47 protein-coding genes and 1 pseudogene (1 of these 48 running past the window's edge) are annotated in these 57671 nt (G+C 66.5%); 16 read left to right on the top strand and 32 right to left on the bottom strand.

The features are described 5' to 3' along the window. The 8 genes from iolD to BLP88_RS04480 all read right to left on the bottom strand — a co-directional run. On the bottom strand, positions 1-1069 hold the 5' portion of the coding sequence (iolD, locus tag BLP88_RS04515) for a 3D-(3,5/4)-trihydroxycyclohexane-1,2-dione acylhydrolase (decyclizing) (RefSeq protein WP_074587295.1). Its footprint begins 881 nt before the window's first position; only the first 1069 of its 1950 coding nucleotides appear in the window; the start codon lies at positions 1067-1069; its stop codon lies off the left edge, out of view. 180 nt (positions 1070-1249) lie between these two features. Continuing rightward, positions 1250-2383, bottom strand: coding sequence for a Gfo/Idh/MocA family protein (locus tag BLP88_RS04510; protein ID WP_074587293.1), 1134 nt, complete (start codon positions 2381-2383; stop codon positions 1250-1252). A gap of 83 nt (positions 2384-2466) precedes the next feature. After that, a complete protein-coding gene (locus tag BLP88_RS04505; RefSeq protein WP_074587291.1) occupies positions 2467-4227 on the bottom strand; it encodes a hydantoinase B/oxoprolinase family protein in 1761 nt (586 codons plus the stop codon). A 2-nt stretch (positions 4228-4229) separates the two neighbouring features. Then, complete coding sequence (locus tag BLP88_RS04500; RefSeq protein WP_074587289.1) at positions 4230-6320, bottom strand: hydantoinase/oxoprolinase family protein; 2091 nt, start codon at positions 6318-6320, stop codon at positions 4230-4232. Between the two features lie 34 nt (positions 6321-6354). Then, on the bottom strand, positions 6355-7254 hold the full coding sequence (locus BLP88_RS04495; protein ID WP_074587287.1) for a fumarylacetoacetate hydrolase family protein: 900 nt from the start codon (positions 7252-7254) through the stop codon (positions 6355-6357). Next, positions 7251-8549, bottom strand: a complete 1299-nt coding sequence (locus tag BLP88_RS04490; protein WP_084110800.1) for an aspartate aminotransferase family protein — start codon at positions 8547-8549, stop codon at positions 7251-7253. The genes BLP88_RS04495 and BLP88_RS04490 overlap by 4 nt, the downstream gene beginning before the upstream one ends. A gap of 20 nt (positions 8550-8569) precedes the next feature. After that, the gene (locus BLP88_RS04485; RefSeq protein WP_074587283.1) at positions 8570-9517 is read right to left on the bottom strand and encodes a C-terminal binding protein; all 948 of its coding nucleotides are present in this window, start codon (positions 9515-9517) and stop codon (positions 8570-8572) included. Positions 9518-9738: 221 nt separating this feature from the next. Next, positions 9739-11538 (bottom strand): sigma-54-dependent Fis family transcriptional regulator, encoded by a 1800-nt coding sequence (locus BLP88_RS04480; protein ID WP_074587281.1) that lies wholly within the window; start codon positions 11536-11538, stop codon positions 9739-9741. Between the two features lie 416 nt (positions 11539-11954). On the opposite strand from BLP88_RS04480, the gene BLP88_RS04475 reads away from it, so the two are divergent. Then, positions 11955-12602: a TetR/AcrR family transcriptional regulator gene (locus BLP88_RS04475; RefSeq protein WP_074587280.1), complete on the top strand. Its 648-nt coding sequence runs from the start codon at positions 11955-11957 to the stop codon at positions 12600-12602. 39 nt (positions 12603-12641) lie between these two features. Here the strand turns inward: BLP88_RS04475 and BLP88_RS04470 are convergent, their stop codons facing one another. Continuing rightward, entirely contained in the window at positions 12642-14105 is a 1464-nt protein-coding gene (locus tag BLP88_RS04470) for an APC family permease (protein WP_074587278.1), read from the bottom strand. A gap of 160 nt (positions 14106-14265) precedes the next feature. On the opposite strand from BLP88_RS04470, the gene BLP88_RS18905 reads away from it, so the two are divergent. The 5 genes and pseudogenes from BLP88_RS18905 (at position 14266) to BLP88_RS04455 (ending at position 18693) form a co-directional block, all read left to right on the top strand. Beyond that, entirely contained in the window at positions 14266-15096 is an 831-nt protein-coding gene (locus BLP88_RS18905; protein ID WP_175453488.1) for a hypothetical protein, read from the top strand. A 14-nt stretch (positions 15097-15110) separates the two neighbouring features. Further along, positions 15111-15614, top strand: a pseudogene (locus tag BLP88_RS04465) (type 2 periplasmic-binding domain-containing protein); the annotation flags it as partial. 249 nt (positions 15615-15863) lie between these two features. Next, positions 15864-16430, top strand: coding sequence for a hypothetical protein (locus BLP88_RS18695; protein ID WP_139163305.1), 567 nt, complete (start codon positions 15864-15866; stop codon positions 16428-16430). A gap of 142 nt (positions 16431-16572) precedes the next feature. Next, a complete protein-coding gene (locus BLP88_RS04460; protein ID WP_074587276.1) occupies positions 16573-17676 on the top strand; it encodes an ATP-dependent nuclease in 1104 nt (367 codons plus the stop codon). Positions 17677-17739: 63 nt separating this feature from the next. After that, the gene (locus BLP88_RS04455; RefSeq protein ID WP_074587275.1) at positions 17740-18693 is read left to right on the top strand and encodes a D-2-hydroxyacid dehydrogenase family protein; all 954 of its coding nucleotides are present in this window, start codon (positions 17740-17742) and stop codon (positions 18691-18693) included. Here BLP88_RS04455 and BLP88_RS04450 read toward each other — a convergent pair. Continuing rightward, positions 18690-20999 (bottom strand): helix-turn-helix domain-containing protein, encoded by a 2310-nt coding sequence (locus BLP88_RS04450; protein ID WP_074587273.1) that lies wholly within the window; start codon positions 20997-20999, stop codon positions 18690-18692. The two genes, BLP88_RS04455 and BLP88_RS04450, sit on opposite strands and share 4 nt — an antisense overlap. Before the next feature lie 174 nt (positions 21000-21173). On the opposite strand from BLP88_RS04450, the gene BLP88_RS04445 reads away from it, so the two are divergent. Beyond that, positions 21174-22001, top strand: coding sequence for an alpha/beta fold hydrolase (locus BLP88_RS04445; protein ID WP_074587272.1), 828 nt, complete (start codon positions 21174-21176; stop codon positions 21999-22001). A gap of 104 nt (positions 22002-22105) precedes the next feature. On the opposite strand, the gene BLP88_RS04440 is transcribed toward BLP88_RS04445, so the two are convergent. Further along, positions 22106-22873, bottom strand: coding sequence for an SDR family oxidoreductase (locus BLP88_RS04440; RefSeq protein ID WP_074587270.1), 768 nt, complete (start codon positions 22871-22873; stop codon positions 22106-22108). A 101-nt stretch (positions 22874-22974) separates the two neighbouring features. Here BLP88_RS04440 and BLP88_RS04435 point away from each other — a divergent pair, with 101 nt between their 5' ends. Next, positions 22975-23844, top strand: a complete 870-nt coding sequence (locus BLP88_RS04435) for a helix-turn-helix transcriptional regulator (protein WP_074587269.1) — start codon at positions 22975-22977, stop codon at positions 23842-23844. 102 nt (positions 23845-23946) lie between these two features. Here BLP88_RS04435 and BLP88_RS18690 read toward each other — a convergent pair whose 3' ends face one another. The 8 genes from BLP88_RS18690 to BLP88_RS04390 all read right to left on the bottom strand — a co-directional run bounded on the left by BLP88_RS18690 (position 23947) and on the right by BLP88_RS04390 (position 32413). Continuing rightward, on the bottom strand, positions 23947-24288 hold the full coding sequence (locus BLP88_RS18690; RefSeq protein ID WP_139163304.1) for a hypothetical protein: 342 nt from the start codon (positions 24286-24288) through the stop codon (positions 23947-23949). Positions 24289-24857: 569 nt separating this feature from the next. Then, positions 24858-26276: an NtaA/DmoA family FMN-dependent monooxygenase gene (locus tag BLP88_RS04420; protein WP_074587265.1), complete on the bottom strand. Its 1419-nt coding sequence runs from the start codon at positions 26274-26276 to the stop codon at positions 24858-24860. Then, positions 26273-27466, bottom strand: a complete 1194-nt coding sequence (locus tag BLP88_RS04415; RefSeq protein ID WP_074587264.1) for an LLM class flavin-dependent oxidoreductase — start codon at positions 27464-27466, stop codon at positions 26273-26275. The genes BLP88_RS04420 and BLP88_RS04415 overlap by 4 nt, the downstream gene beginning before the upstream one ends. Then, entirely contained in the window at positions 27463-28329 is an 867-nt protein-coding gene (locus BLP88_RS04410; RefSeq protein ID WP_074587262.1) for a DUF1684 domain-containing protein, read from the bottom strand. Before BLP88_RS04410 ends, BLP88_RS04415 begins: the two co-directional genes overlap by 4 nt. Continuing rightward, positions 28313-29488 carry an LLM class flavin-dependent oxidoreductase gene (locus BLP88_RS04405; protein WP_074587261.1) on the bottom strand — a complete coding sequence of 392 codons (1176 nt, stop codon included), beginning with the start codon at positions 29486-29488 and terminating at the stop codon, positions 28313-28315. The genes BLP88_RS04410 and BLP88_RS04405 overlap by 17 nt, the downstream gene beginning before the upstream one ends. Continuing rightward, entirely contained in the window at positions 29485-30513 is a 1029-nt protein-coding gene (locus tag BLP88_RS04400) for an ABC transporter substrate-binding protein (protein ID WP_074587260.1), read from the bottom strand. Before BLP88_RS04400 ends, BLP88_RS04405 begins: the two co-directional genes overlap by 4 nt. Before the next feature lie 14 nt (positions 30514-30527). After that, positions 30528-31376 carry an amino acid ABC transporter ATP-binding protein gene (locus BLP88_RS04395; RefSeq protein ID WP_074587258.1) on the bottom strand — a complete coding sequence of 283 codons (849 nt, stop codon included), beginning with the start codon at positions 31374-31376 and terminating at the stop codon, positions 30528-30530. Beyond that, positions 31373-32413 (bottom strand): amino acid ABC transporter permease, encoded by a 1041-nt coding sequence (locus tag BLP88_RS04390; protein ID WP_084110794.1) that lies wholly within the window; start codon positions 32411-32413, stop codon positions 31373-31375. Before BLP88_RS04390 ends, BLP88_RS04395 begins: the two co-directional genes overlap by 4 nt. A 289-nt stretch (positions 32414-32702) precedes the next feature. On the opposite strand from BLP88_RS04390, the gene BLP88_RS04385 reads away from it, so the two are divergent. From BLP88_RS04385 to BLP88_RS04375, 3 genes are all read left to right on the top strand, one after another. Continuing rightward, positions 32703-34667: an FAD/NAD(P)-binding protein gene (locus tag BLP88_RS04385; protein ID WP_074587256.1), complete on the top strand. Its 1965-nt coding sequence runs from the start codon at positions 32703-32705 to the stop codon at positions 34665-34667. 70 nt (positions 34668-34737) lie between these two features. Beyond that, a complete protein-coding gene (locus BLP88_RS04380; RefSeq protein WP_074587255.1) occupies positions 34738-35241 on the top strand; it encodes a GNAT family N-acetyltransferase in 504 nt (167 codons plus the stop codon). Positions 35242-35396: 155 nt separating this feature from the next. Further along, on the top strand, positions 35397-36017 hold the full coding sequence (locus BLP88_RS04375; RefSeq protein WP_074587253.1) for a dihydrofolate reductase family protein: 621 nt from the start codon (positions 35397-35399) through the stop codon (positions 36015-36017). On the opposite strand, the gene BLP88_RS18900 is transcribed toward BLP88_RS04375, so the two are convergent. The 4 genes from BLP88_RS18900 to BLP88_RS04355 all read right to left on the bottom strand — a co-directional run bounded on the left by BLP88_RS18900 (position 36014) and on the right by BLP88_RS04355 (position 39870). Beyond that, positions 36014-36184: a hypothetical protein gene (locus BLP88_RS18900; protein WP_175453487.1), complete on the bottom strand. Its 171-nt coding sequence runs from the start codon at positions 36182-36184 to the stop codon at positions 36014-36016. The genes BLP88_RS04375 and BLP88_RS18900 overlap by 4 nt on opposite strands. Before the next feature lie 74 nt (positions 36185-36258). Continuing rightward, positions 36259-36837 (bottom strand): DinB family protein, encoded by a 579-nt coding sequence (locus tag BLP88_RS04365; protein WP_074587251.1) that lies wholly within the window; start codon positions 36835-36837, stop codon positions 36259-36261. A 49-nt stretch (positions 36838-36886) separates the two neighbouring features. Continuing rightward, complete coding sequence (locus tag BLP88_RS04360) at positions 36887-38293, bottom strand: aspartate aminotransferase family protein (RefSeq protein ID WP_074587249.1); 1407 nt, start codon at positions 38291-38293, stop codon at positions 36887-36889. 86 nt (positions 38294-38379) lie between these two features. After that, the gene (locus tag BLP88_RS04355) at positions 38380-39870 is read right to left on the bottom strand and encodes a CoA-acylating methylmalonate-semialdehyde dehydrogenase (protein WP_074587665.1); all 1491 of its coding nucleotides are present in this window, start codon (positions 39868-39870) and stop codon (positions 38380-38382) included. Positions 39871-40006: 136 nt separating this feature from the next. Between BLP88_RS04355 and BLP88_RS19215 the strand changes: the two genes are divergently transcribed. Together BLP88_RS19215 and BLP88_RS04345 are read left to right on the top strand one after the other, a co-directional pair. Then, complete coding sequence (locus tag BLP88_RS19215) at positions 40007-41713, top strand: PucR family transcriptional regulator (protein ID WP_074587664.1); 1707 nt, start codon at positions 40007-40009, stop codon at positions 41711-41713. Positions 41714-41771: 58 nt separating this feature from the next. Further along, positions 41772-42332 (top strand): dihydrofolate reductase family protein, encoded by a 561-nt coding sequence (locus BLP88_RS04345; RefSeq protein ID WP_074587247.1) that lies wholly within the window; start codon positions 41772-41774, stop codon positions 42330-42332. A gap of 353 nt (positions 42333-42685) precedes the next feature. Here the strand turns inward: BLP88_RS04345 and BLP88_RS18580 are convergent, their stop codons facing one another. The 4 genes from BLP88_RS18580 to BLP88_RS04325 form a co-directional block, all read right to left on the bottom strand. Next, positions 42686-43141, bottom strand: a complete 456-nt coding sequence (locus BLP88_RS18580) for a CBU_0592 family membrane protein (protein ID WP_139163303.1) — start codon at positions 43139-43141, stop codon at positions 42686-42688. Positions 43142-43331: 190 nt separating this feature from the next. Further along, the gene (locus BLP88_RS04335; RefSeq protein WP_074587245.1) at positions 43332-44171 is read right to left on the bottom strand and encodes a sugar phosphate isomerase/epimerase family protein; all 840 of its coding nucleotides are present in this window, start codon (positions 44169-44171) and stop codon (positions 43332-43334) included. Next, the gene (locus BLP88_RS04330; RefSeq protein ID WP_074587244.1) at positions 44168-45382 is read right to left on the bottom strand and encodes a dihydrodipicolinate synthase family protein; all 1215 of its coding nucleotides are present in this window, start codon (positions 45380-45382) and stop codon (positions 44168-44170) included. The genes BLP88_RS04335 and BLP88_RS04330 overlap by 4 nt, the downstream gene beginning before the upstream one ends. Continuing rightward, positions 45382-46551, bottom strand: coding sequence for a Gfo/Idh/MocA family protein (locus tag BLP88_RS04325; protein ID WP_074587242.1), 1170 nt, complete (start codon positions 46549-46551; stop codon positions 45382-45384). Before BLP88_RS04325 ends, BLP88_RS04330 begins: the two co-directional genes overlap by 1 nt. Positions 46552-46708: 157 nt before the next feature. On the opposite strand from BLP88_RS04325, the gene BLP88_RS04320 reads away from it, so the two are divergent. After that, positions 46709-47758: a LacI family DNA-binding transcriptional regulator gene (locus BLP88_RS04320; protein WP_074587662.1), complete on the top strand. Its 1050-nt coding sequence runs from the start codon at positions 46709-46711 to the stop codon at positions 47756-47758. On the opposite strand, the gene BLP88_RS04315 is transcribed toward BLP88_RS04320, so the two are convergent. Beyond that, positions 47755-48561, bottom strand: coding sequence for a sugar phosphate isomerase/epimerase family protein (locus BLP88_RS04315; RefSeq protein ID WP_074587240.1), 807 nt, complete (start codon positions 48559-48561; stop codon positions 47755-47757). The two genes, BLP88_RS04320 and BLP88_RS04315, sit on opposite strands and share 4 nt — an antisense overlap. A gap of 102 nt (positions 48562-48663) precedes the next feature. On the opposite strand from BLP88_RS04315, the gene BLP88_RS04310 reads away from it, so the two are divergent. Then, positions 48664-50376, top strand: a complete 1713-nt coding sequence (locus BLP88_RS04310; RefSeq protein ID WP_175453486.1) for a helicase HerA-like domain-containing protein — start codon at positions 48664-48666, stop codon at positions 50374-50376. A 336-nt stretch (positions 50377-50712) separates the two neighbouring features. Further along, the gene (locus BLP88_RS04305) at positions 50713-51657 is read left to right on the top strand and encodes a hypothetical protein (RefSeq protein WP_074587661.1); all 945 of its coding nucleotides are present in this window, start codon (positions 50713-50715) and stop codon (positions 51655-51657) included. A 94-nt stretch (positions 51658-51751) separates the two neighbouring features. On the opposite strand, the gene BLP88_RS04300 is transcribed toward BLP88_RS04305, so the two are convergent. The 4 genes from BLP88_RS04300 to BLP88_RS04285 all read right to left on the bottom strand — a co-directional run bounded on the left by BLP88_RS04300 (position 51752) and on the right by BLP88_RS04285 (position 57326). Then, entirely contained in the window at positions 51752-52585 is an 834-nt protein-coding gene (locus BLP88_RS04300) for an endonuclease domain-containing protein (protein ID WP_074587236.1), read from the bottom strand. Between the two features lie 168 nt (positions 52586-52753). Then, entirely contained in the window at positions 52754-54733 is a 1980-nt protein-coding gene (locus BLP88_RS04295) for an NHL domain-containing thioredoxin family protein (protein WP_074587235.1), read from the bottom strand. Beyond that, complete coding sequence (locus tag BLP88_RS04290) at positions 54733-56913, bottom strand: bifunctional copper resistance protein CopD/cytochrome c oxidase assembly protein (RefSeq protein WP_074587233.1); 2181 nt, start codon at positions 56911-56913, stop codon at positions 54733-54735. The genes BLP88_RS04295 and BLP88_RS04290 overlap by 1 nt, the downstream gene beginning before the upstream one ends. A 128-nt stretch (positions 56914-57041) precedes the next feature. Further along, the gene (locus BLP88_RS04285; protein WP_070350644.1) at positions 57042-57326 is read right to left on the bottom strand and encodes an HU family DNA-binding protein; all 285 of its coding nucleotides are present in this window, start codon (positions 57324-57326) and stop codon (positions 57042-57044) included. Positions 57327-57671 lie beyond the last annotated feature (345 nt).

Raw genomic sequence — 57671 nt, 5'->3', positions numbered from 1 at the left:
CCACCGGGAACGAACCCATCTTGTGTGCATCGAACGAGCTCACGTTGAGGTGGACGAACTTCACGTCCGGGTTCTGGAACAGCGAGTGGGAAGCCGTGATGAAGTCCTGGAGGCGGGAACCCACGGTGATGACACAATCGGCGCCGTCGGCGATCTCATTGGCACCAACCGTTCCGGTGACGCCCAGGGCGCCAACGTTGAGTTCGCTGATCGGGCCGCTTCCCTTGCCGGCAAAAGTCTCGGAGACGGGGATGCCGAACTCTGTGCTGAAGCGGGCCAGTTCCTCCTGTGCCTTCGAGTAGCGAACGCCGCCGCCTGCGATGAGCAGGGGACGCTGCGCATTGCGGATGATCTCGGCAGCATCGCGGATCTCATCCTCCACGGCCGGGCGGCGGCGGATGTGCCAGACGCGCGGGGTGAAGAAGGACTCCGGGAAGTCGAATTCCGCACCCTGGATGTCCTGCGGCAGGCACACCACTACGGCACCGGTTTCCACGGGATCGGTGAGGACGCGCATTGCCTCCGGCAGCGTCGACAGCAACTGTGCCGGGTGGGTGATCCGGTCGAAGTAGCGGCTGACCGGACGGAAGCAGTCGTTCGCGGAGACATCCCGTTCAACGGGGTGCTCAATCTGCTGCAGCACCGGATCACCGAAACGGTTGTTGATGATGTCCGCGGGGAACAGGAGCACAGGAAGGCGGTTGGTGGTGGCCGTGGCAGCACCCGAAATCATGTTGGTGGATCCCGGGCCGGCAGAGGCTGTGCAGGCAAGGGTGGCGGCGCGGTTGGAAGCCTTCGCGAAGCCGATCGCGGCGTGGACCATCGACTGCTCGTTCTTGCCCTGATAGTGGGGGAAGTCCACACCGTACTCGTCAATTCCCTGCGCGAGGCCAACGGAGTTACCGTGGCCGAAAATGCCGTACATGCCGGCCACCAGGCGCCTCCGCTCACCGTCGAGTTCGCTGTACTGGACCTGAAGGTACTCAACGATCGCTTGCGCGACAGTGCGGCGGCGGACGTTCTTGGTGCCGACGTCGGTGCCGATATCAGCAGCGGCTGTGCTAGTCATGCGTTCTCCTAAATTCGTAGGTGCGTCGGCACTTGCAAACCGATTCGCCCGAACATCAGGTTTTCACCGCGGGGAGGAAAAGTTGTGTCCCAGTTTGGGACGCAGTTTCCGGCGTAGGACAGCACAACAGCAGCCGACGGCGGCACGTACGTACCGCCGTCGGCTGCTGTTTTTCGGCTGTCAATCGAACCGGTAAGGCTCCTGCGGGCCGACCGAAGGCAGCGGCCGCGGCCGCTCGCAGGTGCTTTCGATTTCGATGTGGCGGCCCTGCTCCGAGGATGCTTCGAAGGCGAGCAGAACTTCCAGGACGTGATAAGCGAAGTCGCCGCCGGTGCGGGGTTCGAGTCCCTTGCGGATGGCATAACCGAACTCAGCCAGCCCGATGCCACGGTAGGCGTCGTCCCGGTGCGTAATCGGCGTCTCCCGCCAGTCGCCCCCGCCCGGGGGAGTCATGTCCAGCGCGAGGTCGCCGGGTTCGCCACGGCGCAGGACCGGCGCTCCGGAGAAGTGGTCCGGGTTGGGCGCGGCCAGGGAGCCGCCCGTGCCGTAAATCTCCAGGTGCGGCAGGTTGTGGTTCCAGATGTCCCAGCTGACGATCACGGTGGCGGCAGCGCCGGACTCGAAGTCGATGGTGCCGGTGACGTGCGTCGGGGTTTGGATCTGGATGACCTCGCCATCCTTGCCGGGACGGGGGCGGGTTTCCGATGAACGCGGCGCAGTTGCGGATACGCGCTTGACCGGGCCGAAAAAGTTCACGAGGTTGGTGATGAGGTAGGGCCCGATGTCGAGCATCGGCCCGGCGCCAGGGCTGTAGAAGGGATCGACATTCGGGTGCCAGTGCTCGTAGCCGCGGCAGGCAAACGACGCGAAGGCAGCCACGGGCCGTCCAATCCAGCCGTCGTCGATGAGCTTGCGGCTGGTCTGCATGCCCGAGCCCAGGAAGGTGGTTGGCGCTGAGCCTACTTTGACACCTGCCTCGCGTGCGGCGTCGAGGATCTGCCGGGCTTCCTCGAGGGAGGTGGCAAACGGCTTTTCCGAGAGAACGTGTTTGCCCGCGGCAATGGCCTGGAGGGTCACGGGCGCGTGGAGCTTCGGCGGCGTAAGGTTGAGGACCAGTTCCACCTCGTCGTCGGCCAGCAGTTCCTCGGGTGAGAGCGCCTTGGGAACCGAATATTCTGCTGCCCGGGCTTTGACGGCTTCCGAATTCACGTCCGCGAGCGCCACGACCTCGACGTCAGGATGGACGCCGATCTTGTCCAGGTATTGATTGAGAACGTTTCCGACGCCGATGATGCCGACTCGAATGGGTTCCATGGTGAATCTCCGTACTTAGTTATTGAAACCTTCCGGGGCGAGGAATATACCCCGCCCCGGAACTAGTTGCGAGAGCTGGTGTCTTAGCTGGCGAGGCGCTCTTGGCGGGCCTTGGCCGTGGCTTCTTCGTCCACTTTGCCGTCAGCGATGACGACGCCGTAGTCTGCGGCCGCCGCTTCCAGGGACACCCGGGATTCGCGGTAGTCGTCGAGGACTGCCAGGACGTCACGTTCCAGCGGGTTGCCGTATCCGCCACCGCCGGGCGTGATGGAAACGACCTTTTCGCCGGACTGCAGGTCATAGCGGCCTACTACGGGAATCTCGCGGCGTTCACCGGTTGCCAGGTCCTCCACCCAGGTTGAGGGCACGGCGCCGTCGTGGCCGCCCCGAACGCCCTTGGGCGGGTTCAGCTTGCCCTCGATGCCGTAGGTGAGGGTCACGCTTTCCCCACGAGGTTCCATGGTGACGCGGGTAGCGAGTCCGCCGCGCTGCCGGCCTGCTCCGCCGGAATCTGCCACCAGGGAGCGTTCGTGGATCAGGATCGGGTAGCGCTGCTCGTCCACCTCGACGCTGTCGTGGTACAGGAGGGCTCCGCAGACGGGGCGCTGGTAGGTTGGCCAGCCATCGACGTAGGGAGTCGCCGGACCGCCGACGCCGCCCACCAGGATCTGGTTCACGTAGGGGTTGCCGTTGCGGTCATCGATGCCCGAGATGACGGACTTGGCAGGTGCCTGACCGGCAGCCCCCTCAGCGGTGCCGTAACCGTCGTCGATCTGGGAGAACGCGGCCTGGACGATGTTCACCACGCGGTCAGCGAGGTTGGTGGTGCCAGACGAGCACGAGTACGGGTGCTTCGGGACGCCAACGGCGCAGCCGTCCCGCAACAGCACTTCAACCCGGCGGAACGTACCCGCGTTGCTCGGCAGGTTCTCCGGGATCCCCGAGAGGATGCCCGCCAGTGCGGCACCCGTTGCGGTAGCCTTCGTCAGGTTCAGGCCGTTGGGGAGGTTGTCCGGGTTGTCGCGAAGGTCGATGACAATCTTTCCTTGCTTGGGCTTCACCTCGAGGGTTGCCTGCAGGTGCACGCCGTCCGGGCCAGTGCCCGGGAACGGGTCGTGGGCCGAGGTGCCGTGGAGGACGTACTCGGGCAGGGTCTCAATGGCGCTGGCCGTCAAGCGTTCGGAGTAGTCGAACCAGGCGTCCACGAAGTCCACCAGGTCGTCGACGCCGAACTTTTCGGCGAGCTCGTGGATTCGGCGTTCGGCGATGCGGGAAGCACCCACCGATGCGAGGTAGTCGCCGTACCACTGGTCCGGCACACGGATGCGGGAGCGGCACATGCGGATGATGTCGTCGATGTCCGTGTAGTCACGCTGGATGCGGACGCACGGGAAGATCAGGGCACCTTCCTCGTAAACGTCCCGGGCAGTGGCGAAGAACGTGGTGGGAAGCGAGTTGCCGCAGTCTGCCTGGTGGGCCTTGGTAACTGCGGTGAACAGGTGCCGTCCCTGGATGAAGATGGGCACCAGGATCACATGGTCGGCCGCGTGCGAGTTACCCAGGTAGGGGTCGTTGTGCAGGAACGCATCGCCTTCCCGGATGTCGTTGTGCAGTTCCACCATGTCTTCGCCGAGCGGGCCGGCCCCGAACACGTGCACCGGCACGCCTTCGGCAGCGGCGAGCAGCTGGTTGTCGGCCGTCAGCACGGCACAGGAGAAGTCGCGGGCCGTGTTGATGACAGACGAACGGGCCGAGCGCAGCAGGCCGCTGGTCATCTCCCGGACGATGCCGTCGAATGCGTTGGCTAGTACCGAGAGCTTTACGGGGTCGAATTCGCGCGCCACGGTTACGCCTCCTTACGGGTGAGGTAGATGTTGGATCGTTCGTCGAGGGTGGCGTTCCACTCCGGCGGCACGACGATGGTGGTGGTGGGCTGGTCGATAACCGCGGGACCGACGATCTTGTCCCGGGGTGCAAGCGTCACGCCGCGGTACCGCTGGGTGCTGAAGCTTTCGCCGCCGAAAACAATGGAGTCGGTGCGGTGAACTTCTCCGGTCCGGCTGACTTCCGCATCCTCCTTGGAGTGCTCCGGCCGGGGGATTTCCACCCGGACGCCCCAGGTGATGATTTCGACACGGCTGTCCGGATCGTGCGTACCGTTGCGGCGGTCGTGCTCTTCGTGGAAGGCGCGCTCAATAGTTGCTGCGGCGTCGCCGGCGGCGTCGGGGGCCGCGTCAAGGTAGACGCGCAGATCCCACGCCTGGCCCGGGTAGCGGGCATCGACGAAGTAGCTGACGTTCGGCGCCTCGCCCACGCCGTTGAAACGCTCGGCGAAGACGTTCGCCTTGGACGTGAGCTCCTTCACCGCGCGGGCGGCCGAACCGGCGTCGAAACTGCGGGTGTCGTTGTGCAACGGCGAGAGGAACTCCGTTGCGATCGGTGCGCGGTGGGCGCCATAGGCGGCCAAAACACCGGCGGTTGCCGGAATGAGCACGGTGTCGGCTTCAAGAAGGACACCGATCGCGGCGGCAACCATGGCACCGGCGCCACCGCCGGCCACGATCAGGGCGCCGCGGGGGTCCACGCCCTGTTCGAGTGCGGCCTGGCGGATGGCCGTGGCCATATGGTTGGCGGAAACGTCCAGGATGGCCTGCGCAGCCTGCAAGGTGTCCATCTTGAGGGGGCCGGCGATTCGGGTGTCGATGGCCCTGACGGCCGCCTCGCGGTCGAGGGTGAACCCGCCTTCGAAGCCTTCGGTGTCGAGGTAACCGAGCGCCACGCAGGCGTCGGTGACCGTGGGTTCTTCACCACCGCGGCCGTAGGCAGCTGGGCCGGGGGTGCTGCGTGCACTTTGCGGACCCACGCGAAGCAGGCCGCCGCCGTCGATCCATGCAATGCTGCCGCCACCGGCACCGATGCTGGAGACGGCCACGGAAGACAGGCCGGTCAGGTGGCCGACGAACGGCTCGCCGAGCCAGGCTTCCCTGGTGTGGCGGACAACGCCCTCTTCCACGAGGGAAACATCGAACGTGGTGCCACCCATGTCGCATACCACTACGGTGTCGCGGTCCGGGGCGGCCGCCGCACCCACGAGCGGCGCCATGGAGGGGCCGGAGTTCAGCAGCAGCACCGGACGGTCCAGGACGTCCGCGACGTCGAGCACGGCGCCTTCGGAGGTAACCACCAGCAGGTCCCCCGCGAAACCGAATTCCTGAAGGTCCGAACGCAGCTTGCCCAAGTGGTCGGCCATTAGCGGCTTCAAGGAGGCGTCGATTGAGGCAGCCGAGGAACGGCGGTACTCGCGGATGGTGGGGTTCGCCTCGTTGGAGAGCGTGTATGGAACACCAGGCAGGATTTCCTTGATGAGTTCCGCGATGCGCCGCTCGTGGACGTCGTTGATGATCGACCAGAGGAAGGAGACGGCCACGGCCTCGATGCCCTGCTCCTTGAAGGAGCCCAGGATTTCGCGGACCTGCTCTTCGTCCAACGGCACCAGGACATCGCCTTCAGCGGAAACACGTTCCCGGATCTCGAAGGTCAGCTGGCGCGGAATGTAGGGCGGCGGGTAGGCGGCCTTGGAGTCGAACGCGTCGCGGCGTCCACCTTCGCGGAGCAGCAGGGTATCGGCAAAGCCTTCGGTGGTCAGCAGTGCGGTCTTGGCGACCTTGCCGGTGAGGACTGCGTTGGTGGCGTGGGTGGTGCCGTACACGATCACGTCCGCGTTGCGCAGGACCTCGTCGCCGCTCCATCCAACGGACTCGGCGGCCCGGCGGACCGAAGCTTCGAAGCCGGTAAAGACACGGTCATAGGTGGTCAGTGCCTTGCCGACTGCCATGTCGCCCGTGGTTGAGTCGAGCACCACGTCCGTGAACGTGCCGCCCGTGTCGACGGCGATGCGGTACCTCGCCTCGCTTGGCTGTGTTTGAACTTCACTCATGGTTCTTTGTTACTTTCGTAGAGTTTGCAGGGGTTTAGAGCTGGGGTTTGCCGACGCGGTTGCGAAGCAGCCCCACTTTTTCGATCTCGATTTCCACCGTGTCGCCCGGCTCCAGCCAGACGGGCGGGTTCCGCTTCGCACCGATGCCTTGCGGTGTCCCGGTCGCGATGACGTCACCCGGCTCGAGCGTGAGGAAGCTCGACAAGTAGGAAACGATGCGCGCGATGGGGAAGATCTGGTGACGCGTGTTGGAGCGCTGCATTTCAACGCCGTTCACCCGTGTGACCAGCTCAAGTGTTTGCGGGTCTCCGATTTCATCGAGGGTGACCAGGGCCGGTCCCCAGGGCGTTGAGCCATCAACGGCTTTGCCGGCCAGCCACTGGGTTCCGCGGTACTGGAGATCGCGGGCGGTCACGTCGTTCAACGGTGCGAGGGCGGCGACGTACTGGAGTGCTTCGGCTTCCGAAACGTCGCTTGCGCGGCGCCCGATGACCACTGCGACCTCCCCTTCGAAGTCGAGGTTTTCGCTGACGCGGGCCCCGCCGATCTCGTCCTCGGGACCGATCATGGTGGAGGCGAACTTGGCAAAGACGTCCGGGTATTCGGGGAATGCCCGTCCGGTTTCCGCCACGTGGTCCTTGTAGTTGAGTCCGATGCAGAGCACCTTCGCCGGGTCCGTGACCGGGGTCGTGATCCGAACGTCGGACAGCGCGCCGACCCGGGCCACCGGGTCCTGCGCAACGAGCGCGGTCACCTCGGCAGAGATCGCCGCGATCCGTTCACCGTAGAGTTCGAGGAATTCTCGGACGGAGGCCGTTGCGCCGTGGACTGCTTCCTTCGACCCCTGCAGAAGGAGCTCGAGGTCGTAGACCGAGTCTTCAATCAGGACCCCGCCCCGGATACCGGATTCGTGTTCGTAGGAGATGAGCTTCACAGTTCCTGGCTCCCGTCTTTTGCTTCGGCGCTTCCGGCCACCGCAAGCACGGCGTCGGCGAGGCGCTCAGCGATGTCAGCGGCGACGTGTTCGTTCATGGGCGTGGAGAGGGAGAGCAGGTTGGCCGGCGAACCAAGCAGGCCGCGCTCGTAGCTTGCCCACCACAGGCGGTGCTGGATGTCCTCACTGACCTTTTCCGCTCCTCCGGGAACTGCCCGGAGCAGCGAGCCACGGCCACGGATTTCCCAACCCGCCTCGGCGATTTTGGACTGGACAGCCTCGCGGGTGGTGTCCCCCAGGCGGTTCAGGCGCTGCACTTCCTCGTGCGGGTAGAGGCGCAGTGCGGCCGCGCCGGCGGCCATGCTGACGGGGTTTCCCGAGAACGTGCCACCGTGGGGAAGGCTGCCAGGGCGGGTCGGGTCGACCTCCGCCATGAGCTCTGCCCGGCCGACCACTGCCCCAACTGCGAAGCCGCCGCCAATCAGTTTGCCGGTGGTGAGTAGATCGGGCGCGACGCCGTATTCTCCGCTCAGGCCGTTGTAACCGAGTCGCAAGCTGATGACCTCGTCGATGATCAGCACAATGCCGAAGCGCGTCGCGAGATCGCGCGCCTCCCGTACGAAATCCTCGGAGATGCTCAGCAGGCCGGCCCGGTTGGGCAGGAGGTCGAGAATGATGGCCGCGTACGCGTCCGGTGCGGCTTCAACAGCCTGGCGCAGGAACTGGATGTCATTGAGCGGCACTGCAGTGACGTCGTCGATGACGCCCTGGGTGACGCCCCGGGTGTAGCTCGGACCGCCAGGCACCAGCGCGACCTCGGAGGTGCCGTGGTAGCCGCCCTTGGTGACAACGACCCGCTCCCGGCCGGTGCTGGCCCGCGCGATCCGGATCGCCGACATCACCGCTTCAGTGCCGGAGTTCGTAAAGCGCACTTGGTCGAGGTCCGGCAGGCGTGAAAGCAGCAGGTCTGCAAGGTCCCATTCGTAGAGGTTGGGGATGCCCCAACTGGCTCCGCTTGAGAGGGCTTTCGTGGCTGCTTCCGTGATCTCGGGGTGGGCGTTGCCGTGGATCAGTGATGTGAAGTTGTTGTTTGCATCGATCAGTTCGCGGCCGCGGTCATCCCACACCCGGTAGCCTTCGCCCCGGATCGCATAGGGGCTCGGTGCACCGGTGTAGTAGGTTGACCGTCCGTAGCCACCCGGCAGCAGGGGGAAACCCCGGGGTCCCCTGCGCAGGTGCGGATCCTCCGCAAGATCGCGCTCTGCGGCGTGTTCCAAGTGTGTGTTCGTTCCCAATTCGTCCTTCTCCAGTCTTTTCAGTTCACAAGATCGATCAGCGGCTGTCCGGTGAGTGCGAGCCGCACCCGCTCCACCGCGCCGTCCTGCAGGGCGCCCGTCGAGCGGTTCGAACGCCAGGCGATATGCGGCGTGAGGATGGCGTTGGGAGCGGAACGGAGCGGGTGCTCCGGACCGAGGGGCTCGTGGGCGAAAGTATCGATCCCCGCACCGGCAATGTGCCCGGAGGTCAGCGCTGCTGCGAGGGCGGCTTCATCGATGAGGCCTCCGCGCGAGACGTTAACGACCACGGCGCCCTTGCGCATCTTTGCCAGAACGTCTCCGGAGACAAGGTTTGCGGTGTCGTCGTTCAGGGGAAGATGCAGGGAGACGACGTCGGAGTTCTCCAATACGTCCTCGAGTCCGGTCATTTCCACGAAGCTGTCCGTGACGAAGGGGTCATAGGCCCGTACCCGCGCTCCAACGGCTTGGTACATCCGCGCCACGTGCTGGCCAATTCGCCCCATTCCAAGAACCCCGACCTCGAGTTCGGAGAGCACCGGAGTGTCGTAGCCGATGGTTCCGGCCCATCCGAGGTCGCGGATCGAGGCGTCACCGGCGGGCAGGCGCCGGGCCAGCGCGAGGCCCATGGCAAATGCGTGCGAGGCGACCTCTTCCGAAGCAGTTCCCGGGACGATGGATACAGGAATGCCGGCTTCCGTGGCTGCGGCAACATCGATGTTGTCGTAGCCGATGCCGTAGCGGATCACGGCCCGGCACTTGCGCATCACCGGGAAATCCGCGGCGGTAAGTTTGGCGTAAGGCGTGATCATCACAATGTCGGCTTCAGGAAGCCCTGCGCGGAAGCCGACTGCGTCTGCCGCGGGATTGAGTTTGTAGCCGAACTCTTCCGCAAGCGCATGCTCGCGGTCCAGGTTCGGGAAATGGTGAGGGGCCACAAGAATGGTTCCCTGGGCATCGCGGGTCATAGTTTCTCGTCCTGTTCGTGTCGTACCCTCGTTCGCTGCCAGCACCCCTTCGGAAGGTGCCGGTTTCGGGTGATTTCAAGTACAGCGCGATAACAACAGGCATATCCGTGCCAGATCGAGACACACAGGTGGGACAGCTGTGCCTGGGGGTCCCAGGCTCCCGGGGCAGCCCGAAGGGCCGGCCATCCACGATGGCCGGCCCTTCTATGCCGGGTGTTCGGCTAGAGGTCGAAGCCCCGGCTGCGGAAGTAATCCATCCGGCGGTAGAGCGTCGAGCGGCCGATCTGGAGCGTCTCTGCCGCCAGGCTTCGGTTGCCGTTCGCTTCCGTGAGGGCGCTGCGGAGTTCGCTGAGCTCGGCGTCTTCCAGCCTCGAGAGCCGACCCTTGGTCAAGACACGGTGGAAGCCTTGCGGCAGGTCGTCCACGGTGACTTCGGCACCTTCCGCACGCTCAACCGCGTTCGACACCACAGCCCGCAGCTGGTCAATGTTCCTCGGCCAGTCGGCGTGGGTCAGTGTGGTGATGAGCCTCCGGGACAACCTTCGTTCTCCCAGTTCCTCGGCGACGGCGTTTGCGAGTTGCGGGATATCTTCCCGCCTGTTCCGCAGCGGGGCGACGGAGATCTCAAGGACGTCAAAGGCCTCAGAGAGCAGCAATGTGGCATCCGTGGGCCGCGCAATGGTGAAGATCAGCTTGGTGGCTGTGTTGCCCCGCAGGCTCTGCGCTATCTCGCTGGCTTCGTTCTGCGAGAGTTCATCGGCATGCTCAACGATCAGCGTCTGTGGCAGCTCCGTTGTCACGCGGTGAACCAGATCCCTGAACTGCGGATTCCTGAGCGCGCCGCTGCGCGCGTCGACCACCATTTGACCGCCCCGGAGCGAGGCGATGGCGCTGGCCAGGCGGCGTTTTCCGCTGCCCAGTTCACCTATCATCACCACGGACCGTTCCTGGTCAACGGCCTTGCGAGCGAGATTCAGGGTGCGCTTGAACTCGGTGCTCGTCCCGTCGAGCTGGGACATCAAGCGATCCACGGTCCCTTGGCCGGCGCCTTCCAGCTGCTGCGGGACGCTCTTGGTTTCGACGGTACGTTCTTTGGATGGAGCGTGGGGCCGGACCACGACAATAGCCCCGACATTCGCGGCTGAGAGCGTCACCGGGGAGACTTCCAAGGTGGCCGGCCCTGGTCCCTGCAGCATTACCTCGCAGGTCATGTCCCGGCCGGAGGACATCACGGCTTTGGCATAGCCCGAGATGATCGAGAAGTCGCTGTCTTCCAATGAAGCGGTCGCCGAAGCGTTCAGGAGCGAGTTTTTTCCGTCCAGTGCGATAACGGCACGGTTGCCCCTTCGACGGGAAATCCTCAGGTATTCGCTAAGCAGCGCACGCTCCCTGGAAGAAGTCCGTACCTCGATGTCGCGCTCGATTCGTGAGGCTACGCCTTCGAGCATCAGCAGCGTTGAAGAAGGCTCAAGGGTGGACACCCGGTTGGCGGGAAGCGTCAGGCCAATAACGGCCCGCACCCGGTTGTGGAAGGGGTCCCTTACCAGCGACGCAAAGCACCAGTTGCCGCGCATGTCCTCCCGGAAGTGTTCCTCAGGGGCCAGCCAGACTCCCCGTCCTTCTTCCAGGGCAAGCCCTTCCCCGTTGCTGCCGCAGCTCTCCTCCAGCAGCGAGTAGCCGGCGGGAAAGCCGTCATCGCGCAGGAAGTCCGCCTTCACGAGCACGCCGTTAGGCGCCGTCAGGCTTACATATCCACCCAAGTCCGCCGCAACCTCATCGAGCTTCTGCAGGTGCGGGCCGGCGGCATGGATCGTGTATTCATCCACCCGGCCCTCGTCGAAGAATCCCCGATCGGCAACGGCATCGACTCCAGCGGCCCGGCTTCGGTACCAGGAGCGGGCCACGATCGGCCGGATCCCCGTCAGATCAGCGTGAGGTTGCATCAGGAACAGCTCACGAACTCGATCAGTTGCGCGTAGTGACTCATGAGTCCAGGGGGACAGCACTTCAGCCGCGGCCATTTTCTCCGCCTTCTTCGGTCCTGCGAGTGCGGAATGCGAAGGGCCTCCTGGCACGGCCTGCCTTGCGTCGGAACACAGACTGGGCGTTCCAGTTTTCGTTCGAGGCCGCATTATCCTCGAGTGCCCTGGCACGAATATATGCAGCCACCATGCCTGAAAGGCCGCTGCCAAGGATGACGTCGCTCCGGCTGGCCCCCACGCCCGGATATTCGGTGACCATGTTCTTGCTCTTCCCGCTCAGACCACGCTTAGGGCTCCAAGGGAGGTGCCCTTTCCTGCCAGATCCAGCTTAGCTAACTAATGGTCGTTAGGGAAGGGTTTTTTGCGGGATTTGGCGCATTCGAGCGGCGCCGCCGGGGCGTCTTTCCATGGACCGCAAGGGTGACCAACCCCCTGGCTGTTACGATGACGGAATTATGAGCGTTACGTCATACGAGGCCGCCCTTGACGCCTTTGTCCACCGCCTTGAGGAGTGGAACTGGGCGGGGCAGAAAGCCGCTCGCCAGCACATCCTCGAAGCTTTCCTCGAACTGGCTATAGCCAATGGCTTCAACTCCGTGTCCATGCGAACCATTGCGAACGCAGTCAACATCAAGCCGCCCAGCCTCTACTCGCATTTTCCGGCGGGGAGGGATGAGATCGTGGCCGAGTCGCTGCGCTGGCATTTCCATCGTTTCGGCGTCGCCCTGATCGAGGCCGTGAGTCCGGCCTCCTCGGCCGATGAATTCTGGGACTCCATGGTCAGGCTCCACTTCACGCGCCAGGTGCGACTGCCCGAGAGCAATCTCTGGGACTTGTTGGTAGCGACGGACAGAATGGCCGGCATCCTCCCCCGTGACCTGCGCGCCCAAGTGGACGACTGGATCGATCTCCACGAGAACATGTACGTGGCGGCAGCGCACGACATGGGATTTCCGAAGCCTCGGGAGCACGTCAAAGTTGTCATGACGCTGCTCGAGGGAGCCACGCGGTGGGCATCACCCGAGTCCGACGACGCCGAGCTCAAGGAGCTCGCGGACCGGGCGGTCCTGATTTCGCGAACCGTCCTCGGCATCGAGTTCTGAGCGCCGGACCCTTTTGCTCCACATGACCGCTTCCAAGCGTCAGTCGATTTTCCGCCGGCCGAGCCGCGCGTAGATTTCGGGGCGCTTTGAACGGAGGAAGAATGCGTACGCGATGCCGCCAAAGAACAGCGCGAAGGTGAAGGTCATGAAAATGACAGTCATCACCGCCGAGCCTCCGATGAGGTCCGGGTAGTTGGTGATCGCCAGGTAGGTGATGGCGCCAAGGAAGAGCACGCTGATGATCGGCGCGATGATGGTCTTCCAGACCGACTCCGGCGCGGAACCGCGGCGGCGGAGGAAGTAGACGAACACCGCAAAACTGGTGATGAACATCAGCAGGAGCACGGCAAAAGTGCCGCTGCCCGAGGCGATGGGATACAGGGCGTCCGGCGCGACACCCAGAACCGTGAAAATCACGGTTGCCACAGCCCAGAGGAGACCGACGGCAAGGGCCGAAACGTACGGCGACTTATGGCGGGGATGCACCCGTCCAAGGACTGGCGGCAATGCATGGTCGGCGGCGAGCGAGAAGCTGTACCGTGCGGCGATGTTCTGGATGGACAGCATGCATGCCAGGACGGATGTAATGAGCAGGATCATGGCAACATCCGCGAAAATCTTGCCCGCCAATGCGGCAACGGCGTCGTTGAACAGATTCACAGTATTGCTTTCCGCCGCGGCCTGTACGTTGCCTGGCCCGAGGAAGGCGATGAAAGCCCAGGCGGCAACTGCGTAGAAGAGGCCAATGCCAATGACAGCCAGGTACGTTGCCCGCGAGATCGTCTTATCCGGGTTTTTAACCTCGTCCCGGTAGATCACAGTCGCTTCGAAGCCAAAGAAGTTCCCGACGGCGAACAGCAGCGCGAGGCCGATGCTCGCATCAGTGAGGGAGGGAAGGGCGAATCCTGCACCTTGCACAGCATCAAGTCCGTTCGCAGAGAATGACGCCACGTCGAAGACGACGATGACAGCCACCTCGAGAAGCATGACGGCCGTGAGCAACTTCGCAGAGAGGTCGATGCGGTTATACGCAAGGACTGTGGTGGCGGCGATGATGCCGAGCGCGTACCAGTACCAGGGAACGCCGGGGCCGTTGAGCGTGTTGACGACAAATCCCTGGAGGGTCACGCCGAAAAACGAAGGGGCGAAGAATCCAATGAGGATGTAGCCGAAGAGGGCCAAGAAGGCGCCTCCGAGGCCTGCAGGCTTGCCCAAACCGGCAGTGACAAAGGAGTAGAAACCTCCCGCGCCGCGGACGCTGCGGCTCATCTTCACGAAGCCGACGGAGAAGATCAGCAACATCAATGTGACCAACATATAAATGGCCGGAGCCGTCTGGCCGCTGAACATCAGCAGGACGGGCAGCGTGCCGGCGACAGTTGCCAGCGGCGACGAGAACGCGAGCACGTTCATCACGAGCTCCCCGACTCCCATGTTCCCGCTGAGCCGATTCTCCTGGGCGGGGCGCGCTACCTTCGGCGCCTCAATGGTGGTGTTGTTCATGTAGTCCTCGTCACTAAATCCTGAGTGCTGAATCACAGTAGCGAGCGGACACCCCGCTGACGCTGTGCCAGATCGGGACACCTGTGGTGTAGGCGGCGCTCGGGCTCCGGCCAGGAAGCTATCCTGCTGTCCCGAGGAGTGCCTCGCTAGACTGCCGATCATGTTGTTGGAAATCGGTAGGACGCGGCTCGTCGATGAGTCCCAGTCGTCCGTGCTGCGGTTCGGCGAAGGGGAGAAAACGAAGGGCGAGTGGGCCGGGCGACGTCTAATGTGGGAAGGCCCGGATCCTGCCTTTGAGCTTTCGTTCTGGTGTGGAACGTGCCCACTGCTGTTCAAGCGTCTGGAAGGCGCAACTGAGCGTTTGTCGCTCCCTGAAATGCAGCAGTCCCTGAACTCAGGCCTTGAGAACATCGACGACGGAGTTCTTGAAGCGTTCTGCACAATGCTGCCCGGTGGGTCGTATGTTCCGATGCTTCTCAGATTGCAGCCCCAACTCGTGTTTCCGGGCAGAGCGGGAGACTACTTCAGCGAGGAACAAGTCGACACGTGGGGAGTGTCAGGGTTCTGGGGTCTGCCCGAATATCCGCAAACACCGTATTACCGGACGTGGCAGGCCCCGGTCGACTCGTCTGCGCATGCATTCGAGTTCGTCGTCCCAATGGTGCCGCCTGCCTGGAACGAACCTGATCGGGTCAAAGAGTATGCCCGGAAACTCTCTAACTCTTCGACGCCGACAGCCGTGGCTGTCTCGATCCTCGACGTCTGCCAGCCCGCAGTGGACCGCGGCACCGACTATTGTGCCCACTGGGGTCTTACTCACTTCCTGCTTGATGGCCATCACAAGATGCAGGCTGCAGCAGAATCACAACGCCCGCTGCAATTGCTGTCTCTGCTATCAGTTGATGCCAGCTTGGCAAGAGGACCCGATATAGAGCGGATGATCGAAGTCCGCGCCCGGCCCCAAGCACGTAGGCACCCTGCGGGGCCGTAAACTCGCCACCGCCCTACCGCACCGATCTCCTGGGCTTCTACGCGAAGAGCGACTCTCCGATTGGCTCCGTGAAGGAAGCGAAGGATGTGGCGGGCAAGAGGGTGATCGTGGGCTCGGGCACCAACCAGGAAGCCATCCTGGTGCGCTGGGACGAGGAGAACAAGAAGAACGGCCTGCCGCCGGTCGACTTCCAGTATTACGACGACGACTCGGCCTCCTCGCTGGCAATCCAGTCCGGCCGTGCGGACCTGACCTTCGGTCCCAACGCGGGGGCCGCGTACAAGGCAGCGAAGGACGGCAAGACCAAGCAGGTGGGCACCGTCAACGGCGGCTGGCCGCTGAAGGCCGACATCGCGTTCACGACGAAGAAGGGGAACGGACTGGCGGTTGCGGCGCAGGCTGCTCTTAATACGCTCATTAAGAACGGGACGTACGGGAAGATCCTGGACCGCTGGGGGCTTTCTTCGGAGGCTATTGCCAAGTCGGAGCTGAACCCGCCGGGGTTGCCTAAGAAGTAGGTTCCGCCTATTGACTTAGCAGCATGGAATGGCGCCTGACAGCCAGTGCTGTCACGAGAACACGCGAAGCCGCATGTTGCTGTCCGGATGCAGCAAAATAGCAAAGGACCATGAGGTGTTATCGGGCCATCACCCACCATCTTCACCCAACGCCATCGCCGCCCATATTCTGCCAAGATAGATCTGCAGTTGCTCCGAATGGAGGATGGTGACCTGTGGTGATCGCGGGCATAGGACTTAGGGGACGCCTTGACTCAAGATTGGACTGAACGCTTCGCAGCAGCTTTTCCGGAGTACTCACAACTACTGAATGGCAAGGCGGAAGAGTTCGACTTTGCAATTGATCGAATAGATCTGATTGGCGGCCAATCAATTCCATTTCAACGGGCCGGTGTGACCGCGATCGTTGGGGCCAACAACGCCGGCAAGTCGACGGTTCTCCGGGAAGTCTCGGAGAAACTAGCGCACGTCCGCGGATTCGCCGAGCAACCACGGGTAGCGGTGGATTCGCTCGAGCTGTACTGTCGCGGCAGCAAAGCAGATGTCATCTCCTGGCTTGGCCAAAACGCGAGCTTCGTGGTTCAAGGCACAAACGCTGGATTTCAGCGGGCACAGATCGGGATACAGCGCCCAAATGTACTGACTAACAGCTGGCAGACCCCCCTCACCGAGCTCGGCGCTCTCGCAAGTTCGGTCGTCTTCTACGGCAACGCCCAAGGAAGATTCAATATATGGTTCAGCCGAAATGCGCGATTCAGTTGTGGATCCACCACAGCACCCCATCCACTATCTACAGGATTCAAAGCCGCTCCTTGACAAAGTGAGCGCTATTTCGAGGGATGTATTTGGGCCCCGATTGACTCTCGACGCTCTAGGTCGCACCCTTCGTCTACGCGTCGGAGAGGTTGGCATAGAAGCTCCTCGCATAGACGATATCCCGGCTGAATACCGTGAACGAATGGCTGACCTGCGTCCACTCGATGACCAAGGCGATGGCATGCGAAGCTTGATGGGCCAATTGCTTCCAATTGTTACAGCCGCGTACAAGGTCGTCATTATCGATGAACCCGAGGCCTTTTTGCACCCGCCGCAGGCTCATGCTCTCGGCGCGGAATTGGGGCGCTTAGCGGTCAAGACAGGTCTTCAGATACTTGTGGCGACCCACGACCGAAGCTTTTTGACCGGTCTCCTCGACTCCGAGGTGGACGTTTCAGTGGTCAGGTTAACCCGAGGCGAGGGATCGGCCAAAGCAAGCCGGCTCGACTCAGACCAGTTGAAGGCGCTTTGGAATGACCCCGTTTTGAAGTACACGAATGTCTTGGATGGACTATTCCACCGCCTCGTGGTTGTTGCGGAAGCGGAAGGTGACTGCGCATATCTCGCGGCTGCCATCGACTGCGGCGGGTGGGAGGAAGATCCCCTGCCGAGGAACGAGATTTTGTTTGTTCCGACCGGCGGAAAAGACGGCATGGCCAAAGTTTCTGCTGCACTCAGCGCCGTCGACGTTCCTGTTGTGGCAGCCCCTGACCTTGACATGCTTTCCGATCAGAAAAAGCTTCAAACCCTTGTGACTTCTGTAGGCGGGACTTGGACTGAGGAGATGATGAAGCTTTGGAAATCAGCGACGGCCGATCTAAATGCACCACGGGAGCCGGCCAAAGTCGGGCATGTGCTAGATGCAATTGTTTCAGCTCTTGAGGGCAAGCGAAATTCACAGTTCTCGAGTGAAGAGCGCGAACTCGTACTCGCTCAGCTACGAACTCAAGGATCACCTTGGGCATCGGTCAAAGAGCATGGCATGTCTGCGTTCAAGGGCGCTGCCCGTAAGGCTGCCGGCACTCTTGTTTCCCGGCTCGATGGGGCAGGCGTGGTCTTGGTTCAAGAAGGGGAGCTCGAGCGCCTCGCTCCTGAAGTTGGAGTGCGCAAGGGACCTGGCTGGTTACAGGCAGCGCTGTCAGACGGGCAGCAATGCAACCAAGTGACCCAGCAACATATAGAGCGCATCCTGAGTGCCGGAACCTCAAAGCTTGGTCACAAGATTGCCACCCCAGATGAGGATTGAGGGACTCGCCCCACCAACCCACATATGGTGGACTCAAGAACGCCCCTCCCCCAAAGGACCACCATGCGCCAGCGCCTCGCAATCCTCGATGACTACCAGGGTGTCGCCTACGACTACGCCCCCTGGGACCAACTCGCCGCCGACGGCATCGACGTCACCGTCTTCAGCGAGCCCTTCGAAGACGAAGAGGACCTGGTCCAGGCCCTCCGGGACGTCAGCATCGTCGTCGCAATGCGCGAACGCACGGCCTTCCCGGCTTCCACCCTCCACCAGCTGCCCAAACTGAAACTGCTGGTCACCACGGGAATGGCCAATCCGTCCATCGACATCGACGCCGCCAAGGAACAGGGCATCACCGTCTGCGGCACCGGCGGCTCCGCGACGGCCGCACCGGAAATGACCTGGGCCCTGCTGCTCGCCGCCGCGCGGAACCTCCAGTTCGAAGGCAACGCCATGCGCGCCGGCCGCCTCCAGAGCACGGTCGGTTTCGAACTCGCCGGCAAGACCCTCGGCATCCTTGGCCTGGGCAAGATCGGCACCAAAGTGGCCGGCTACGCGCAGGCCTTCGGCATGGACGTCATCGTCTGGAGCCCCAACCTGCGCGAGGAAACCGCGGCTGCGGCCGGCGGCCGCAAGGTGAGCAAGGACGCCCTCTTCCGGGAGGCCGACGTCGTAAGCGTCCACGTGCGGCTCTCCGACCGCTCGCGCGGGGTGGTCGGAGAGGAGGAACTCCGGCTGCTCGGGCCGGACGGGATCCTGGTGAACACGGCCCGCGGGCCGCTCGTGGACGGGGACGCCCTCCTCCGCGGACTGAACGAAGGATGGCTGGGCGGCGCCGCCCTGGACGTGTACGACGTCGAGCCCCTCCCCGCGGACCACCCGCTCCTGGACGCGCCGCGCACCGTGCTCACCCCGCACCTCGGGTACGTCACCGCCGAAAGCTACACGCGCTATTACGGCGAGGCGTTCGAGGACGTCCGCGCTTGGGCGCAGGGCAAGCCGGTGCGCGTGCTCTAGGAAACCCCTGGCGCCACCGCGCCGGAAGCCGCATCGGACCGTGCACCAGGCGAAACCGATGCAAGCGCCTCACGCACTTCACCAAGCCACGCCTCGGAGCGTGTGCCGGTTCCCAGCGCGAGCGCATCCACAAAGTCAGCCCGCGCCGCTTCGTCCCGGCCGAGGGCTCGGGCGGCAAAGCCACGGTGCCGGTGCGCCGCCGCCTGGCCGCTGGGGAATTCGCCGGGCGTGCCCGCGCCAAGGGCATCGGTTGCGGCGGCCATGGCTTCCTCGTACCGGCCGAAGCCAAGAAGGGTCAAGGCGATGACGGCGTGTGCGTTGGTCTCGGTCACCACCCTGATGTTCCGCGGAAGCCGGTCGCCGGACTCCCGTAGAAAGTCCAGCAGCTCGCGGTATTCTCCGATGGAGGCCTCCGGATCGCGCCGGCCGCGGATGTCGGTCCTGATGGAACGCGCCTGCAGCTGCCCTTCCACGTCGCCCGCCGCGGCGAAATCAGTTACCGCTGCATCTGCCAGTTGGGCGGCCACATCCAGCTCGCCGAGCTGCAACGTGCTCCACGCGAGATAGAAACCCGCCCAGCCACTCTGCCGGGCATCCCCCGCCTCCCGCGCAGCAGCAAGGGCCGCCTCCGCCGTCGTGCGCGCAGCTGCCGGATCAAAAGATTCGACCAGCTGCGCCCACGCGAGGTACCCGAGATGCCGCGCCTGCTGCGAGGGGTCCGCGATGGCGGCCGCGGCCGCAGCAGAGGCTGCGTACAGCTCGTGCCAGCGGCCCCACGCAAGCCACAAGTCCGAAAACCAGTGCAACGAGTCCGCTACTGCGAGCACCCGGGCATGATCTGCGCGCGCCGCCGCGGCCCGGTAGGCGGCAAACCAGTGCTCGGCCTCGCCGATCAGCCAGCGGCGCGCCGCTTCATCGGAGGCGAAGGCATCTTTCGGCGAAGGGACAGCGGGCAACGCGTCCGACGACGGTCCGGGCCGACGCGGCTCGAAGCGGGACCCAGCCGCGATGGTGGTTTCGAGCAGCCATTCGCGGAGGTTCCGGCGGTGTTCGGCGATCGCCTCTGCCGTCTCCTCTGAGCGAAGCCGCGAGGCGGCATAAAGCCTCAGGAGATCATGCAGACGGTGGTGGTCGCCATGCAGCGCTTCCACCAGGCCCAGGCCCACCAGCCCGTCCAGCTGGTCCTGTGCGCCCCCCTCCCCCAGCCCGACGACGGCGCCCGCCACCCGCGCACCAAACGAGCTGCCGTCCAGCAGCGAGAGCCGGCGGAACAGGGTTTGACCGGCTTCGTCCAGCTGCCCGTAGGACAAGGCAAACGCGGATTCGACGGCGAGGTCTCCGGCAACCAGGGCGCCCAGGCGGCGCTCTTCGGTGCTTAGCCGCTGCACCAAGTCCTGCACGGTCCAGCGGGGCCGGCTGGCCAGGCGGTTTCCCGCGATGCGGAGTGCGAGCGGGATGTCATTGCAATAGTGGGCCAGTTCTTCGAGCTCGCCCGTGCCCCGTTGGGAGGGCGGCACGATCCTCTCCAGCAGCGCCACGCTTTCGGAGCGGGAGAGGTGTCCGATGGTGAGCCGGCGTGCGCCCTCCAGTCCGGCCAGTTCGCGGCGCGAGGTGACCACTACCGCACCCTGCCACCCGGGCGAGAGCACCGGCCGGATCTGTGCCTCATTCGCGGCGTCGTCAAGCAGCACAGCGGCGGGAGTAGCGGCAATCGCGGACCGCCAGGCGGTGGCCGCCTCGCCCAGCGTGCGAGGCACATCTGCCTCCCCCGTGAGCTGCCGCAGCAGCGACTGCAGCACCTGCAGCGGAGATAAGGGAACGACGTCGAGCCCTCCCAGGTCGACAAAAAGCCGCCTCGGCTTGGCGGGCGCGCAGCGGTGCAGGGCTTCGATGGCGATCGACGTCTTGCCTACGCCCGGCGCACCGCAGAGCACCACCGGCGCGGCAGTGCTTCGGACGGCCCCGCCGGCAACCAGATGGGCGACGACGGCGGCAATCTCGGCGTCCCGGCCCGTAAAGTCGGCGAGCCGGTGCGGTTCCGGATCCACGGGCGGCCCGTCCTGCGATGCCGGCCGCCGCCCGGCCCGGGCGGACGCGAGCAGCTGCTCGCGCGCCGTTCCCTGCAAACCGAGCGCATCGGCAAGGGCCAGCATGGTGCGGTGTTGCGGGCCACGGCTCACCCCGCGCTCTATGTCGCTGATGGTGCGGTCGCTCACTCCTGATCGCTCGGAGAGGGCCTCCAGCGTCAAGTCTCCGGCGCGGCGGTGCCTGCGCAGCAGCGCGCCAAGGTGCCCGGCAGGACTCATGCGCGCACTGGACGCAGGGTCACGCAGGAACGCAGCCGCAGTTCTGCGTGGTTCCTTCGTGGTGCGGGCGGGGAAAGCTCAGGTCGAATGGAAAGCGTCACCACCATCCGAGGGTCCCAGCGCCGTGCCTCTCAGGCAAATCGCCACCAAACCCTCCCACTGAAAGAGAGAATCATGCCTTTCATCACCACCACGGACGGCACCCGGATCTACTACACGGAGCAGGGGCCGGCCATGGGCCGCCCGGTGATCCTCAGCCACGGCTGGCCGCTCAGCTCGGACGCCTGGCAGGTAGAGCTGAAGCTGCTGGCCGATCACGGCTACCGAGCAATCGCCCACGACCGCCGCGGACACGGCCGCTCCTCGCAGCCGTGGACGGGCAACGACATGGACACTTACGCACGGGATCTCGCCGAATTGGTGGAACAGCTGGGCCTGCAGGATCTGGTGGTGATCGGTCACTCCACCGGCGGTGGCGAAGTGGTCCGCTACGCCGCGCAGCACGGCGCAGGCCGGGTGGCGAAGGTCATCACCGTAGGGGCAGTGCCTCCCGTCATGGTGCAGTCCGAGTCGAACCCGGAAGGTACTCCCATCGAGGCCTTCGACGGCATCCGGGAAAGCGTGCTGAAGGACCGCTCGCAGTTCTACCAGGACCTCACCGTGCCGTTCTTCGGCGCGAACCGTGAGGGTTCCGCCGTCTCCCAAGGGGCGCGGGACGATTTCTGGCGTCAGGGCATGCTCACCGGCCTTCACGCGGCGTACGAATGCGTTGCTGCCTTCTCCGAAACGGACTTCACCAACGACCTGCAGGCACTTGATGTGCCCATCATGATTGCGCACGGCGACGACGACCAGATTGTGCCGATCAAAGCCGCCGCCCTCAAGAGCGCCGAGCTTGTGCGTCACGGCGAACTGAAGGTGTATGAGGGTGCACCGCACGGCATTTACGGCGACTTCCAGAAGCAGCTGGGCGAAGACATCCTGGACTTCATCAAGAAGTAACCGCAGGAGTTTGAGGGCTCACTTGTGGCGGCATGTCGCAAAACAATCCACCACAGGTGAGCCCTCAGGCTGCACCGGCACATCGATGCGGGCGGTCCCGTCGTTTATGCCCCGGCATGGGGGTCGAGCCGATTGAGTGTCGCCACGACGTGGTCATAGTCGCCTCGGGCTTCGCCGTAGCGCAGGAACTTGACGTTTTCGACCTGGATCTCGGTGGCGTGCGGCTGTTCGGCGAGGATCATCATGACCTCGTCGACGAACTCGTCCAGCGGCATCGCGAAAGAGCTGTTCTCTTGGCCTGGGAGCAGTCCAGTGCGGACGGCCGGGGGCTGGAGTTCGATCACCCGCACGGTCGTGTCTGCCAGCTGCAACCTGATGGATTCGCTGAGCATATGAACCGCCGCCTTGCTCGCGTTGTAGGTCGGTGTCACCCCCAGCGGGGCGAACGCCAGGCCGGAGGAAACGGTCATGATCGTCGCGTCCGGTTGAGCGCGCAGGTGTTCGATGAACGCGCCGATAAGCCGGATGGGGCCAAGGAGGTTCGTGGTGACCACTTCCTCCGCGGTCCCGAGAAACCCTGCAGGGCTGGTCCAGTCCTCAACGCGCATGATGCCCGCCATTGTTACCAGGACGTTGAGATCGGGGTGGCGGGCGATGACGTCCTGTGCCGCGGATGCGATGCTTGCGGCATCCGCCGTGTCAATCTGGACGGTATCCAAGCCGGGATGGAGTTTGGAGATCTCGTCGAGCAGCTCGGCGCGTCGCCCGCCAACAATCACCGTATTGCCTGCATCGTGCAGGCGTATTGCGAGGGCAAGTCCAATGCCGCTGGTCGCTCCGGGAATGAAGATGGTGTTTTCGCTAGTTCGCATATCTCAAGTCTTCGGCTTGGATCCTGCGGTTTCCAGAGAGCGCTTATCGGGGGATTGCCAGTCCCATGGTTCCCTCGGAAGGCGCATGGAACCATGGAGATGTGGATCGCCAAGCCCTTTCCGATTTCCTGCGCCGCCGGCGCGACACCTTGCGTCCAAGCGGCGTCGGCCTGCCGGCGGGTCCGCGGCGCAGGGCGGCCGGCTTGCGCCGGGAGGAAGTCGCGCAGCTCGCGCTGATGTCGACCGACTACTACACCCGCCTGGAACAGCAGCGCGGACCGCAGCCAAGCACCCAGATGCTCGCGTCGTTGAGCCGTGCGCTGCGACTTAGCGCAGACGAGCGCGACTACCTCTACAGGGTCGCCGGGCATGCCGTTCCGGATCGGCTCAGCCCGTCCGAGCACGTCACACCTGCCCTGCACCGGGTGTTCGACCGCCTCGCTGACACACCGGCGCTCGTGATATCGAACCTCGGCCAGACGCTCCTGCAAAACCCGATGGCTTGCGCGCTGCTCGGTGATCACTCCGCCGCGACCGGGTGGGAACGCTACGAAAGCTACCGCTGGTTCGCCCACCCCGAGGCCGAACGCATGCGCTACCCGGAGCACGACCGGCCGCGGCAAAGCCGGGCCCTGGTCGCCGGCCTGCGGGCGGCCCATGGAACGATGGGGGCCCGCTCGCGCGCAGCCGAGCTCGTGGGCGAAATCGCCAAGCGAAGCGAAGAGTTTCGGGACCTATGGGAGCGGCACGAAGTAGCCCAACGCTTCAGCGATCACAAGGTGCTCATCCATCGCGAAGTCGGGCCCATTGAACTCGACTGCCAGGTGCTGTTCACCGACGACCAATCACAGGCCCTGCTCGTGCTCACCGCCGAGCCCAGGAGCGGCGCGGAGGGAAAGCTGAAGCTGCTCGCGGTACTCGGCACCCAACGGTTCGACACCGCACGAACGCGACACATCGAGCGGGGGTAGAACGTTCATTTCCGCCGGTTAAGGCCACTTTGTGGGGCCTCAGGACATCGCCCGCTTTCAGTCCAGGAGCTGCGATGAAGGTGACCGCTGTAAAAGCTTCGCTCAATCGAGGACGGCGTAGTCCTCGATTTCAACGAGGACATCGGGTTCGAAAAGCAATGGCATTATCGAGCCCGGTTGTCCTTCCCTTCCGTCGGTTACACCGACTTCACGTTCCACTATCGTGGTGCGAGTGACATCCAGGCCAATGCGGTCGGTGGATGGCAGGTGCGAACCTATCAGTCCGGAACCTTTGAGCAGTGCCCATGGAACCTGGGCTGCACGAGCACGTACCGCCCCTGGATCGAGTTCTACCTGTACGGCAACAGTACCCAGCAGATTTACAAGGGTGTCTAATGGCGTTGTAGGGATCGTAGGAAAGAAAGAGGAAATGATCATGCGCAAGTCAGCTGTATTATTTGCCGTTGCGGGGACGTTATTCCTTGCTCTCATCCTGCCCTTCATGCTGGGTCCGTTTGCCCCAAATGGCACGGAGACCCTGGCACTCATTGCGCTTCTCTGGGTGGCTTCTTGGTTCCTGAGCAGGCGCCAGATTAAGCGCTCAGGTTCGGTGCGGCAAGGATAGAGGTTTCCCACCGTTGCGGCTGGTTCCGGTTCCCTTGGCGGGAACCGGAACCAGTTCCCTTCGTCCTGCGGCTGCTCGCGGATTACTTTCGCGCTTGTTGTTTGTGCGATCTGCGAGTTGGGTTGGAAGCGGCGAGTGTGGCTCGCTGTGGGCATTACGCAGACAGCTTCGTTTCACTGGTTCTCTTTTGCCGGCAATCCGCATCATCCTGAGAAAGTGCCTCATTTGGCCGGAGCCCAGCACATTGTTCAACGCAATAAGTCCTAAAGCCACTGCTCCCACACAGTCAGCTGAAGCCTCACCGTCTCCTCGCTCCAGAGCGAATCGCCGACGTCGGACTCCTCCCCGGGAGCCCGACGCGCCGCAGCGCCACTCACCAAAGCCCCGCTCACCTGACGCTCCCAACAGGAACCAGCTCGGGCGAGCGCTCCGGCGTCGCGAGCCCCAGGTTCTCCCGCAGCGTCGAGCCAGCGTACTCCGTGGGGTACACGCCGCGTTCCTGCAGTTCGGGGACGAGGTGGTTCACGATGTCGTCCAGGCCGCTCGGGATGATCCACGGCGAGATGTTGAAGCCGTCCACGGCCCCCACCCGGGCGTATTCGGCCAGGGTGTCCGCCACCGAGCTGTAGGAGCCGGTGAAGGTGGAATCGATGCGGGCTGTCCGGGAGCTCACGAACTGCCGGATGGACCAGCCGTGCTCCGCGGCCTCGGCCCGCCACTGCTCGGCAAGCTCCCGTGCTTTGGCGCCGTGGAAGCCGCTGCCGCGGGTCTCCGAGGTGGTTTCCACCGCGGGATCGATGTCCGGCAGCGGGCCGTCCGGATCGAACGAGGACAGCTCGCGGCCCCAGAACTGCTCCAGGTACGCGATGGCCTGCTGCGGGCCGATCTGCAGGCTCCGCACCCACTCCTTCTTCTCCTGAGCCTCCTGGTCGGTGGCTGCCAGGATGAACTCGCTGGCGGGGAAGATCTGCACGTCGTTGGCGCCGCGGCCGGCCGCAACGGTCCGGGCCACAATGTCCTCTCGGAACGCTACGGCGGCCTCGAACTTCGGGTGCGCCGAGAAGATGACGTCCGCCTGGCGTGCTGCGAAGTCGCGGCCATCCGGGGAGTCGCCGGCCTGGAACAGCACCGGCCGGTACTGGGCGCTGCGCGGCAGGCGCGGGGTCACGTCCACGGTGTAGTGCTGGCCTTCGTGGCGGACTGTACGGACATGTCCGGGCGCGGCCCAGGAATCCGCCGCCGTCGAGGCCGCCACCGCGTCGCTTTCCCACGAATCCCAGATCCGCTTGGCAGTCTGCACGAAGGCCTCGGCGTGCACGTACCGGTCCGAGTGGTCCAGGTAGCCGCCGCGGCGGAAGTTGGCGCCCGTCCAGGCGTTGTCCGTGGTGACCACGTTCCACGCCGCGCGCCCTCCGGACAGCAGGTCAAGGGAGGCCAGCCTATGGGCCAGGTCCGCGGGGTCGTTGTAGGTGGTGTTCTGGGTGGCCACCAAACCGATGTTCCGCGTCACCGAGGCGAGCGCGGCGAGCATGGTCTGGGCGTCCGGACGGCCCGCCACATCAAGGGCGTGCGGCCGGCCCAAGTGCTCGCGCAGGCGCAGGCCCTCGCCTAGGAAGAAAGCGGCGAACAGGCCGCGCTCGGCGGTCTGGGCGATCCTGCGGAAGGACTCGAAATCCGTCTGCGACCCGGCCTCCGGGGTCTTCCAGATAGTGCCGGAGTTGACGCCCTGGAAGAACACGCCGAACTGGATCTTGCCCGACGGCCGGAATGTAGCACGGCCGTGCTGAATCGAATTCTCCTGGCTCATGCCGGTTCCCCAATCGTGGTGTTAAGAAGCGCGGTGGCGTAGCGGTTTTCCGGCCGTTCCAGGCCGAGCAGCTCGCGGAAGGTGCCGCCGGACGCGGCAGGCCGCAAGATTCCGCGGCTGCGCAGCTCCGGAAGCACCAGCTGCGCCAGTTCCTCCAACTCCACGTCCAGCACGGCAGGGTGGATGCGGACGCCGTCGACGGCGGCGAGCAGCTCCGCGAGGAAGTCCGCCAGTTCCGCGGCGGTCCCGACGAAGCGGGCCCGCGGGCTCTCCCACGCGGTGAAGGCCTCCAGCTCGGCGAGCCGCGCGGCGGCGAACTGCCCGCGGGAGTCCAGGACGACGTCGAGCTCGGCAATCACAGCCGGCCCAACCTCAAAAGGAGCCCGCCCAGCCGGGCCGCCCCCAACAGCGGCCAGGTTGGCACGCACCTCGGCGGCTTCCGCGGCGAGGAGTTCCGGCGTCGGGGCCGAAACCAGCACGGCATCCACGGCGGATGGCAGCAGCGGGCCGTCCACGGACACCAGCTGCGCCGGCGCCAGCACGGGCAGCTGCCCCTGCAGCGGTCGCGGAATGATGGAGGGCCCCTTCACGGAGTACGCCTCCCCCGGGAAACCTGCCGGCGTCTCGAAGTCGGCGTAGTGCAGTTTGTCGACGTCCAGGTAGCGGCCGGTGGGGACGTCGCGGATCACGGCGCCGTCCTCCCAGGAATCCCAGAGCCTGCGGCCCACCTCCACGGACGCGGCCGCCTCGTGCGCCAGGGCGTCCTCGGCAGCGACGGAGCGCCCGACGGCGGCGGCCTCCCGGGCGTCGCCGCTCGCCTTGACGAGCCAGCCGCCGCGGCCGCCGGACACGTAGTCGAGGCTGGCAAGCTGCGTGGCGGCGTGGAAGGGCTCGGTGTAGACGGTGTCCACCTCCGGGACCAGCGCGATGGACCCGGTGACGGGCCCGGCGAAGGCCGCGCGCTGCAGGGCATTCAGGCGGCCCGCGACGTCGGCGCCCTCGGCAACATGCCCGTCCGCGAACGTCGCGGCGTGGAAACCGGCGGATTCGGCGGCCAGGACGGTGCTGCGGATCCGCTCACCGTTCAACAGGGCATCCGGGGTGTGCCGGGCCTTGCGCCAGGCGGCGGGGTGGGCGCCGTCGCCGTCGAGCTCCAGCGCGAGGAAGCCGGCATTGGAAGAGTGGGTCACGGGGTCTGCCTTTCGTAAGGGATCTTTTCGCCGGCTTCGATGGCCACGGTGAGGCGGTTTTCGGCCGGCGGCAGCGGGCAGGTGGCCAGGTCGGTGTAGGCGCAGGGCAGGTTCACGGCCCGGTTGAAGTCGAGCAGCACGGAGCCGTCCTCCGCCGGAACCACCGAGAGTGAACGATTGGCCGCGTAGGTGGTTTTGCCCGAGGTGGCGTCGGTGAACAGCACGGAGAGCGAGCCCGGGGCGTGGCCGTTGAACGCGGTCAGCGTCAGTTCCTGGCCGTCGAGGCTGAAGCGGATCTCGCCCGGAGCTTCGTAGACGTGCTGGATGCCTTCGACGGCGGCACCCACCGTGGTGCTGCGCGGCTCGGCGAACGGGACGTAGCGGCCCTCGACGGCGAACGCGGCGTCCGGCTCGTAGGCCGGGGTGCCGCGGTATTCGTTGAGCAGCGGGTTGCGCGGGTCCCGCGGGCGGACGATGTACTCGCCGCCGCGCTTGGCCAGTTCGACAACCGTTTCCAGCCCGACGGCGGTGCTGCCCGCCTGCAGGTTGATCCCGGCGCGTTCAGCGATAGGGCCGAAGCTGAGGCTGGTTCCGCTGTCGGTGGCGTTCAGTTCCCGGCCGTCCCGGCGCAGGCTTTCGCCCGCCTCCAGGACCACGGTGACGACGTCGTTGGTCACGCTCCAGGTGCCCGGCACCCCGTCGAGGCGCTGCGGTGTGCCGTCCAGCCAGTGCAGGTGCGAGACGGCGAGGAAGCCGTGCGGATCGGCGCGGTGCCGTTCGTGGGCGGCGTGCCATTCGGCCCATTCGGCGGCGAAGGCAGGGCTGGTTTTCGGGGCGGAAAGAATGTCAGTGGGTGAGGGCATGGTTGCTCCTATGGATGGCATGGTCACGTTCGACGGCGGCTGCGGCGTCGGGTTCAGCGGCGTCGGGTTCCCCGGCTCCGGTAAAGGCCGGGCGCCGCCCGTAGGGGTCGGCGGCTTCCCATAGCGTGGTCGGCGCCGCGGCGCGCACGGCCGGGATGACTTCGAGGGCGAAGCGCTCCAGGATCTCCAGCTGCTGTTCGAACGGCAGCGTGGTGGGCAGTGAGATCGACTGCAGGTCGTGGCCGTAGAGCCCGTGGTAGCTGAGGATCTTGTCGACCGCCTGCTCCGGGCTGCCCACCAGGGCGGGGCCTTCGGCCACGGCGTGGTCGATGTCCCGGAACGGCGAGTTGTTGCCGGGGACATTCCGGCCTGCGGTCAGGGCCTCGTAGACCGGGCCAAACTGCCGCTTGGCTTCCTGGGTGGTGTCCGCGATGAACACCCCGCCCGCGCCGCTGCCGGAGCCGAGGTACTGGTGCCTGGGGTCATGCCCGTGGCGTTCGTACTCTTCGCGGTAGTGGTCGATCAGGATCTTGTAGTTCTCCCGCGGTTGGATGGCGTTGGCGGTGAACAGGGGATCACCCCATTCAGCAGCCAGCGCCGCAGAGGTCAGCGTTGTGGCAGACCCGTGCCAAATCCGGGGCGAACCCGCGAAGGGCCGCGGCGTGGTGGTCGTTTCCTCCGTCAGGGCGGGCCGGAAACGCCCGGACCACGTGACGTTTTCTTCGCGCCACAGCCGGCGCAGCAGCCCGTACTTCTCAGCCAGGAGGTCCCACTGATCGTCCAAAGTGAGCCCGAAGAGCGGGTACTGCAGCACCTCGTTGCCCTTGCCGATCACCAGTTCCAGCCGGCCGCGGCTGAGCTGGTCGATCGTGGCGTAATCCTCCGCCACGCGCACCGGGTCCAGCACGGAGAGCACAGTGACGCCGCTCTGCAGCCGGATGCGGCTGGTGACGGCCGCGATCGCGGCGAGCACCGTCGTCGGGGATGAGGAAATGAACTCCCCCGCATGCCGCTCCCCCACCGAGAAGCTGTCGTAGCCCAGTTCCTCTGCCCGGCGGGCGGTCCCCACCACCTGGTTGAGCCGCTCCGCCGTCGAGACGATCCGCCCGGTGAGCGGATTCCGCAGGTGCGGGATGATGTCCAGGACCTGGAACTTCACTTGGAACCTGCCTGGGCAGCGGCCTTCGTGGCCGCGAAGTTCGCCTCGGTGATGGTCTTGGACTCCGGCAGGGCTTCCTCGGACAGGCCCCAGCGCTCCAACACCTTGGCGTAGGAGCCGTCCTTGATGGCCGAGTTCAGGGCGTCGGTGATGGCCGGGGCCAGGCCGTTGCCCTTCAGGGTGGTGGCGGCAACGAGGGTTTCGGACGGCCAGCCGGCGTTGACCTTGCCCACCACCTTGAGGTCGTCCCGGGTGTTTTCCCGGTACGTGGTGGACGGGTACGGGCCGATGTTCAGGTCCGTACGGCCGGAGGACAGGGCCAGGATGGTGTCGGCCTCGGAGGAGTAGTACTGCAGCGTGGCCGGCGCCTTGCCCTTCGCCTCAAGCTCCTTGTTCCAGGCCAGGAGGATCTTCTCCTGGTTGGTGCCCGAGCCCACGGAGACCTTCAGGCCGGAGATGTCGTCCGCGCCCTTGATGTTGTAGTTCGAGGACTTCTTGGCCTCGAAGCCCATGAAGGCCGCCCGGTAGCTGGAGAAGTCGAAGAGCTTCACGCGGTCCTTGTTGATGCCCACGTTGGAGAACACGGCCTCGACGTCGCCGGACTGGGTCTTCAGCGGCCAGTTCTCCCAGGAGGTGACCTGCAGGTCCAGCTCGAGTCCCAGTTTGTCGGCCACCAGTTGGGCGATGTCCGTTTCGACGCCGATGGGGGTCTTATCGTCCGTGGCGTGGAAGGACAGTGGGATGGACCCTGCCGTGGTGGCGACTGTCAGCTTGCCGTCCTTGCCGATCGCGGCGGGAAGCTTGCCGGCGGCCGCCGCGTCCTTCTCCACGCGGATCCGGTTCTGTTCCGGCGCGGTGTTGTAGACGACGCCGTTGCGGGCCGCCGTCGTCCCGGCGCCGGAGCCGCTGTTGGCGGACGCCCCCGGATCGGAGCAGCCGGCCAGGACCGGGACGACGACGGCGGGCAGCACGGCAAGTGCCAGGAGTTTGGTTTTGCTGCGGGTACTGGAAGTGGTGCGAAGCATGGCGTGGCGGGTCCTCAGATGTTGAAAGCCGGTTCGATGACTTTGGAGAAGAAGCTGCGGGTGCGGGGTTCGCGCGGGTTGGTGAAGATGTTCTGCGGGCCGCCTTGTTCGATGATCTGGCCCTCGTCCATGAAGACCACGGTGTCCGCGACGTCCCGGGCGAAGCCCATCTCGTGCGTGACGATGATCAGGGTGGTGCCGGAGGTCGCGAGCTCGCGGATCACGTCCAGGACCTCGTTGACCAGCTCCGGGTCCAGGGCCGAAGTGGGCTCGTCGAACAGCAGGATCTTCGGGTTCAGGGCGAGCGCCCGGGCGATGGCCACGCGCTGCTGCTGGCCGCCGGAGAGCTGGCGCGGGTAGGCGCTCGCGCGGTCCTTCAGGCCCACGCGGTCCAGGAGTTCCAGCGCCCGCTTCCGGGCCTCCTCCTTGGGCCGGCCCTGCGCCACGATCGGCGCCTCGATGACGTTCTCCAGCGCCGTCAGGTGCGGGAACAGGTTGAAGTTCTGGAACACCATGCCGATGTCCGTGCGCTGCTTGAGGATGTCCTTCTCGCGCAGCTCGTGCAGCTTGTTGTGGCGCAGCCGGTAGCCCACCAGCTCGCCGTCGATGGTGATGTAGCCGCCGTCCACCTTTTCCAGGTGGTTGATGGTGCGCAACAGGGTGGACTTTCCGGAACCGGACGGACCCACGATCACAGCCACGCCGCCGGGCGGCACGGTCAGGGAGACGCCCTTGAGGACTTCGGTCGCACCGAAAGTCTTACGGACATCGGTGATTTCCACGTGCCCGCGGGTCGCGGCGGGCGAGCTGGCAGCGGGAGCCGCGGGCGCCGCCGTCGGGCTTTCAGTAACAGCGGTGCTCATCGGAGGGTCTTCCTGTCAGCAGGGGCGTGGGTGGCGAAGAAGCGGCGGACCTTCTGCAGCGGCGTGAGCGGCAGGTTCCGGACGGCTCCCTTGGAGTAGTGGCGCTCGATGTAGTACTGGAAGACGCTCAGCACCGAGGTGATGACTACGTACCAGAGGGTGGCCACGAGCAGCAGCGGCAGCACCTGCTGGGTGCGGTTGTAGATGACCTGCACCGTGTAGAACAGCTCCGAGTAGGCCAGGACGTAGACGATCGAGGTGCCCTTGACCAGGCCGATGATCTCGTTGAAGGCCGTGGGCAGGATGGCGCGCATGGCCTGCGGCAGCACGATCCGGGTGGAGCGCCGCCAGGCCGGGATGCCCAGCGCGGCCGCGGCTTCGAGCTGGCCCTGGTCCACGGAGAGGATGCCGCCGCGGATGATCTCGGCCGAGTAGGCGGCCTGATTCAGGGTCAGGCCCAGCACGGCGGCGGCGAACTGGCTGATGAGCGTGGTGGTCTGGACCTCGAAGAAGCGGACGTCCGTGAACGGGATGCCGAGGCTGACCTTCTCGTACAGGTAGCCGAGGTTGTACCAAAGCAGCAGCTGGACCAGCAGCGGGGTGGAGCGGAAAATCCAGGAGAACGTCCAGGACACCCCCACCAGCAGCGGCGACGCGGAGAGCCGCATGAGCGCCAGCACGAAGCCGAGGATGAAGCCGAGCGCCCCGGAGATGGCCGTGAGCTTGAGGGTTTCGATGAGCCCGTTCACCACCGACTGCGCGGTGAACCACTGCGCCACAACGCCCCATTCCCAGCGCGGGTTCGTGGCCAGGGACCACAGCACGGCGGCGACGCCGAGTGCCACCAGCACGGTGCCCACCCAGCGGCCGGGGTGCTTGGCCGGGACCAGCTTGTAGCCGGAGTAGTCGACGGCGGGTGCTTCTGTTCCGGTGCCCGTTTCGGTGCTCTCTGGGGTGCTGTCCGCGGCGCCGGTGGACGCCGGCCTGCCTGCGGTTGACGGTGCGGACTGCGCCACCGTGGTTGCTGCAGAACTCATGCGCCACCTCGCTTCGGGATTGGTTGTTGGCTATCGGATGGCTGCCAATCTAGGGGCGCCCCGGAAAGCGCTGCAAGGCGGCTTTTTGCACTTCTTCACGGTGCTTCTTGGCGCTTCACGGCCTGTCACAGAACGCCATCTGCCTCCGGTTCATTGCGCCTTTTGACGTCGTTTTGACGCGCCGTGACGCGGGGTGACCGGCCGTGACCAGCCCCTCGACCGGGGCCGAGGAAGGTCCCTAGGCTCAGGTTCCATCCGGCCCTTTCGCCAGTCTTCTTCAGGAGTTCACATGCCCGCAGATATCCCCGCGGTCGTCTTCATCGGCGGCGGTCCGCGCACTGCCGGCGTGCTCGAAAGGCTGGCCGCCAACCGGCCCGGGCTGTTCGACGGTCCGTTGGCCATCCACGTGGTGGAGCCGCACAAGCCCGGTTCCGGGAGGATCTGGCGCTATGACCAGACCCCGGGACTGCTGTTGAACTCCATGGCCGGGGACATCACGATGTTCACGGACGGCTCGGTGGTCTGCGAGGGCCCGGCTGCGGACGGTCCCGGTTTGAGCGGCTGGGCCGCCGGGGTGCTGGACGGTTCCATCCGGGACGTGCCGGCGTTCGAGCCACACATCGTGGAGCAGTTGCACGCGCTCACGCCCGCCAGCTTCCCCACCCGGCAACTGCAGAGCAAGTACCTGGAGTGGTTCTTCCGCCGGGCCGTCGCCGCTTTGGTCTCGCCGGCCGACGGTAGCGCCGCCACGGTGACCGTCCACCAGGACACAGCCACCGCCGTCGAGCCCGTTTCTGTTGGCGGATCTCCCGACGGCGGCGTGCGGCACCGTGTGCGGCTCGCCTCCGGAGCGGTGCTGGAGGCGGACCTGGTGGTCTATTCGCTCGGGCACACCGACACCCGGCCGGATGCCGAGACCGCCCGCCTCTCGGATTTCGCCGCCCGGCACGGCGGCTTCCATGCGGCGCCGTCCTACACCACCGACGTCGACTACTCGCCGATCGGCCCTGGCCAGGACGTGATCGTCGCCGGGATGGGGCTGGCGTTCGTGGACCTGTTGGTGCTGCTGTTCGAGGGCCGCGGCGGCCGCTTCGAGGAACAGCCCGTCGGCGGGCTGCGGTACGTGCCTTCGGGCGCCGAGCCGCGGGTCTGGGCGGGGTCGCGGCGCGGGGTGCCGTTCCATTCCAAGATCTCCTCGACCTTCCGTGGCGAGCCCACCGGTGCGCCGCGCTACTTCACGGCCGACGCCGTCGGCACCCTTCTGGCCGCGCACGACGAACTGGATTTCCGGGCGCACCTTTGGCCGCTGATCGCCAAGGACGCCGGGCACGCCTACTACCGTGAGCTCTTCGCCTACCCGGAGCGCGTGAACGGCAGCTGGGCCGAGTTCGAGGAAAGCTTCGACGCGCTTGACTGGTACAGCCACGCCCGCGAAGAACTGGTGGCCCGCACGGTTCCGGACCCCGCGCTCCGGCTGGATCTCGAGGCGCTGGACCAGCCGTTCAGCGGCTGCGCCTTCGCTGATAGCGAGGCCGTGCAGCAGGCCGTGGTGAAGTACATCCGGCGCGACTTGGCGCTGCGGACCAGCCCGGACCATTCCGAAACCCTGGCCCTGTTCATGGCACTGCTCAAGGTGTATATGGACCTGGGCCGGCTCGTTCCGCAGGAGCGCCTGAACTCCCGCTCGCAGCAGGCGGTGCATGGCTGGTGGCACGGATTCTTCAGCTTCGTGGACTCGGGCCCGCCGCCGCACCGGCTGCGGGAAATCCTGGCGCTGCACGACGCCGGCCTGCTGCAGTTCCTGGGCCCCGGAATGTGGGTACGGCCGGACGAGGCCTCCGGGCGCTTTGTGGCGGGGTCCTTCCAGTCTCCGGTGCTGGTGGAGGCCGCTGCGTACATTGAAGCGCGACTGCCCGCCCCGTCCGTGGAGCGTTCGGCCAACCCGGCACTTGTGGACTTGCACGACGCCGGCCGGGGCACCGAACAGCGGCTGCTCACCGCAGACGGCCCGCACTCGACCGGCAAGCTGCTGGTGTCCGGTTCGTTCGAGGTGCTGACGCCCTCGGGCAGTCCGCAGCCGGGGCTGTTCGCCGTCGGGCCGTGGACCTCGGGCTGGGGTGCCGGGGCCTTTGCCCGGCCGAACACGAACGCCGCGCCATTCCGGGAGAATGATGCCTTGGCGCGGACCATCCTCGGGCGCCTCGGCGCCCTCGCAGCCCTGCCCCTGTCCCCCGCCCAACTAGCTCGCAGTTAATGTCGTTTTGACGGCTCAAAACGACAACTACTGCCAGTCAGTTGGGCTGGCCACGCACGAAAGGAAAGCCATGACCGCAACGCCAACCCGGCCGACGTCGGGCGTGAAGGTCCTCAGCCTGCCCATGCACGATCCCCGGGTCAAGCCGCTCCTGGACGAGCTCGCCGTCGAGTACTCCACCCGCTACGGGAACCTATTCGGCAACGTCCAGGACGAGCTGCGGCGCTATCCTGCGGAGGAGTTCGCCGCGCCGCACGGAGCCCTGCTGATCCTGCAGGAGAACGGCGAATCGGTGGCCGGCGGGGCGTTCCGCCGCTACGACTCCCACACGGCGGAGCTCAAGCGGATCTGGACGCATTCGTCGCACCGCCGTCGCGGGCTGGCCAGACTGGTCCTCGCCGAACTGGAGGCCGAGGCCGTCCGCCGCGGCTACCGCCGGATCTACCTGACCACCGGGCCGCGGCAGCCCGAGGCCAAGAACCTCTACCTCGCCACGGGTTACGTCCCGCAGTTCGACCTCGACGCCGACCCCGAGGAGATCAAGCACCTCGCGTTCGTGAAGAAGCTGGGTTAGCTGCGTTGAGTGCTCACTTGTGGCGGGTTTTTCCGCGGAAAGCCCGCCACAACTGAGCACTCAATTCGGGAGGCCCTGTTGTCTCGGCACTGCTTGTGTGCCAGCCTCGAAATGATCCCGCCGGGTCCGACGACGGGCGACTGAAGGGGCATGGCATGGGACTGATCCACATCGACTTGTTCACTTCGCTCGACGGCGTCGCGCAGGCGCCCGGCGGGCCGGAAGAGGACACGGACGACAGCTTCGCGTTCGGCGGCTGGCAGGCTCCGCTGATCGACGACGTCGTCGGCGGGCAGATCGCCGAGGGTATGGAAGGAATGGACGCACTGCTGCTTGGGCGCCGGACCTATGACATCTTCGCCTCGTACTGGCCGCATCAAAGCGGCTTCATCGCGGAGCTGTTCAACCGCATCCCCAAGTATGTCGCCTCGCGCCTGGACCCGGACCTCGAATGGGCCGGCTCCACACTGCTCGGTCCCGATGTCGTAACCGCCATCAGGGAACTGCGCGGGCGGCACGAGAACGTCCACGTGATCGGCAGCCTGGACCTCGTGCAGACCCTGTTCTCGGAGAAGCTCTTCGACCGGCTGAATCTCTGGGTGTATCCGATCCTGCTCGGCCGCGGGAAGAAGGTCTTTGCCGACGGCGTGGTTCCGAGCAACCTACGGCTCATCGAGCCGGTGATCGCCTCGCCGAAGGGTGCGGTGATGCAGCGCTACGAGCTGCTCGAGGGGACGCCCCGCACCGGGGACATGACGGAGGTTGTAGAGGGCTAAGGAGCCCCAATTCCGAAGCGGCGAAGGATGCCGACTCCGGGGCTGGCTGTTGCAAGTTTTCCTTGGCTCTCGCGGCGGAACTGGCCGTTGTGGATGCCTTGCACGACGACGAACAAAATGAAGGCGGCGACCATGATCACAGACCAGGGCGGATCGGTCATGGCCACAACGCCCATTGTCACGCCGAAAATGGCTGACAGGGGCAACCAGTAGCTCCGCGCGGTCAGGTCAAACTGCCCTCTCACTTCCCCGCATCATCCCGCGCCGCGGCTTCGATCCGCGCACGGTGCAGCGCCCATTCCTCGGGGCTGCGCCCGGTCAGGTTGATGTCGCCCGGCTTGCCCGCCGATCCGTCGATGAGTTCCCGGAGGATATCGGCATGCCCCAGGTGCTGCGAGGTTTCGGAAAGCATGTGGACGAGGATCCTGTGCAGGGTCACGTTCCGCCTCTCTTCCGGCCACCACGGCACCACGCCGGGCGCGTCGAGGGGGAGCTCATCGATGGTGGCGTCGCTGTGGGCGGCGGAGAAATGGTGCAGTTCGATCACGCTCTCCGGGGTTTCCCCCGCCGCAACCCAGAGGTCGGAGTCCGGCTCGGCGTCGTCGGCCAGCCAGGGAAGTTCGCGGCCGCTGGGCCGGCCGAACACCTTGCCGAAGTAGTCCAGTTGCACACTGGCCACATGCTTCACCAGCCCGAGCAGGTTGGTTCCGGTGGGCGTCATCGGCCTCCGGAGGTCGTAGCCGTTCAGACCGTCCAGCTTGGCCAGCAGTTCGGTCCGCCGGATGCTCAGGTAGTGGTGCAGTGTCGCTTTCTCATCCATGGCGGCACCATACAACCGCCCATCTACTGCCGCTATACCCCGTCCGCTTTCACCGCATAGGCGTCCCGGCCATCCCGGCCACGGCAGCATCAGCGACGTCCAGCGCCCGGTCGATCACGGCGAGCGCCTCGCGGAGCAGCTCGTCCGGGATGTTCAGCGCCGGGACCACGTGGATGCGGTTGAAGTTGGCGAAGGGCAGCACACCGCCGGCCTTGATCTCGGCGATGACGGCGTTCATCTCGGGGCTGGAGCCGCCGTAGGCCGCCAGTGGTTCCCGGGTTTCCCGGTCCCGGACCAGTTCGATCGCCCAGAACGCGCCGGAGCCGCGGACATCGCCCACGCTGGGGTGCTTCTCCCTGAAGGCCTCCAGCGCCGGCCGGATGATCTCCTCACCGAGTCGGCGGGCGTTCTCCACCATCCGTTCGTCGCGCATCGTTTCGATGGTGGCCACGGCGGCGGCGCAGGCGAGCGGGTGGCCGGAGTAGGTCAGGCCGCCCGGGTACACGCGCTGGCGGAAAGTGTCGAAGATGTCGTCGGAGATGACCACGCCGCCGAGCGGAACGTAGCCGGAGTTGACCCCCTTTGCGAAGGTCACGAGGTCCGGAGTCACACCCCAGCGGTCGAAGGCGAACCATTCGCCCGTGCGGCCGAAACCTGCCATCACTTCGTCGGCGATGAACATGATGCCATGCTTCCGAGTCAGTTCGCGGACACCCTCCAGGTACCCGGCCGGCGGGGCGTAGATCCCCGCGGTGCCCGGCACGGACTCCAGGATCACGGCGGCCACATTCGCGGCACCCTCCAGGACAATCATGTCCTCCAAGTGCTTGAGCGCCCGCGCGGTCTCCTCGGCTTCCGTGGTGGAACCGAAGTAGGAGCGGTAGAGGTAGGCGGGCAGGAAGTGGACCACGCCGGCGTCGCCCGTATCGTTCGGGACGCGCCGCGGGTCGCCGGTGACGTTGATCGCCAGGTCGGTGCCGCCGTGGTAGCTGCGATAGGCGGAGAACACCTTGCGGCGCCCGGTGTGCAGCCGGGCCATGCGGATGGCGTGCTCGTTGGCGTCCGCGCCGCCGTTGGTGAAGAACACGTGGTTCAGGCCCTCCGGCGCCAGTTCGGTGATGAGCCGGGCGGCTTCGGAGCGGGCGTCGTTGACGTGCTGCGGCGCCACGGTGCAGAGCTTGCCCGCCTGCGCGTGGATCGCGGCGACCACGCGCGGGTGCTGGTGCCCGATGTTGGTGTTGACCAGCTGGCTGGACAGGTCGATGAACTTCCGGCCCTCACCGTCCCAGACCTCTGAGCCGGCGGCCTTGAGGATGGTCATGGGATTGAGGGTGTCCTGCGCGGACCAGGAGTGGAACACGTGCGCGCGGTCCAGCTCGTGGGCGCGGCGGCCGGCGGCGATTTCTTCGGCAGTGGGCGGGATGGCCTCCACGCCGGGGAGCGTCTCGATGGTCATGGGGTGACCCCTTTTTTCTGTGTGGTGAAGCGGGAGGAGGACGACGACGGCGGGATGCGCCGCCGTCGTCCGCTAACCCAGGTGAGTCAGGAGTTGGTGGGGAAGCCGAGGTTCAGGCCGCCGTGGCTGGGATCCAGCCAGCGGGAGGTGACCACCTTGCCGCGGGTGAAGAAGTGCCCGCCTTCGCTGCCGTAGGCGTGGGTGTCCCCGAAAAGGGAGTTCTTCCAGCCGCCGAAGGAGTAGTAGGCCATGGGCACGGGAATGGGCACGTTGATGCCGATCATGCCCACGGTGACCTCGTTCTCGAAGCGGCGGGCCGCGCCGCCGTCATTGGTGAAAATGGCCGTGCCGTTGCCGTAGAGGTTCGAGTTGATCAGCTTCATACCGTCGTCGAAGCTGTCCACGCGGACCACCGAGAGGACCGGTCCGAAGATCTCGTCCTGGTAGATGCTCATCTCCGGGGTGACGTTGTCAAAGAGGGTGGGGTTGAGGAAGAAGCCTTCGCCCTCGGCGTCCGGGCTGGGGTTGCGGCCGTCGATCACCACGGTGGCGCCGGAGTCGATGCCGGCGTCGATGTACCCGGCCACCTTGTCGCGGTGGGCGGCGGTGATGAGCGGACCCATGTCGCAGCCGCGGGTGCCGTCGCCGATGCGGAGGGTGCGGGTGCGCTCGGCGATCTTCGCCACGAGCTCGTCCGCGATCGAGTCGACGGCAACCAGGGCCGAGATGGCCATGCAGCGTTCGCCCGCGGCACCGAAGCCGGCGTTGACGGCGGCGTCGGCTGCCAGGTCCAGGTCCGCATCCGGCAGCACGAGCATGTGGTTCTTGGCGCCGCCCAGGGCCTGGACGCGCTTGCCGGCGGCGGTGCCGCGGTCGTAGACGTACTTGGCGATGGGGGTGGATCCCACGAAGGAGACGCTCGAAACCTCCGGGGAGTCCAGGATAGTGTCCACGGATTCCTTGTCGCCGTGCACCACGTTGAAGACGCCGTCCGGCAGCCCGGCTTCCCTCCACAGGGCGGCCAGCCAGTTGGCGGCGGTGGGGTCCTTCTCGCTGGGCTTGAGGACGATCGTGTTGCCGGCGGCGAGCGCCACGGGGAAGAACCACATGGGCACCATGGCCGGGAAATTGAACGGGGAGATGATGGCGGCGACGCCGAGCGGCTGGCGGACCGAGTGCACGTCCACCTTGGTGGAGGCGTTCTCGGTGTAGCCGCCCTTAATCAGGTGCGGGATCCCGCAGGCGAACTCCACCACTTCCTGGCCGCGCGCGATCTCGCCCAGGGCGTCGTCCAGGACCTTGCCGTGTTCGGCGGTGATGATGGCGGCGAGTTCACCCTTGCGGGCGTTCAGGAGCTCGCGGAAGGCGAAGAGGATCTGGACGCGGCGGGCGAGCGAGGTGTCGCGCCAGGCCGGGAAGGCGGCCGCTGCGGCAGCGATGCCTTCCTCCGTGGTGGCCTTGCTCGCGAGCGCAACGCGGGCGCTCACCTTTCCGGTGGCCGGGTTGGTCACGTCACCGAAACGGGCGCCGTCGCCCGCGGTGGTGGTGCCGTTGATCCAGTGTTCGATGGTCTGCAAAGAAGTGGTCTGCAAATGAGTGGTCTGCATGGGGGTCCTTTCACGAAGTGTGCTGCCTCCATGGTCTGGTCTGGCAAACCCCGCGCGCACCTGACACGTTGTGTCGAATCCTGCAGTCCGGCATTACACTGTGTCCATGCTCTCGCCCACAGCCCAGCGTCCTCTGACCGTCCGGGACACCCTTGCGTTGCCGCCGCTGGCGGCCGGCGGCCCGGAAGTCCTGGCCGGTGACGCCGAGCTCGACAGTCCGGTCCGGTGGGTGCACATCGCCGAAGAGGCGGACACCAGCTCGCTGCTGGAGGGCGGCGAACTGGTGCTCACCACCGGCCTCGCCTTCCGCCACTCGGCTGAGCTCACCGCCGCCTTCGTGGCGCGCTTCCACGCGGCGGGCGCGGCCGCCGTCGTCGTCGAACTGGTGGACGACGACGGCGCTCCGGACAGTGCGGCGATCGACGTTCTCCGCGCGGCGGCGCAGTCCGCGGCAGCGCCGCTGGTCCTGCTCACCCGCCGGACCCGCTTCGTCCAGGTCACCGAAGCCGCCCACCGGGCCCTGATGGACCGGCAGGTGGTCCGCCTGGAGCGGGCCCGTCAGGTCCACGAAGTCTTCACCGCCCTTGGCCTGAAGAATGCCGGGGAAGGCGAAATCGTCCGGACCACGGCGGAGCTCCTGGGCAGCCCTGTGGTGTTCGAGGACCCGGCGCACCTGGTGCTGAGCTACGCCGCGCAGCAAGAGAATCCCACCCGGCTGCTGGAGGGCTGGGCGGAGCGTTCGCGTTTTGTCGGCTACCTCAACCAGACAGGATTCGCCGCCGGCGGCGAGCGCTGGCTCCAGACCCCCGTGGGGTTGAAGGGGCAGAGGTGGGGGCGGCTTGTGGCCCCAGCGGTGGCACCGCCCGCACCGGACGACACCACGGACAACGAGCCCGCCGGTTGGGACCTGGCGGACGCCCTCCAGGTCCTCGAGCGCGCCGGCCAGGCGCTCACCATGGCGCGCATGGCCGGCCGGGATCGCCGCGAGCTGCTGTTCCAGGCGCGGGCCGGCCTGGTGCAGGACCTGCGCCAGGCCTCGCCACCCAGCGAAAAGGAAGCCCTGGCCCGGGCGGGAGCGCTCGGCCTGTCCTCCGCGGCCGCCTACATTCCGGTGGTCGCGCGGCACGACGGCGGGGCGGATCCGGCCGACGCCACCGCGGTGCAGCTCCGCGAACGGGCGCTACTGGACGCCCTGCAGGACTGGTCGCGGCAGGAGCGGCAATCCCTTTTGGCCGCGAGCCTCCGCGCCGGCTCCGTGGCCATCCTGCTGCCCCTGGATGCCTTGGAGCTTGAGGATTCCACGCTCCACCGGCTGACTGCGGGCGTCCGGACCCCCGGGGCCCCGACCTCCGGGGCGCGGACCTCCGGGGTTGTCTGGACTTTCGGGGTGGGCAAGGCGGACCGTTCCCTGCTCCGGGCGGCCCGCGGCCTGGACGACGCCGACCAGGTAGCCGAGACCGCCGCCACCCTGGGTTCGCGGAACCGCCCGTTCTACCGCTTCGGGGATGTCCGGCTCCGGGGGCTTTTGTCGCTCCTGGGCGACGACTCCCGGTTGAGGTCGTTCGCGCAGTCGGAGCTGGGGCCGCTCTTGGAACCGCTCGACACGGAAGTCCTGGCCCTGCTGTCCGCCTACCTCGACCACGGCGGCAACATGTCCGCGTTGGCGAAGGCTCAAAACATCAGCAGGCAGGCGCTCTACGCGCGCATCCGCAAGCTCGAAGACCGCCTCGGGGTTTCCCTGGACGAGGCCGAGTCCCGGACCTCACTGTCCGTCGCGCTCCTCTGGCATCGCCTGCACCGCGTCCGGGACTAGCTGTACTAGCCCGGTGCACGGCATTCAGGAGCGAGCCGGAACGGCGTACCCTCAGCTCATGGCCAAGCTGATCTACACCGCCATCATGTCCCTGGACGGCTACATCGCGGACGCTGACGGCAACTTCGACTGGAGCGCCCCGGACGAGGAGGTCCACGGCTTCGTCAACGAGCTCGAAGGCAGGTCCGGCACCTACCTGCTCGGCCGCCGGATGTACGAGGTCATGGCGTGGTGGGAGGATCTGGACACCTCCGGAGAACCCCAGGCCATCAAGGACTACGCCGGGATCTGGCATGCGGCGGACAAGATCGTGTACTCCACGTCCCTGGAGCAGCCCTCCACGGCGAGGACGCGGATTGAAAAAGCCTTCGACGCCGGAGCCGTCCGGGCGCTGAAAGAGTCGGCCGAGCGGGAACTCTCCATCGGCGGTGCCGGGTTGGCGGGGCAAGCGGTCAAGGCCGGGCTCGTGGACGAGTTCCGTTTCTTCCTCAGCCCCGTCACGGTGGGCGGCGGCAAGCGGTTCCTGCCGGACGGAGTCGGGCTCCAGCTCGAACTGCTGGAGGAACGCCGCTTCGGCAACGGCGTCGTGTACGTCAGCTACCGGAACAAGGACGCGTAGTCCCGGGTTTCCGTTGACGATTCTGCTGGATCACCCGGCCGGGCCGGCTTGAACCGCCCGGGATTGCGCGGTCACAGGCGATCGCAGCCGGAGTCATCCAGCAGAATGTGCGGCGGGGAGCCTCGTGGAGCGCGTCCGACATCTGCTGCCGTGCCCCTGCCAGGGATTCAGTGTTGCCCTAGATCTTGAATTGAGCCATGTGGACCGGTGCGCTGGGTTTCCCGTGGCGATTCTGCTGGATCACCCGGACTGGCAGGACGCCTCGCCCCCAAACCACGCGGACGCGAGCGGGCGGCCGGGAGGTGATCCAGCAGAATGTGGAGCGGGACGCCCGGGACAAGCAGAAAAAGGCCTTACGCCTCCGCGGGCTGCGGGGACCCCTGGCAGGCAGGCACCAAGGGCACCGAGGCGGTGACGACCGGTACGGGGTGTGCCGGGGCCGCCTGCACCGGCGCCTGCACCACCGGAATCGAGGCGGTCACCACGGGAACGGGGTGCGCCGGGGCCATCGGCGCCACGGCTTCCACCGGTTCGGCTTCGGGAGCCTGTCCCGCCCGGGACGCGGCGCGCTGCATGCGGACAAGCGCCACCGCCGAGATCACGAACCAGGCGACGTTGGTCACCACGGACGGCCAGGCGCCGTAGTAGGACCCGTTGATGATGAAGGCGACGGAACCCACGAGGTTCGCCGCTTGGAAGCGCCGGCCGGCCCGCAGCCAGCCCATGGAAACGGAGAGATAGGACGCCAGGATCGCAACTGCGCCGCCCCAACCTGCGATGTCCAACCACAGTCCCACAATGTTGTCCATTTCCGGCGCAGGATCCGCTCCCTTGCCCGACACCACTTCCCCGGAAACGGAAGTGCGACACCGATAAGAAACGTTCGAGAAATGAACGCTACGATCAATGCTGGAGGCTCCCCTTGCCCGCCGTCAAGGGGACGCCGAGAGGAATTAATCACACGGTGCCGCACCTCTGGAAGCGGGCGTTGAAAACGGCTCAGGCGAAGGGCAGGACCAGCTCCGCGTAGCGCTCCTTCATGGTGGCCAGCACGGCGTCGCCGTCGGCGTCCCAGATGTCCTGGTTGAAGATTTCCACCTCGATGTCGCCGCTGTATCCGGCGTCCCGCACCCAGCTGCCGATCGTCGCGAAGTCGATCACGCCGTCGCCCATCATGCCGCGGGACAGCAGCGCGTCCGCGGCGATCGGGAGGTTGAAATCGCACACCTGGTACGAGGCGATCCGCTGCTCCCGCCCGGCCCGTTCGATCTGCGCCTTCAGCTCCGGGTCCCACCACACGTGGAAGGTATCCACGGCCACCCCGACGGCGTCAGCCGGGTACGGTGCCGCGAGGTCCAGCGCCTGCCCGAGCGTGGAGATCAGTGCCCGGTCCGCGGCGTACATCGGGTGCAGCGGTTCGAGGACCAGCCGTACCCCGTGCTCGACGGCGAACGGCACCAGTTCCCCAAGCCGGTCCGCCACCCGCTGCCGGGCCGCCACCACGTCCTTCTCACCGGTGGCCAGGCCGCCGACGACGAGGAACAGTTCGCGCGTGTCCAGTGCCACCGCTTCGAGGACGGCATCGCGGTTGTCGGCGAGCGCGGCCGCCTGCCCTTCGGCGTCGGCCGCTGTGAGGAAACCGCCGCGGCACAGCGAAGAGACCCGCAGCCCGGCGTCCTTGATCAGCCGGGCCGCCTTATCCAGCCCCGCCTCGTGCACCCGGTCCCGCCACGGCCCGATCGCCGGGATGCCCGCCCGGACGCAGCCGTCCACGGCCTCGGCGAGGGTCCACTTCTTGGTGGTGGCGGTATTCAGGGAAAGCCTGCTCAGGTCACTCATGCACCCACCCCGTTGATCCGCAGGAAGTCGGACATGCGGAACGCGGCGAGCGCCGGATCGCGCAGCAGCCCTGCCTGGTCCGCCAGTTCGAAGGTACGGGCCAGGTGCACCACGGAACGGCCGGAGTGCAGGCCGCCGACCATCTGGAAGCCCGGCTGCTTGCCGTTGAGCCAGGACAGGAAGGCGATGCCGGTCTTGTAGTAGAACGTCGGTGCGCTGAAGATGTGCTTACCGAGCTCCCGGGTGGAATCCAGGATGGCGCGCGCTTCGGCGGCGTGGCCGGCGTCGTACTTCTGCAGGGCCACCGAGGCGGCCGGATAGATGGCCGCAAAGATGCCCAGCAGCGCGTCCGAGTGGTGCGTGCCGTCGCCGTCGATCAGTTCCGGGTAGTTGAAGTCGTCCCCGGTGTAGAGCCTGACGCCGGCCGGCAGCTGGGCGCGCAGCGCCACCTCGTGCGCAGCGTCCAGCAGCGAGACCTTCACGCCGTCCACCTTGTCCGCGTGCTCCCGGATGAGGCCGAGGAAGGTGTCGGTCGCCTGTGTCACGTCGTCGGAACCCCAGTACCCGGCGAGCGCGGGGTCGAACATAGTGCCCAGCCAGTGCAGGATGACGGGCTGCTCCACTTCCCGCAGCAAGGTGGAGTAGACGTGCAGGTAGTCCTCCGGGCCGCGAGCAACGCGGGCGAGGGCACGCGAGGCCATGAGGATCACCTTGGGCCCGGCTTCGGACACGATGGCGATCTGCTCGCGGTACGCGTCAAGCACGGCGTGGATGCCGGCGGCGCCGCCCGGCAAGGCGTCCAGGTCCAGCTGATCGGTCCCGGCGCCGCAGGCGACGAGGTCGCGGACGGACTTGCCCGCCGTCGCGGCATTCCCCGCGGCCACCACAGAAGCGGCCTCGGCGCCGGAACGCTTGATGAGCTGCTGGGTCGCCGCCCAGTCCAGCCCCATGCCGCGCTGCGCGGTGTCCATGGCGTCGGCCACGCCCAGGCCATAGGACCAGAGCTCGTGGCGGTAGGCCAGGGTGGCGTCCCAGTTGAGCTGTGCCGGGGCTCCGGGGGTGTTGTCGGCGGAGGCTTCGGGGATCACGTGCGCCGCGGCGTAGGCGCGCCGGGACGTCAAAGGTGCGGACGGCCTGGCCCAGGACGTCGCGGGGCGGACCGTGTAGCGGCGGGTGCCGCCGTCGGCGTCGGGAAGGATCAGGGACGTCATCAGAGCACGATCTCCGGAATGTCGACGGTACGGCGTTCGGCGGAGGACTGGAGGCCGAGTTCGGCCAGCTGCACGCCGCGGGCGGCGGAAAGCAGGCCGAAGCGGTGCTCCCGGCCGGCGACGACGTCGCGCAGGAATTCCTCCCACTGCAGCTTGAAGCCGTTGTCCAGTTCCGCGTTGGCCGGGACGTCCTGCCACTGGTCGCGGAAGGATTCGGTGACGGGCAGGTCCGGGTTCCAGACCGGCTTGGGGGTGTGGGCGCGCTGCTGCGCAACGCACTTGTTCAAACCGGCGACGGCGGAACCGTGCGTGCCGTCCACCTGGAACTCCACCAGTTCGTCGCGGTAGACGCGCACGGCCCAGGAGGAGTTGATCTGGCCGACGACGGCGTCCCCGCCCGGGGTCTCGAGTTCAAAGATGCCGTAGGAGGCGTCGTCCGCCGTGGCCTGGTATTCCTTGCCGGCCTCGTCCCAGCGGACCGGGATGTGGGTAGCGGTCTTGGCGGTGACGCTCCGGACCTTGCCGACGATGCCTTCCAGGACGTAGTTCCAGTGGCAGAACATGTCCGTGGTCATGCCGCCGCCGTCTTCCTTGCGGTAGTTCCAGGACGGGCGCTGGGCTGCCTGCACGTCGCCTTCGAAGACCCAGTAGCCGAACTCGCCGCGGATGGAGAGGATGCGGCCGAAGAAGCCTTCGTCCACCAGGCGGCGCAGCTTCACGAGGCCGGGCAGGTAGAGCTTGTCGTGCACGACGCCGGCGGTGACTCCGGCCTGCTTGCCGATCCGCGCCAGTTCCACGGCTTCCTCGAGGGTCTCCGCCGTGGGCTTCTCGGTGAAGATGTGCTTGCCGGCCTGCATGGCCTTCTTCAGGGTGGCCGCGCGCAGGCTGGTCATGGAGGCGTCGAAGATGATGTCCACGGAGGGGTCCTTGATCACGGAATCCAGGTCCGTGGTCCACTCGGCGATCTTGTGCTTCTCGGCAAGCTCGCGGATCTTGGCCTCGTTGCGGCCCACCAGGATCGGCTCCACCTGGACGCGGGTGCCGTCCTCCAGGGTGAAGCCGCCGGCGTCGCGGATCGGCAGGATAGAGCGCAGCAGGTGCTGGCGGTAGCCCATGCGGCCGGTGATGCCGTTCATGGCAATCCGGATGGTCCTGGTTTCGAAACCCATGTGTCCTCCAAAAGTTCTCGGGATTAGTTGGAAAGCGCATTCCCAGTCGTTCCAGTGTGCACGCGGACAGCTCCCTTGGCAAGCGCTTTCCCGAGCCGGCCTCAAAACTGCCATAATGGGCGGAGCCCCCATGAGCCCCCATATGGAAAGGAACCCCGTGGCCGCAAGCACCTTGGCCGAAGTGGCAAAACTCGCCGGCGTCTCCCCCGCCACGGCCTCACGGGTCCTCAACGGTTCCGCCCGCACACCCGGGGCCGGCATCGCCGAACGGGTGCGCCAGGCCGCCGAATCCCTCGGCTACGTGGCCAATGCCCAGGCCCAGGCGCTCGCGAAATCCAGCACGGGCCTCATCGGGCTGATCGTCCACGACATTGCCGACCCCTACTTCTCGGCCATCGCCCGGGGCGTCCAATCCGCGGCACGCCAGGAGCGCCGGATGGTCCTGCTGGCCACCACCGACGGCACGCCCGCCGGGGAAAAGGAGGCCGCCGCCGCTTTCGCCGCCCGGCGCGCGGACGCGATCGTAATCGCCGGCTCCCGCTCAACCCGGGCGGAGGACTCTGCCGCCAACGGCGAACTCGCCGCAGAGCTCGAACGCTACTGCCGCAACGGCGGCCGGCTCGGCGTCGTCGGGCAGGGGATCATCGGCTTGCCGGAGACGGAGGGCTACCGGACGCTGCCCGTGCCGAACGAGGAGCTGGCCCGCGGGCTGGCGGCGGAACTGGCCGCAGCGCACACGGGGCCGTTCGTGATCGTGGCCGGCCCGGACGGCCTGGCCACGTCCGACGAGCGGGTCCGCGGCTTCCAGCGCGGCCTGGCGGAGGCGGGGCGGGAACCGGCGGAGGTGCTGCACACGGCCTTCAGCCGCAACGGCGGGTTCGACGCCGGAACGCAACTGGCCGGGCGCCCCGGCGATCGGGGCGGGCGGCCGTGCATCTTCGCCGGGAACGACGTCATGGCGATCGGGATCGTGGCGGCGCTGCGCGAGCGGGGCCTGTCGGTGCCCGGGGAAGCCGCCGTGGCCGGCTTTGACGACATCGAATGGCTCCGGGATTTCCGCCCCGAGCTTTCCACGGTGGGGCTGCCGCTGGAGGAAATCGGCCGGAGGGTGACGCTTGGCGCCCTGTCGGACCTGCCCGCGGAGGACGATGCCGCCTCCGGAATCACCGGCACCGTCCGCCTGCGCCGGAGCACGGAAACCGCCTAAACGGCGCCGCTTCGCGCAGCTTGAAGGGCGCCGATCCAGCGGCGCAGCGTCGCGGCGTCGCGGAGCAGGATCTCCGGGCTGTCGTCCGCGACGAACTCGAGCATCACGTCAAGGTCCCGGCCGCTGCTGCGCGCAATCGCGAGCGCCTCACGCCACAGGTCCTCGCGGGCGTCCAGCGGCAGGCGTTCGGCCTGCGGCCACCAGGAAAAGCAATGGATGCCCATCAGCCGTGGGAGCAGGCTCCGCAGGGCGTCGAGCGCCTCGGCATCGGACACGCCGACGGCGGGCTGCCAGTAGGTGCCGACGTTCGGCCGCGCCACCCGGCCCAGGAGTTCCAGGGTTCCCTCGACCGTGCTGGTGAGCGAGCGGTTGTGGAATTCGAAGGCGAGCTCGACGCCCTGGCCGGCCGCAAGGGCGGCGATCCGCCGGGTGTCCTCCACCACCGCAGCCCAGGTGCCGGCGTCGGCCTCGTGGGGCTCAAGGCTCCCGGCCCAAATCCGGACGCGCGGCGCTCCGATCCCGGCGGCGAGCGCCAGCGTGGCTTCGAAATCCCCAAAGGTGCCGGCGCGGTAGTAGGACCCCAGGGAGAGGACCCGGAGGCCGGCGTTGGCGCAGGCCTTCCGTGCGCGGGCGGCCGCGGCGGCATCCGGAACGTGGACGTCACTGCCCCATTCGATGCCTGCCAGCCCCGCCTCTGCGGCAAGGGCCGCCACGTCGTCCACGCTGTGGGAACGGAGCGTCACGGAGCACAGGCCCGGACTCAAAGTGCCGCTCAGTGCGGCGTTTCGGGTTTCCGGGTCCATGGTTTGTCTCGCAGTCTGTAGGGGGCGAAGTCTGATCCAACGTTAGTTGGAATGCGCTTTCCAAGCAATCTTTCCTCCCGGTCGCAGGACTAAGCTGTGCGCATGGCCAACAAGACAGCTGCAGAGAAGCTCGCCACCATCCAGCAGGGCTACACCCTGGAGGGCGCCACCATCGAACTCGGGGCCGCAATTGTGGACGGCGAAGTCCACAAGGAAGCACAGGTCCGCCTCCCGCTGTCCATGATGAACCGGCACGGTCTGGTGGCCGGCGCAACGGGCACCGGCAAGACGGTCACCCTGCACATGATGGCCGAACAGCTTTCCACCGCGGGGGTTCCGGTGTTCCTGGCGGACATCAAGGGCGATCTCTCGGGGCTGGCCACGGCGGCAACCGCCAGCGAAAAACTTACCGCCCGCACCGTGGCCCTGGGCCAGGACTGGTCGGGCCGGAACTTTCCGGTGGAATTCCTGGCCCTCGGCGGGGACGGCAACGGCATCCCGGTTCGGGCCACCGTCACGTCCTTCGGCCCCATCCTGCTGTCCCGGATCATGGAGCTCAACGACACCCAGGAATCCAGCCTGCAGCTCATCTTCCATTTCGCGGACCAGAAGAACCTGGAACTGCTCGACCTTAAGGACCTGCGCTCCGTCATCCAGTTCCTCACCTCGGCCGAAGGCAAGGCCGAGCTGGAGAACCTGGGCGGACTCTCCAAGGCGACCGCGGGCGTCATCCTGCGCGAGCTCGTGGGCCTGGAGGCGCAGGGCCTGGAGAAGTTCTTCGGCGAGCCCGAATTCGATACCGCCGAACTGCTGCGCACCGCCCCGGACGGCCGCGGCGTCATCAGCTGCTTGGAACTGCCCACGCTGCAGACCAAGCCAATGCTGTTCTCCACGTTCCTGATGTGGCTGCTCGCGGACCTGTTCGAGGAGCTTCCCGAGGCCGGCGACCTCGACAAGCCCAAGCTGGTCTTCTTCCTGGACGAGGCCCACCTGCTCTTCAACGGCGCGTCCAAGGCTTTCCTCGAGGCCATCACCACCACTGTCCGGCTCATCCGGTCCAAGGGCGTGGGCATCTTCTTCGTCACCCAGACCCCGAAAGACGTTCCGGCCGACGTCCTGGGCCAGCTGGCCAACCGCATCCAACACGCCCTGCGGGCCTTCACCCCCGAGGACGCCAAGGCGCTGAAAGCCACGGTCTCCACCTTCCCCGTGAGCGACTACGACCTCGAGGAAACCCTCACCTCGGCCGGTATCGGCGAGGCCGTGATCACCGTGATGAACGAACGGGGCGCACCCACACCGGTCGCCCTGACCCGCCTGCGCGCCCCGGAATCGGTCATGGGCCCCAGCAGCGCCGAGCTCGTCCGAAGCACCGTGGCCTCCTCCGCCCTGCTGGTCAAGTACGGAACGGCCGTGGACAACCTCTCCGCCTACGAAAAGCTCAGCGGCAAGGCAGCGGTGCCCACCGGCGCCGCCGCACCCGGACTGCCTCCCGTGCCCGCGAGCACCACCGCATACGACATCGACGCCGAGGCCCGCCGCATCGAGGAGGAAATCCTGGGCCGGCCGAGCAGCCGCCCTGCGCCCCAGGCTCCTCCGTTGGAGGTGCCCCCGGCTCCCGCCCCTGAGCCGCGCCGTGCCGGGACGCGGAGTTCCGGGACGCAGCACGACGGTGGCGGGCTGGGCGATCTGACAGGCGCCTTGGGCGGCGCGCTCGGCGGCGGATTGAAAAGCATGGCACGCTCCCTGGGCACGCAGCTCGGGCGCGAACTCATGCGCGGCATCTTCGGGAATTCCTCACGCCGGCGCCGCTGAGCGGCGGGACCCCGGCTGCGGAGCGTCTGGCGCGGCCCGGGAGCCGGCGCCGGCTTCATATTAAGCGGCCACCCAGGCAGCTGACCTCCGGGCCGGAGGGCCGCCGTTCCCGGCTGCGGCGGCCGCCGTGTTCCCCTGTTCAGGCGCCTGTTCAGGCGCCCGGCGTCAGCTGACAACGGCACGGTCCAGCCGCCGTCGGGTGCTTGATTTTCCGGTTTTTCCGGCCACGCGCACCGGCAGCGTTTAGGAGTTTAGGGGGGCCCGGCAGGTAACGTAAGGGACGTGCAGCTCAGCCAAGCCTTCGTCAAGACCGCAGCCGGATGGCTGCTCGGTCTGATGCTTGCTGTCGCCGCATGCATCGTTGCAATCAACCTGGTGAGCAACACCGTGGCGAGTCCGCAGCAGCCGGTCCGCGATTACTTGGCGGCCATGAAACGGGGCGACGGCGGCGCGGCGCTGGGCCTTCTGAAGGCCTCGGTCCCGGGCGGAAACGCTGCCATGCTGGACGGCACGGCCTTGCAGACCGCGGCCTCGAAGGTCTCCGACGTCAAGATCGGTTCCCCGGTCTCCCGCGGCGGGAAACGCGTGATGGTTCCCCTCGATTACACGATCGACGGCAACCAGCAGCACACCGAGTTCCTCCTGGAGCGCACGGCCACGGAATGGCTGTTCTTCGGCCACTGGGAGTTCGTGCCGTCCTCCCTGCCCACCATTGACGTCACAGTGGTAAACGCCAGCGAGGCGAACCTCAACGGCGTGCCGGTGAACCTGCCCGAGGGCCGCAACAGCTTCGCCGTGTTCTACCCGGGCCAGTACGAGGCCAGCCTCAGCGAGGAATACTTCACCGCCATCCCGGTCCACACCGCGGTGACCAGCAACGACTCCGGGCAGACACCCCTGAACCTCCTGACCCGGACCACGGACAGCCTGAACGACGCCGTCGCGGCGAAGGTCAAGCAGTACCTGGACAGCTGCGCCCAGGAGGCCACCAGGCAGCAGCGCCTGCAGCCGGACTGCCCGTTCTACCACGTGACCAACAGCCCCATCGAGCCGGGCACCATCCGCTGGAAGATCACCCAGTACCCGAAGGTCAGCATCGAACCGTTCGCCGGCGGCTGGGCCGTGGCGCCGCTCGACGGCAAGGCCCGCGTGACGGCGAAGCAGATCGACCTGTTCACCGGCCAGGTCAGCACACTCAACGAGGTCCAGGACTTCAGCTTCACCACCCGCCTGGACATCGGCGAGAACAGCATCGCGGTGGTCCCGCAGGTGAGCTACTAAGCGCCGCTGACTGAAGTGGCCCAATTTTCGGGACGTCGACCGCGCCAAGCCTGGATGCGCCGGGAAAATCCTGGCAATACGTGGGCTACTTCAGTCAGCCGTGGCGCAGTGACCCCGTCCGCAGTACTTCCCTCACCTCAGCGAGCATCGTGTCTGGCGCATGCACGATGTCGTCGTAGAAGTACCTAAGGACGAGAAAACCCTGCAGAACTGCGGCATTGTCCCTTCGCCGGTCCTTCTTGAACTGCCGCGGATCAAGATGGAAGGCCAAGCCGTCCAGTTCCACGATGAGGAAGCCTTCCAGCAGGAAATCCACCCGGCCGATCCCGTCGATCCATACCTGCGTTTCCACCCGGATGCCGGCGTCCCGGAAGAGCACACGCGCCAGGGTTTCAAGGAGCGAGTCGGCTCCCCGGTCCACCTTCGCGAGGACATTGCGGGCTTTCCCGCAGCGCCTCCCGGGCAGGTGACCGAGTAGCCACGAAAGCTCGATGTCTCCCCGGTTGACAGCGCACTCCACCATCACCAGCGACTCAAGGGCCGGCAGGCAAAGCAGGCTGTGCAGAAGGACGTCCGGAAGGGCAGCAACGGGTTCGTCCAAGGGCCACTGGACGAGCGCCGCGCGGTGGCTGACGAAATTGCCCGTTCGCCTCCCGTTCGTGTGCCAGTAATGCGGCTTGGCGGGTTCGTGCAACAGCCACAGCCCGTATCGTTTGCCGGCGGAGATGCACGTGAGCAAGGCCCGTGACCGTCTTGCAGCAACGAACTCAGGATCCGCCCCGGGGAGCGCCAGCAGGCCACGCTCCAGCCGGAGGATCCGCTGGTTTCGTATGGCGGTCCTGATGGCCGGGCTGCCGATTCCGTTGGCGATAAGCAGGCTTGTCGGGGCCACACCGCCAGCGCCCCTGAGAATTTCCGTCGGCTCCATTTGTCCACTGTGGGCACAGGGAGAGGCCACCTGTTGGGAAGAACCGGCGTATGTGGAAAAGCTGACCGACTGAACCAGCCCGCTTTTTGGACCCGACCTTCAGCAAAATGGCCCGGTTCCCGCCCCCAACGGGCAAGAACCGGGCCACTCCAGTCACGCTAGAGCCGCTCAGTCCATTCCGCGCAGGTCCAGCACCAGGTCCGTGTCGCCGTCGGCCTGCAGGACCACCGGGATGCCCCAGTCCTGCTGGTATAGGTGGCAAGCGGCGTGGTCCGGGATTTCGCCGTCCTCGGTCTCGGGGCCGTCGCAGGCCGCGGCGCGCGCCGTGATGTGCAGGACACCCTCGGCCACCTCGGAGGACAGCTCCAGCGTGCGCAGCAGGCCCACGGAGGTGCCGCCGCCGGATACCAGCAGCTCCGGCGGGGTGGAGGAGATCTTCAGCTGCGTGGGATCGCCCCAACGGTCGTCCAGCTTCTGTCCGGTGGGCGCGGTGAAGCGAACCGTGAGTTCGAGGTTGCCGGGGGCCACCGGGCTCTTGGGCCGCTGGGTCTGCGAGGCACCCTCGTCCACCTGCTGGGCTTCCTTGGGAATCGGGACCAGGACCAGCTGGTGCTTGTTGGATTCCACCACCACCAGGAGCGGCTCGCCGCCGTCGGGATGGACCACGACGACGTCGCTCGGCTCTGCGAGGCCGCGTGCCAGGGTGGACACGGTCTTCGCCGCGGGGTCGTAGCGGCGCACGGCACCGTTGTAGGTGTCGGCGATGGCCACGGAGCCGTCGGGCAGGACGGTGACGCCCAGCGGGTGCTGGAGGCGGGCTTCGCCGGCCTCGCCGTCACGGAAGCCGAAGTCGAACAGGCCCTTGCCGATGGCGGATTCCACGGTCACGCCGCCCGACTCCCCGAGCACCAGCCGGCGCAGCGCGGAGGTTTCGGAGTCGGCCACCCAGATGTCCCCGGCGGAGTCGATGGACAGGCCGGAAGGCTGGGCGAACCAGGCTTCCTCGGCGGGACCGTCCAGGAGTCCTTCCAGGCCCGAGCCGGCAAGGATGGACACCTCACCGGAAACCGGCTCGAACGCGAAGATCTGGTGCGTGCCGGCCATGGCGACGACCACGCGCTGCAGCTTGTCGCTCCACACCACGTCCCACGGCGAGGACAGCGAAACCCCGGTGCCGAGGCCCAGCACGCCCACGTCCACGGCGTCGCCGGCGAAATCGGCCGGACCCTCGTGGTGGGCGGGGGAAGCCCATTCGGCGGCACCGGTGGCACTCACCCGGGCGGGGCCGGCGTCGAGCAGCCGCTGGATGCCGTTGCCGGCCACGGTCTGCACGTAACCGGAACTCAGGGTGACACCGCGCAGGCGGTGGTTCACAGTGTCGGCAACGACCGCGTCATAGCCGAGCTTCCAGGCAAGCTCGGAGGGCAGCACAGCCACACCCTGCGGCTCGTTGAACTGGGCGAGCTCGGCCTGGCCATCCAGGTAGCCCTTGGTGCCGGAACCGATGACGCGCTCCACGGTCTCAAGGTCGGGGCGCAGCTCCACCAGGCGGTGGTGGCCGGAGTCGACCACCAGGTAGTTGCCGTTCTCCAGCGCCGTGGCCTTGCCCGGGAAGCGCAGCGTGCCCGACGTCGGAACCGGCGCCACGTACGGGCCGTCGCCGCGGTGCAGGGTGCCCTTGGCCTCGTGTTCGGTAACGAGTTCCTCCAGCAGCACGGCGAGACCGCCGGAGTGGCCCTCACCGGACAGGTGCGCCACGATGTAGCCCTCGGGGTCCACGACCACCAGAGTCGGCCAGGCACGGGCGGTGTAGGCCTTCCAAGTGGCGAGCTCCGGGTCGTCCAGCACGGGGTGATGGATTTCGTAGCGCTCCACGGCCGCGGCGAGGGCCACGGGATCGGCCTCGTGCTCGAACTTGGGCGAGTGCACGCCCACGGTCACCAGCACGTCCGAGTACTTCTCTTCGAGCGGGCGCAGCTCGTCCAACACGTGGAGGCAGTTGATGCAGCAGAACGTCCAGAAGTCCAGCAGCACGATCTTGCCGCGCAGGGCTTCCAGGTCCAGGTTCTTGCCGCCGGTGTTGAGCCAGCCGCGACCCACCAGTTCGGAGGCCCGGACCCGGTGTTGGGTGCGTACGGATTCGCTCATCAGCGTCCTTCCAGCTTTGTGTCGGGGTCGGCCTGCTTCGCGGGCCGTGGTGCGTGTTCGGTTTGTGCAAGCTTGGCGTCGCGGTCCGCGAGCCGGGCAAACATGTCGTTGTAAGCGTTGAGTTCGGCGTCGTTATTCCGCTCGGCCGCGCGGTCCCTCCGCCGGGTCTCGCGTTCGTCTGACCGGGACCACATAACCGCGACGCCGATCGCCACCAGGAGCGTGGGCACCTCGCCGATCCCCCAGGCCACGGCGCCGCCCAGTTGCTGGTCCGCGATCGCCGAACCGCCCCAGGTGCGTCCGAGGTTGCCGAAGTAGTCCGCGGCGAGCAGGCCTGTGCCGCCCATGATGGAGACGCCGAAGAAGGCGTGGAAGCCCATCGTGGCCAGGAGCAGCAGGAGCCGCATCGGGTACGGTGCGCGGCGCGGCAGCGGGTCCGTGCCGATCATGGTCAGCACGAAGATGTACCCGGTGAGCAGGAAGTGCAGGTTCATCAGCTCGTGGCCCACGTGTTCGCGCATGGCCCAGCCGAAGGCATCCGAGTGGTAGAAGATGACGATCGACCCGGCGAAGTTCGCGGCGGCGAACAGCGGGTGCGTCACCAGCTGGGAGAACTTCGAGTGCACGAACACCAGCAGCCACTCCCGCAGGCCCCGGGAACCGTCCCCGCGGCTTCCTTCGCCGCGTGCGGGCAGCGCACGCAGCGCCAGGGTGACGGGTGAGCCGAGCACCAGGAACAGCGGCGCCACCATGGTCAGGGCCATGTGGTCCACCATGTGCATGGAGAACAGCACCATGCCGTAGACGGCCAGCGGCCCGGAGGTGATGTAGGTCAGGACCGCCAGGCCCACGAGCCACACCACGGTGCGCAGCCATGGCCAGGAATCTCCCCGCCGGCGCAGCTTGGCCACGCCCAGGAGATAGGCCACCGCGGCGAAGACGGCCACGGTCACCCAGATCCAGTCGAAGCGCCATTCGCTGAGCATGCGTTCGGGGGTCAGTTCCGGGGGCAGTTCGTAGCCGGAGAGGATGAACGACGGCGACGCGTCCGGCGCGTACGTGGTCGGTTCCGGCGGTGCCGAACGGCCCAGTGCCACGGCGAGTCCCGACGTCGCGCCCATCACCAGCAGCTCAACAAGGACCAGCTGCCAGAGCACCCGGCGGGCGGACATGCCGCCCCGGCCCAGCTGCGGGATGACCCAGCGGCGGTGCATGAAGCCGATGCCGCCCAGGAGCAGCGTGGCGAAGGCCTTGGCCAGGATCAGCTGGCCGTAGGCGGAGCCGGTGAGTACCTGAAAGGTGGTCACCCGGATGCTGGCGTTAATGACGCCGGAGGCGAAGACCAGGAAGAATGCGAAGCCGGCCAGGCCCGAGAAACGGCGGAGCGTCTGTTCGGTGGCGTCCTTGCCGCCGGAGGCTTTGCCGGCCAGGATGCCCGAGAGGACTGCGAGCATGATGATGCCGCCCACCCAGGTGGAGACGCCCACCAGGTGCAGGCCGAGGGAGTTGATGGCGCCGCCGTGGTCGCTGGAGCTTGAGGAGTGCCCGATCAGCGCGGTCGGCACCAGCCCGCACAGCGCCAGGACCAGGGTGCAGGCAAGTCCCGCCAGGGAGCGGACGCCAAAGAGGATGGTGGTGACTACCGCGGCGATGATGGTGACCGCAAGCCAGGCCTTGCCGGTCTCGATATCGGTCATGAAGTAGACGAGCGAACGCGTGAACTCGGCGTCGCCCGAAATGCCCTGCCCCGCGATGTCCGCGTAGCTGAACACCAGAACCGCGACGGCGGAAAGGGTCCAGACAGCGCCCGCGGCCGCCGCAACGGCCAGAGCCCGGGTGAAGGCCGGATGCTCCGGCGCCTCAGTCTCCTTGCTGCGGTGCCCGGGAAGGTGGCGCGGGAGGATGCCGACGGCGAAGATCAGCCCGCCGACCACCGTGGCCAGCGCCACGTTGTGGATCGCCTTGCTGACCGGCAGGCCCCACCGGACCAGGGCGCCGGGGTCGGAGACCTGCCGTGCTCCGGCAGCCCCCGAGAAGAGCAGGGCGCCGGCCAGGGCGAGCAGCAGCACGCCGATGCCGGCAAGCTGCCATGGGAGGCTGATGCCTTGTGCCGTCCCCGCACCTGCCGCTGCCTTGGGAGCGGGCTGGGGGGCTGTGGCGGAGGTTCTTGCTTGTGGCACCTATCCATTGTCCGCCAAGGCTGCCGAGGCCGCGAATCGGCGCCCGGCGGCCGGGCACGTGGAGAGCGTTAAGTGCGGAAGGCGGCAGGCCAGGGGCCTGCCGCCTTCGAGGCGTTCGCCGAAGTGCCTTACTTCTTGGCGACAGCTGCCTTCAGCTTGGAGCCGGCGGTCAGCTTGACGCTGTGGCCTGCTGCAATCTGGATGGTTTCGCCGGTCTGCGGGTTGCGGCCGGTGCGTGCGGCGCGGTCGGTGCGCTCGATGGCGAGCCAGCCCGGGATGGTGATCTTCTCGCCGGCGGCGACAGAAGCCTCGAAGACCTCGAAGAGGGCGTCGAGCACGCCGTTGACGGCAGCCTGGCTGGTGCCAGCCTTGCCAGCAACCTCTGCAACCAGTTCGCTACGGTTCTTAGCCATTGTTGTCCTCCTGGACTGTACGAGTCTCGAGCTCACGCGCGGTGTGCGCACGAGCCACTGTTCGAAAACTTACCAGCTTGGGCGGACACGGCCAGCAAATTCCGCGTGTTTCCGCGCTTTTTTGACCAAATTCACTGGATTTCCGGGGTTTTTGCCGGGTTCGGCGGACTGAACGCGGCTGCCCCGCCTTCCCGGAGGGGGACTGTGGGTGACCCGGCCGGCGGGTCGTCTTGCCGTGGTGTTGTTAAATGAGGGAGGCCCCCGGACGTGTGTTCGGGGGCCTCGACCTGTGAATGGTTGTCCGGCGGTGTCCTACTCTCCCACACCCTCCCGGGTGCAGTACCA

The sequence above is a fragment of the Arthrobacter cupressi genome, assembly GCF_900099975.1.
Lineage (GTDB): Bacteria > Actinomycetota > Actinomycetes > Actinomycetales > Micrococcaceae > Arthrobacter > Arthrobacter cupressi.
This window is presented reverse-complemented; position numbering and strand designations above follow the sequence as displayed.

Bases quoted from the DNA above. Each gene is read 5' to 3' on its own strand.
- BLP88_RS04450 (WP_074587273.1), bottom strand. From the start codon at position 20,999: ATGAGTCCTGCCGGGCACCTTGGCGCGCTGCTGCGCAGGCACCGCCGC.
- BLP88_RS04400 (WP_074587260.1), bottom strand. From the start codon at position 30,513: ATGCTTCGCACCACTTCCAGTACCCGCAGCAAAACCAAACTCCTGGCA.
- BLP88_RS04310 (WP_175453486.1), top strand. From the start codon at position 48,664: ATGGCCAACAAGACAGCTGCAGAGAAGCTCGCCACCATCCAGCAGGGC.
- BLP88_RS04455 (WP_074587275.1), top strand. From the start codon at position 17,740: ATGCGCCAGCGCCTCGCAATCCTCGATGACTACCAGGGTGTCGCCTAC.
- BLP88_RS04500 (WP_074587289.1), bottom strand. From the start codon at position 6,320: ATGAGTGAAGTTCAAACACAGCCAAGCGAGGCGAGGTACCGCATCGCC.
- BLP88_RS04365 (WP_074587251.1), bottom strand. From the start codon at position 36,837: ATGGATGAGAAAGCGACACTGCACCACTACCTGAGCATCCGGCGGACC.
- BLP88_RS04330 (WP_074587244.1), bottom strand. From the start codon at position 45,382: ATGACGTCCCTGATCCTTCCCGACGCCGACGGCGGCACCCGCCGCTAC.
- BLP88_RS04410 (WP_074587262.1), bottom strand. From the start codon at position 28,329: ATGCCCTCACCCACTGACATTCTTTCCGCCCCGAAAACCAGCCCTGCC.
- BLP88_RS04335 (WP_074587245.1), bottom strand. From the start codon at position 44,171: ATGAGTGACCTGAGCAGGCTTTCCCTGAATACCGCCACCACCAAGAAG.
- BLP88_RS04385 (WP_074587256.1), top strand. From the start codon at position 32,703: ATGCCCGCAGATATCCCCGCGGTCGTCTTCATCGGCGGCGGTCCGCGC.
- BLP88_RS18905 (WP_175453488.1), top strand. From the start codon at position 14,266: ATGTTGTTGGAAATCGGTAGGACGCGGCTCGTCGATGAGTCCCAGTCG.
- BLP88_RS04445 (WP_074587272.1), top strand. From the start codon at position 21,174: ATGCCTTTCATCACCACCACGGACGGCACCCGGATCTACTACACGGAG.
- BLP88_RS04285 (WP_070350644.1), bottom strand. From the start codon at position 57,326: ATGGCTAAGAACCGTAGCGAACTGGTTGCAGAGGTTGCTGGCAAGGCT.
- BLP88_RS19215 (WP_074587664.1), top strand. From the start codon at position 40,007: ATGCTCTCGCCCACAGCCCAGCGTCCTCTGACCGTCCGGGACACCCTT.
- BLP88_RS04485 (WP_074587283.1), bottom strand. From the start codon at position 9,517: ATGACCCGCGATGCCCAGGGAACCATTCTTGTGGCCCCTCACCATTTC.
- BLP88_RS04390 (WP_084110794.1), bottom strand. From the start codon at position 32,413: ATGAGTTCTGCAGCAACCACGGTGGCGCAGTCCGCACCGTCAACCGCA.
- BLP88_RS04470 (WP_074587278.1), bottom strand. From the start codon at position 14,105: ATGAACAACACCACCATTGAGGCGCCGAAGGTAGCGCGCCCCGCCCAG.
- BLP88_RS04325 (WP_074587242.1), bottom strand. From the start codon at position 46,551: ATGGGTTTCGAAACCAGGACCATCCGGATTGCCATGAACGGCATCACC.
- BLP88_RS04480 (WP_074587281.1), bottom strand. From the start codon at position 11,538: ATGGCCGCGGCTGAAGTGCTGTCCCCCTGGACTCATGAGTCACTACGC.
- BLP88_RS04510 (WP_074587293.1), bottom strand. From the start codon at position 2,383: ATGGAACCCATTCGAGTCGGCATCATCGGCGTCGGAAACGTTCTCAAT.
- BLP88_RS04380 (WP_074587255.1), top strand. From the start codon at position 34,738: ATGACCGCAACGCCAACCCGGCCGACGTCGGGCGTGAAGGTCCTCAGC.
- BLP88_RS04420 (WP_074587265.1), bottom strand. From the start codon at position 26,276: ATGAGCCAGGAGAATTCGATTCAGCACGGCCGTGCTACATTCCGGCCG.
- BLP88_RS04395 (WP_074587258.1), bottom strand. From the start codon at position 31,376: ATGAGCACCGCTGTTACTGAAAGCCCGACGGCGGCGCCCGCGGCTCCC.
- BLP88_RS04295 (WP_074587235.1), bottom strand. From the start codon at position 54,733: ATGAGCGAATCCGTACGCACCCAACACCGGGTCCGGGCCTCCGAACTG.
- BLP88_RS04300 (WP_074587236.1), bottom strand. From the start codon at position 52,585: ATGGAGCCGACGGAAATTCTCAGGGGCGCTGGCGGTGTGGCCCCGACA.
- BLP88_RS04305 (WP_074587661.1), top strand. From the start codon at position 50,713: ATGCTTGCTGTCGCCGCATGCATCGTTGCAATCAACCTGGTGAGCAAC.
- BLP88_RS04360 (WP_074587249.1), bottom strand. From the start codon at position 38,293: ATGACCATCGAGACGCTCCCCGGCGTGGAGGCCATCCCGCCCACTGCC.
- BLP88_RS04345 (WP_074587247.1), top strand. From the start codon at position 41,772: ATGGCCAAGCTGATCTACACCGCCATCATGTCCCTGGACGGCTACATC.
- BLP88_RS18580 (WP_139163303.1), bottom strand. From the start codon at position 43,141: ATGGACAACATTGTGGGACTGTGGTTGGACATCGCAGGTTGGGGCGGC.
- BLP88_RS04440 (WP_074587270.1), bottom strand. From the start codon at position 22,873: ATGCGAACTAGCGAAAACACCATCTTCATTCCCGGAGCGACCAGCGGC.
- BLP88_RS04460 (WP_074587276.1), top strand. From the start codon at position 16,573: ATGGCTGACCTGCGTCCACTCGATGACCAAGGCGATGGCATGCGAAGC.
- BLP88_RS04375 (WP_074587253.1), top strand. From the start codon at position 35,397: ATGGGACTGATCCACATCGACTTGTTCACTTCGCTCGACGGCGTCGCG.
- BLP88_RS04315 (WP_074587240.1), bottom strand. From the start codon at position 48,561: ATGGACCCGGAAACCCGAAACGCCGCACTGAGCGGCACTTTGAGTCCG.
- BLP88_RS04475 (WP_074587280.1), top strand. From the start codon at position 11,955: ATGAGCGTTACGTCATACGAGGCCGCCCTTGACGCCTTTGTCCACCGC.